Genomic DNA, 55,547 nt, shown 5'->3' with positions numbered 1-55,547 from the left:
AATCAAGGTGCGAATCACCCAACCAACGGCCCACACGGAAATAATCGCGAGGCCAATCTGCGCCCCCTCTGCTGGAGTCAAACTCAGCACAGGGAACACAAATTCATGCTGCACAGTGACCGTGCAGGCTTGAGAACATTGAATGACTTGCTCAGCCATCAGACGGCCCTCTGACCGAGGAACCAGCAAAAAACGATAAACAGCAGTCCGACTGTGGAACGGCTGACAACCATCCCCAAGCCGAACACCAGGAAGAGGAAGTCATAGGAGCTCACGCAGGCTCCTGACCACAGCCACGGCATCTTTGGGCATAGACCTCATCGCCCACTACGACTGCGTCCCAGTCATGCTCAGGAAACATGCCCCGGCAGATCAGCGGACGCTGATCGACCTCAGCAGCTTTTGCAGCCTGACGCGCATCCATACGGTCAGCGACACCCACAAAGCGCTGCCCGAGACGTCTCCAACGCGCCGCACGCTTGCGGGACATGTCGATGCGATGTTTGCGATCAATGAGGTAGATAACCTTGGTACAGAGGCCAATAACCACGCTTTGCAGCACCTGCATGAGCAGAGCACCCAACATGCCCATGACGAGGCAGAGGGCCGTAATCATGCGAATGGCGTGATCAAACTGTTCAGGGGTGAGCGTGACCATGGTCAGGCTTTGGTTTCAGCTTGAGCACGCTCACCCTTGGTAGGGACTCGCGTGAGGGACACAAGACGGGATTCAATCTTTCGGGTTTGATAGTGAGCAGACAGCGAGAACGTAGCAGTGAAAGTGCCAGGAGCCACCACACCGATCAAATCTTTGGGGACATCGAGAACACCCACTTGAGAGACTTGCCCATGCTCATCCAGCAGGATGCATTCAGCCTCTTGCATCTTCCAGGCCTTGCCGGTTTTGCCAACGCCCTCACGGGGATCATTGACCTTGAGAATTTGAACGATGGATGAATGCTGCATACGACACCTTTCGATAACCCCCCCAGTCGGGGCATGAGTACTGGGTACATAGAGCAACAGCGCTCTGAGCTACCCCGCACGCGAGATAGCGCGGAGAGTTGTCAGAAAGGCGGCGAGAGGACTTCTGCGAAACTCACCGTATTAAAGAGAGGGGTGTCGCGATGCTGAGAAGAGTGATGCTGGCTTTGCTTATCTGCGCTGGAGGAGGCGTAGCGGCTCAGAACACCATTTACCGATGTGGAAATGCTTACAGCGACGAACCGTGCAAAGGAGCGGAAACCGTGGACATCCGTCCGACGGAGGGGGCGCACAGCATGAGTGGGCAACGCCGCACGTCCACGGAAGTGACGAATCGCCAGTTGTGGCGAGGTGTAGACAAGGCTTTGCAGCCGCTTACCGGTGTATCCCCGGAGGAGGGGGAAAGAAGGCGCGAAGAGCGGCGCTACAAATCCATACCTAGGGTCAAAGTTGATCCCTAAGCTAGTGGGAGGCGTGGTGCGGCTGATAGACATGCTGACGGCTCCTGTAAACTTTGAGTAACCAAATAGGTATCGGTAAGCAATTTGGTAACTGAATGATAAATCGGAGTTAGCAAAATGGCAACCCTAGAAGAAATAAATGCGTTGATCGACAAAGCCGCAGCGGTGGCCGGCAATCAAGTGCGACTGGCAGAGCTGCTCGGAATGCCGAAAAGCAACATCACACAGATGAAGCAAGGCAAACGCCATGTGAACTGGAGAGTGAGGGGGAAGCTACGCGCTGTGCTGGGCGAAGACCCTGCGCATGCATTCACGAGCGCGATGCTCGAAGACCTCGAAGGCTCAGAGAACGAGGATGAAAAAAAAGCCGCCGAGGGCCTGAAGGCCATGCTGGCAGCTTTTCCTAGTGACTGGCGGAGGCTGTGTCCGTTGAAAAGCAGTCCAGACTAGTTCTATGCAGAGCAAGCCGTTTAATTAAGTTTTTGATTTTTAAAGTAGTTTTCTAAAATGCAGTCCAAATCAGTTTTTTACAAGCTGAAGTGATCAAAAAATCTATGGTAGAAGGGATGGTAGATAGAAGGAGCGATGATGGTAGGCCATGCAAGCCCCCGCATGGACTCATCAATCACATCTGCCATGCCAAAAATTGCCAAAGAACTTTCTGCACTTGAAATCAACAGGCTACGTGAGCCTGGCAACCATGCTGTTGGTGGCGTCACGGGCCTCTACCTGTACGTCACCGAGACAGGTACTCGTTCCTGGGTGCTTCGAGCAGTCATCGCCAACAATAGGCGGCATATGGGTCTGGGCGCTTACCCCACCGTTACTCTTGCCCAGGCAAGAGAAAGTGCCAGAAAGGCCAAAGCGGACATCCTTGCCGGCATCGATCCGATCGCTGAGCGCCAGAAGATCGCAGCCAAGTTCCATGCGGAAAAAGCCAAACAGATAACTTTTGAGCAATCTGCCATCGCTTACATAGATGCGCATGGCAAATCCTGGAAGAATGAAAAGCATCGAGCGCAATGGTCTTCGACGTTGATCACATACGCATTTCCAAAGATCGGAAACCTGCCAGTAAAGGACGTCACGCAAGGCCATGTTCTATCTATCCTTGAGCCTATATGGGCACAGAAAAATGAAACTGCTTCTCGCTTGAGGGGGAGGATTGAAGCAGTCCTGGATTGGGCCACCGTCAAGAAGTACCGGGAAGGTGAAAACCCCGCCTTATGGAAAGGACGTTTGGATAAGCTATTGCCGGCTCCCAACAAGATTCAAAAGAAGAATCATCACAAGGCGTTACCTATCAATGAACTGCCATCTTTCTTTAAGAAATTAAAAGAAAAAGATGGAATCTCTGCTAGAGCTTTGGAGTTCACTATCCTGACAGCTGCCCGCAGTGGCGAAGTGCGTGGTGCAAAGTGGTCTGAGATCGACTTCAAACAATGCATTTGGACCGTTCCCGCTGATCGGATGAAGGCCAGCGCCGAGCATCGCGTACCTTTAAGTGAGCAAGCAACCAAGATTCTAAAAGACATGCCAAGAATAGAGGGGTGTGAATTTATTTTTCCGTCTTCTAAAGAAGGATCTCTTTCTGACATGGCACTTCTTGCAGTCATGAGAAGGATGTCGATTGATGCAGTCCCACATGGCTTTAGATCAACTTTTAGGGATTGGGCCGGAGAATTCACAAATTATCCACGAGAAGTTGCAGAGCAAGCATTGGCTCATACACTTCAAAACAAGGTGGAAGCTGCTTATAGAAGAGGTGATTCTTTGGAGAAGAGAAGAAAGATGATGCAGGATTGGGCTAACTTTTGTTTCACAGAGGCTGCATGAAGAAAGCTAATTATCCAAATTTTTTGAAATTCTTTGATCAAAAAAAATTTAATGTCAAAAACAACTCGTTAATTTCAAAAGCAAGAAAAATAAATGACTCATCAAAGAAAATTTGGGAAAGTTCTCGTTTTATATATTTAGAATCAAATTCGGATGAAACTGAACTGCCTATCGAAAAATTGTTCGATGATTTCGATGCCAGATTGAATGGTGATTTAGTGGCTTTGGCTTACTCTATAAAGTGCCACTGTCATCTAATTTTAAATAAAAAAGAAGCACTTCGAAATAAAGAATTCATAGATGTAGTTGAAACCTACTTTCGACGTGGTTGTGAGATTGTTAATAAAAATAAAGAGATTTTTTTAAATGAGCATACTATCGATGCTTGGCATCCATTTTTGAGGGTTATTTTTTTATTTCAATCACATGAAGTTGTTGATGTATGCCAATCTACTGACATTAGAAGGATGGCTTCCGCCTTCGAGAAGGCATCTTTAGCTTCAAAAAAAACTATAGAAGACAAGGCCCTCTATCTGATTCAAAGAGAGTCAAAACTTTTGACTTTAAGATTTGATGTTGTAGCAGAAAATTTAACTAGATATAACTGTGAAACATCTTTAATGAGGTCTCTAAATGAGATAAATCTTCAAGTGGCAGGAGGCATGCTTATGACCATCTCTGCAATATTTCCGAGAAATTATCTTGATATTAAGTTCTTAAATGGATGCATTGGGCATGTATGCGTCTTTATTTCTTTGAATAAAATTTCTGGAAGGGAAGAAGATATTATTAATGAACTTATGGACGGGTTAAATGATTTGGGCAATAGGAGGTTATCCCTCAAGCTTATCTATAAAGGTGAAATAGATAGCATTAAAAGGTCATTTGTAGGCATTAAAAAATTTAAATCAGATGGATTAAATCGTGAGATAGATGAATTTTGTGAATTTATGACAGTTGAAAGAAGCATCCTAAAGCCTTTATCTGTTGATTTGAGTGATGGAAGTAAAAAAACAATTAATAATTTGAAAATTAAAACGTTTTGAAATTTATTTTTTATTTTTAAAAAATAGTTAAGTAGTTTTTATAAGAAAAGCGACGTGTTTCACACATGGCATGTAGCATGTAGCTCAAATGACACAACCTGCGATTTGCATAAGTTAGAAGGAGCGTGATTCGACAAGGCTGTTAGCAGTGGCTAGCAGCCTTATTATTTTGTTTGTGATTTTTTTACTGCATTCCAGATGCTTTGTATCGAAGAGCAGTTGCTTCGTCGGTACATCCGATTAATAGATGCATCTGGAGATGGACATGTCCGAAAAAAAGAGATACTTGTTGAGTATTAAAAAGCTTTGTTTGAAGCTGGATGTCTCAAAGTCATTTGTCTATAGTAGGCTGAATTCTCATTCAAAGTATTTTGATGCAAAATTTCCAAAGCCAATAAGGTTGAGTGAAAATTCTGTAGCATGGGTTGAAGATCAGATCGATGATTGGATTGAGTCCAAGATGAGTGCTGATCAGTCATCTTGAGGACCTAACTTGCCAGCCGCGTGTTGGCTTTGTTTTTACAAAAAGGTGTCTGAATAGCTTTCGACTCTGAGTGGTTTTTGTGTTTTGAAGTCTGCAGTATTTTGGGAGCCTATGTTATAAACATTAATAACAAAGATAATTTAAAGAATAGCAAGTCAACCAACTGACGACATATACCCAAGCAATCATCCCGTGAAGAGGATTGCTTGTGCCATGAAATAATAAAGAGATCTGATCTCACCATCTTAGCTTGACCTAAGGTGGTCAAGCTTCTGGATGCTGTATGAAGTTTGAAATTGAGAAAAGTCATCTTGAGCTTGCAACTCTGCTTTATGAGTTGCAGCTAGCTTCCTGGATGAAGATGGCTGATGAAGTCGCTAGAGGAATTTATCCTTCATTGAAAGAAGGTTTGAAGTTAAGGCTTAGCAAGAAGCTCAGAGTTCTTCTTCAGGCATTAGATCGTGAGCTTCCTAGTCCTGATGATGATTTCTTTAAAGAGATAGTTTGCAAGGTCTATACATCTTTCTCTGTGTTTCAAGCCCTTATGGATGCAAGGGGTGAGTGCAAGAATGAAGATGATTTTGAAAGGAGGTTTTTTTATAACTTAATGAAGAGGGTTGGATCAAAAAGATTTTGCAATGCCTATCAAGAAGAGGATAAGATCCATAAGCGTAGAACAGACTCTTTGTATAGTTATATTTCAGATTTAAAAATAGCGCATAGCAAGATCATGATCGTAAGACTGGATCTTTACTATCATCAGGAACCAATAGATTCTTTAAAGTCTCAGCAGAGCGTTGTAGCTGACTGGAAACGTCTTCTTGCTTTAGCACGTGAGAGCTATAAGCAGAATTTTCTTGGCTATGCAATGAAGATTGAGTTTGGAGATGATAGAGGGGTGCACATTCACTCTATCTTTGTTTTGAATGGCTCAAATCTTAGACGCGATGTGAACGTAGCAAGGAGTCTTGGTCATCACTGGGTCAAAGACGTTGTCCCTGACATTGGTAGGTACTTCAATTGCAATGAAAAACAGCATCAGAAAAAGTACAAATGGAGGTCAGTTGGTGATTTCTTAAAGATGGATGAAGATTTCCAGAATGGCATAAAGGCCATGTCTGCCTACGTCACTAAGCCTGATCCATTTCCTCGATTAGTGGTTCATGGACTAAAAAGAACATTTAGGAAAGGAGAGATTAATTTCAAAAAGAAAGCACGTGTGATGCGTCGAAAAGAGGTCTTAAAAGCTTCGTCTGATGATGCGGTATCTGTTCCTGTTTAAGCGTGTATGAGTAGTGTTAAGGTCATGGCTCTTGGGAGGGGTCATGGCCTTTAGTGAGTTTGAAGTACGAAAAATCAGCAAAGTTGTTGCAGGTTTTGTCGAAAAGCGTAGACCACCTGAACATGTGCGTGATCAGTTAGATCTGATGTTTTTGATTGAAGAGCAGTCTGTTTTACTGCTGGAGAAAAGAAGGCTCATGGATGGCGAGGTGATTGAGCGTCCATTTGCCAAAGCTAGCTGGGTCAAGACGCAGAAAGTTTGGAAGCTGTACTGGCAGCGTGCAGATCTCAAATGGCACAGCTATGAGCCTGCTGCTGCTGTACCCACCATTGAGGCATTCTGTGATGTGGTGGATAAAGATCTCTACGGATGCTTTTGGGGATAGGCGCATCCATGTGAAGCAGATGTCGCATGACTGTCTGCTTGTGTGCTGCAGCTTGTAATCTTTTGTTGCAGGTATGCTTGGGCTATGGCGATTCCAGACTACCAAACTTGCATGCTTCCGTTCTTGTCGTACTTGGCTGATGGCAGCGAGCATTCGTTGCGAGAAACAGAAGAGGCTCTTGCAGAGCAGTTCGGTCTCACATCGGCTGAGAGGGCAGAGCTACTGCCAAGTGGGCAGCAAGGTGTGTTCAAGAATCGGATTGGATGGGCAAGAACGTATCTCAAGAAGGCTGGGCTGATTGAGGCTCCCAAGCGAGCTGTCTTCAAGATCACGGCTCGTGGTCAGCAGGTCTTGGCCTCCAAGCCAGTGCGTATCGATTCGAAGTATTTGGAGCAGTGGCCAGAATTCATAGAGTTTCGTGACTTCTCCAAGGTGTTGATTTCCACCCAGAAGTGACCCACTAGCCCCCGGTTTTTCCATCTCAATCTGACCCACGCATTAACCCTAGCCTGCTGCTTTCTTGTGCAGCAGGAGACCAGGAGTGATTGACGTGGCCACTTTGAGTGTCATCCGGCGCTGGGCTCTGCGTGAGCACCTGTCCATCCGAGAGATCGCCCGCAGAACTGGGCTTTCTCGCAATACCATCCGCAAGTATTTGCGCTCCGACGTTGTGCAACCTCAACTTGCGCAGCGCACCATCGCCACCAAGCTCGACCCCTTCGCCAGCAAGCTGTCAGGATGGCTGCGTACAGAAGTCAACCGCTCTCGCAAGCAGCGGCGCACGATCAAGCAGATGTTTCTGGACTTGCAGGCGTTGGGCTACACCGGCTCCTACAACCGAGTTGCTGCCTTTGCCAGAGTGTGGAGGGCTCAGTGCCATGCGGCTGAGCAGACATCAGGGCGAGGCGTTTTTGTGCCCCTGGTCTTTGGCGCTGGAGAAGCCTTCCAGTTTGATTGGAGCGAGGATTGGGCTGTCATTGGGGGTGTGCGCACCAAGCTGCAAGTGGCTCACTTCAAGCTCAGTCACAGCCGAGCCTTCTATCTGCGGGCCTATCCCCTGCAAACCCATGAGATGCTGTTCGATGCCCACAACCGTGCCTTTGCGGTGTTTGGAGGCATCCCTAGGCGAGGGATCTACGACAACATGCGCACAGCCGTTGATCGTGTCGGCCGTGGCAAGCTCAGAGAGGTCAACGCCCGCTTCAGTGCGATGGCCAGCCATTTCCTGTTCGAGGCACAGTTTTGCAATCCGGCCTCAGGATGGGAGAAGGGACAGGTCGAGAAGAATGTTCGGGACGCTCGCCATCGTATCTGGCAATCTGTACCAGCGTTTCCGACACTCAGAACCCTCAACGATTGGCTAGAGCAACGGTGTCAGCAGTTATGGCAAGAGATTGCGCATGGCCAATTGCCTGGCTCTGTCGCGGATGTTTGGGTGCAGGAGCGCCCAGCCTTGATGCCCATGCCTCGGCCGTTTGACGGCTTTGTCGAGCATGCCAAACGGGTCTCACCCACCTGCCTGGTTCACTTTGAACGCAATCGCTACAGCGTGCCAGCCTCTTATGCCAACCGGCCTGTGAGCTTGCAGGTTTATGCCGACCGCCTGGTCGTCGTGGCCGAAGGCCAGTTCGTCTGTGAACACCCGCGCATCATTGAGCGCAATCACCAAGGCTCTGGGCGTACGGTCTATGACTGGCGCCATTACTTGGCCGTATTGCAGCGCAAGCCTGGCGCATTGCGCAACGGTGCGCCGTTTGCCGAGTTGCCAGACGCATTCAAACGACTGCAAGCTTTGCTCCTGAAGCAACCTGGCGGCGATCGCGAGATGGTGGAAGTTCTTGCCTTGGTGTTGCAGCACGATGAGCAAGCCGTCCTGGCCGCTGTCGAGTTGGCTCTGGAGGATGGCGCACCCCGCAAGACCCACATCATCAATGTCTTGCACCGCCTGATTGACGGAGCGCCCCAGCCTGAGCCCATCCACTCACCCCAAGCCTTGGCCTTGATCGTTAAACCCCAGGCCAACGTCGTGCGCTATGACCAACTCCGACAGGTGCGCCATGCGTCATGACCCCGCCATCGCTGCGATCATCATCATGCTGCGCCAACTCAAGATGTTTGGCATGGCCCAGGCCGTGACAGAACTTGCCGAGCAAGGCTCTCCTGCCTTTGAAGCGGCACATCCCATACTGTCGCAATTGCTCAAGGCCGAGAGTGCTGAGCGAGAAGTGCGCTCCATTGCCTATCAGCTCAAGGCTGCCAAGTTCCCTGTTTACAGAGATCTGGCAGGCTTTGACTTCGCACACACCGAGGTCAATGAAGCCTTGGTGCGCAGCCTTCATCGCTGTGAATTCATTGAGAAGGCCAACAATGTGGTGCTTGTAGGAGGCCCCGGTACTGGCAAGACGCACATCGCTACGGCACTGGGTATTCAGGCCATCGAGCACCACCGTCAAAGGGTGCGCTTCTTCTCTACGGTGGAATTGGTTAATGCCTTGGAGCAAGAGAAAGTACAAGGCAAAGCCGGACAGATCGCCCACAGGCTGGTGCATACCGATCTGGTGATACTCGATGAGCTGGGCTATCTACCCTTCAGCTCATCTGGTGGTGCGCTACTGTTTCATCTACTCTCGACGCTTTACGAACGCACCAGCGTAGTAATCACCACCAACCTGAGCTTTAGCGAATGGGCCAGCGTGTTTGGTGATGCCAAGATGACCACGGCTCTGCTGGACCGCCTAACCCACCACTGCCATATTCTGGAAACAGGCAACGACAGCTACCGCTTCAAGCACAGCAGTGCAGTCCAACAACCGCCCATGAAGAAGGAGAGAAACAAAACCTAATCCACATCTTGAGCCTTACGGCTCAAGTCAAAGAGTGGGTCAGTTTGAGAAGGAAATGGCGGGTCAGTTTTACGTGGAAATTAACAAAATATCCTTCCGCTGCGCTCTGAGCAAGCGATGGTCACCGAGCCTGCCTACCAGCAGCCGATCAATGCGCTCGATTCCATCGATCATCATTTCCAGATATGTAGGACACATCAAGGAAAGCGCCAATGTTGGAGACAGTGGAAAGTACAGCTGAACCCCGATGGACGCCAAGCCAAGTTTCCCGCTACCTTCCGCATTGAGGTCATTGAACCGGACGACCGGATGATCCCCCATGACAAAAGGTATCTCGTCGGAGGTCTTGATCAAATGCCAGACCTTCTGCAGCAACAGGGGCGACCAGTCCCTTGACGCATTGCTTATCGCTGCCGCGTAGTGGGCCTTTCGCGCGTTCTCTTTGCTGCCGACCAGAGGGTCGGGCTGGAAGAACTCCTCCGGGGCGTCCTCTGCACGAAAAAAAACCTCCATGCGACTAGAAAGATCATCGAAGGTTGCCATCGTCGCCTTGGTGCGCACGAGCTGCACCGCCATGAAGCTGGCGAGAATTGCCTTCTCTTCGTGCCAGGTAGGGGGAAGCGCTTGAGCCGCGATTACCCTCGCAGTGACCTCGGCGGCCTTGGTTTCAAGGCTGCTCAGTGCGGGTTCAAGCGTCATGGGCACTCCCTGAAACTCAAAATCGTAGATCGCCCGCTCAGCGGCGACACCCACCTTCGATTTCTTGGAAGTTGAGAACGCAAAGATTTTGTCTCGGTGCTTATCGAACGCATGTACCAACTCCCGCCTACCGGAGGAGAACCGCCGCAGCATGAACTTGGGCACGTAGTGCTGCAATGGCTCGCTCATCGAACCGCTCCCAGGATCAAGCATGCACCGATCAAGACGTGCTTCAACTGCCTTACCTCGACGACGCCTACATTCGCGCACATGAGCCTGGACTCCTAACGAGGTGCGTTCTTGCGGATCACCAGATCCACCAAAGAAAAGAGCCGGTGAAACAGGTAGTCGACATGATCGGTATCGATAACGGGCGTTTGGCTTCGCTCATGATGGCGTAACAGATAGTTGTTCCCAATCTCTCGCAGCTCCAGGGCCTCCTTCTCAAGAAGCTGCCGAAATGCTGGTTCGGGGCTTGCCCTGTCCAGAACCAACTTCGCTGACTTGGCCTTGTTGTCGTCGGCCAATGTCTTGATGCGCTCCCATGAGTCGAACAACCGCTCCAGCGCCTCGCGCCGAATCAGCGGATCTGGGTCTGTGAATTTCCTGCGTGCCTCTTCCAGCATGACGTCGAGCAGTTGGTCCCCAGTCCGGAAGTAGGCTCTTGCAAGCAAGTTCCCGATGATGGCTGGCAAGATCCGTCGGACCTCGCCGCTTTCGGTGATCTCATAGGCTAACCCGTTACGCGCAAGGATGCGGTTCACGTCGGTCACGAATGCAGAACGCCCCTCCTCGCTGTCGAAAGACAGATGGTGATGCCGGTAGTAATCGTGAACTCGTCCCGGAATCGGCCGCGCAACGCTTCTCCATACGAACTCGATGAAATCGAGCGCAACAAGGGTCGGGGGAGCCCACGGCTTTCGTGTTCGCATGAAACCATCTTCATCGACCTTGTCACGTTGCAGCGGCCATGACAGGCCCTCGATCTCCGCTTCGATTGCGCTTTTCAGCATGTCCGTGTCGTTGCCACAGACCGCATGACCATCAGGACATTCTTGCGGAAACGACGCCCCGAACGCTCCGGAATTCGCCAGAGCCTCAACCAGGACCGCAATGCCGGCCCATGCCACTGGACTCATCGTCTGTTCGGTACGGGCCCTCGGCCCGAGCTCCCGGTCACTGAAATAGTTACTCATGAGGTCTGTCCTTCAATGGAGCTTGAACAGGGGACTGGGGTTGGATGTCGAAACCACCAAGGTGAGCGACTTTTTCGCCCTGCTTAGGGCTACGTACATCTTGGACTTGGCGTACAGAGTCGATGTGAACTGCGCCTTGTCGCAAGCCATCAGCATCGCGTGGTCGCACTCCAGGCCCTTGGCCTTGTGAATGCTGCTGAGCACCTTTTGGGGTAATGAAATATGGGAATAGGAGCGCATGCGCGACACCTCCGCAAATCCTGTGTCCGGATCTGCAAACTGGCCGATGCGCACAGCATCCCGCAGTTCGGACCGGTGATCGACCTTCACGGTGTCAAAGCCCGCGGCGTTGCCCTTCACCAGCACAGTAATTTTTGCGAGCGCTTCCGACACACCCGTATGCGAGGGATTGTTCAGCAGGCATCGTGCGACCGCCTGGATGTTGGCCGGTTTTCCGGTGGTGGGGCGCGCAGCCCCGGTGCGAACTTCCTGCAAAAGTCGGTCACCGTGGCTGGATGGGCTGAATCCCACCGCGACGCTGCCCATGAAGGTGATGACACCCTTCGCCAGCGCTTCCGGATCGCCATGACCGGTGCGCAGTGTCTGCACGAGCGCCCCTAGCGCATCACGTGTATGCCCTTCCCAGATCGGTACTGTCCGAAACCAGAAGGCTCGAAGTGCCGATACCAAGTCGTTCTGCGATGCGAGGACCATCAACTGCGGGCTATTTTTCAGCACCTTGTCGATCGGCGTTCTGTGTTCCTTGGACAGTTGGTAGCCGGTTCGCATCTGAGCCGTGTTGTTTCCCACAAGCACCCTAACTGATGGAGGCAGCGCTCCGGTCAGGTCTATCGGAGTTCCCCGCTCCAAGCTCTCCCGTGCCTCGATTACCCAAGCCCCTAACAGAGGACAACCGGTTTGCCAACGGTGAGGGGTGATCAGTTTCTCGCTTGCTCCCTGCTCCTTCAAAGCGTCCCAGCGGGCACGATCCTCGCGCACGGCTTTGTCGGTCTTGACCCCGTAAATCCGCTGCAGGGGATCTCCAAAGATCCGGACAGTTGCTCCAGCGGACAGTAAGGACATGACAACACTGTGCTGATCGACACTCGAATCCTGATGTTCATCGCACACGATGACTGGGTAGCGTCGGGCCAGTGCACGAGCCACCATTGGCTGATGGCGCAGAAATCCTGCGACCTTGGTCGCCATGATCTCAAAGCCTTGCCCGCCATCCTGCCAAGCCCAGGAGGTCAGATCGCGCGGAAGGTCAAGTGGCTTGTGGTATGCCAGCGCGATCTGCGCAATCAAGGCATCGATGGTTTTGATTTCGACGCGTGACCCGGCCTTCTTCGTACGTTCTGCGAAGACAGAGCAAGCAGCGTGGGTGTGCGTCAGGATGAGCAAGCGGCCATCACCGAGCGCTCCCTCCACCTCCTGCGCGTACGCAGCGCCCTGGTATGTCTTGCCGCAGCCCGCCGCAGCTTCAATGATCACCAGCGGCTCAGATGAGCGGAGAAGCTTGGCGACGGCCTGGTCGCTCATAGATCCAGCTTGTCCAAGGCTTGGCGACCCACGGCCTCCAGTACCGCGTTGATCAACGGAAGCAACTGTGGCTGTATTTCCGCCCAAGCGCCTAGCGCGACCATTTTCTGGGCCAGCTCCTGCCCGCCGACAGTGGACTTGAACCATTGCTGCGAATGCTTCTTCCAAGCCTTGTCTTGACCTGCAGGCGCCCCATTCTTGCTGCCGCTGGCGGCTGCAATGATCAAAGCGCGCCACGTTTTTCCAGAGGCTTTCAGCGCCAAGTCTATCGCCTCGGTGCTCTTGTCCTGAAGTCCAAGGCGTTCCGCCAATGTCCGAAGTCGATAGCCGTCCAGCTCCCCTTCGGCATCCTTCAGTAGTTCGAGAAGATTTGCTTCAGGAACGGCCCCGATCACATGATCTTCTGTGCAGCCCTTCGGCCACTGATGCAGCCGCCCTTTGAGCTTTTCCTTCAGCTTTTTCCAACGCTCCGGAGCTGTGCCCTCGTCGTCCGCCAAGCCGGCAAACAGCAAGCCAGAAGATGCCAGCGTCTCAAGCAGATCCAGGGTCGCACCATTGCCCTGACCATCGCAGACTCGCACCCCATGATCAAGCGGGTCCCCCCCGAAAGCCTTTTCCAGCAGGTACTGCAAGAAGCCGACCTCGGTGGGCCCTTCAGCAATGACGGCCACACGTGCCAGGAACGTTTCAGGATCGCGTTTCTGCTGTGGCCCGACCTTGTCTCGAGGCAGCGCACCGATGGAGCCCAGGCTGTCCAGATACCAAAGGTGAGCGTCCTCGGCACACGAAATGGCGACAGGACTATGCGTCGTGAGGAAAATCTGCCCGTGTTGGCTGGCCAGGATATTGATGAGCTCCCGCAGACGATACGGCTCAAGCCCGCGCTCAATCTCATCGATGAGCGTAACGCTTGCCTCCTTGTCCGTTGACGATGCGATTTCGAGCGCAGCCATTCGTCTAGTGCCAGCACCCCAACTGCTCAGGGGCAACGCCACCCCATTCTTGGTCGCCATCAGCCCAATGAGTGCGCCGATGGACAACCCCTGGCTGGTCGTGAGACCGAGTTTCAAATCGCTGGGAAGCGCAGCACCGGCCATACGCGCATCCAGCAATTCGATCGCCTCCTTAGCCTTGTCGTTGAGCGAATCGTGCAAATTGAGCCCTGCGACCTCCTTGCCGATACGTGCCCGCAATGCGTTATCGGCTAACAACCGATCCAGCGCTGAGCCATAGACAAGGCGCAGATCGCGATCGTTGCGCTCATCAGCGCTCATTCGGACCAAGCCGATACGCCGACGAACGGCTGTCGAAAAATGATCGAGTTCTTCGTTGGGTTGCATGACTTCCCACGCGAGTTCCAATTCCGTAGTGCCCCGTACGCGTACGCGATACACCGGCTCGCCGGGTGCGGGGAGGTCTCCTTCCCCGTCGGCTGACGGAGTTATGGCATCCTGCCCGTTCCATGCCCATGGCCAAGCGAAAGTGTTCTGCGAGCCGATTCCGGTCGTATCGGGTAGGGTCATGACGGCTTCGATGACGAATTCCTGTTCGCTGTCCCGTGCCCAGTAATCAGCCTCAGAGATAACCGCAGTGTTCGATGGCGAAAGCAGCAGAGCAATCGCTTCAAGGATAGTCGTTTTTCCAAGGTCACCCCCACCCAGGATGACGTTCATTCCTTTCGCAGGCAGCCATGTTAGGGAGTGAATGCCTCTGAAGCGTTGAATAGTTATCTTATAAATACGTGCTGTTTGGGCCATGACATTCGCAATTGTGAGGAATAGACGGATAGCCAGAAACCCGCTTTCTCACCTCATGATGGAACGTGAGCTTCGAATACCCTCACAGGTTGGCGATCACGCGCATTCCCTAACTGCAACAAAATGCTAAACGCACGTAGCTTAGCAGCACTCAACTCAATGAGCAGTATTGGGATCAGCAGTCGTTGCGAAAAGAAAAACAGAAGACTGCTTTCAGCCTGAAGCTGTCTGTCAGCCAAGAAAGCGGTTGATGAAACTGATGGGAGCTAGCAGGGGCATCCAGCATGAGGCACTCATTTCTTCCTCTGCGCTGTGGCGACTGCAACTTGCGCAAGTTACGCTTTGTTTGGCGTTGGACTGAAGGCCGTCAGTTTTACTGATAGTGATCATTTGGTTTGAATGATAAAAGTTGTCGGTGTGCGCACTTATCTAGAGTGCCCATCCTGAACGTCTGCACTGACAAGGGCAACACGAATTTCACGAGAGGGGGCTATCTCAGAGGTTTTCGTCAGCACGCAAGCGGTCGTCGAACAGTGCTGCAGCCGCTTCGAGAGCGGCTACTGTTTGCTGCGGAAAAACGTAACCCGGGCCAGCTAGAAAGGCCCGACCATTGGCATCAATATCAACACAGGCTGCAAGGAAGCAAGTACGTTGTCAATGCCGTGAATGCATTTATACCTGCCTCAATCCCGCCGTGTTGATATCGAATGGATAGATACTTCTAATGATTGCCAGTCGGGTCTGTAGCGAACACATCCGCATGAAAATCTTGTGCTAGCAGACCCATACTGGAGGCTGCTGTGCGCACAGATTGAACGAGGGCTGGTGAGCCACAGCAGTGGACAACATGATCGTGTAGGTTGTCAAAGTGCATGCGTAGCGCGTCATCCACCCGACCGGCGTGAGCATCCGCAGGCACGTTGCTTAGGTCAGTGATGGCTGCAATGTAGCGAAACTGCGGCCAAGCTTTGCGCCACTTGTCGATGGCGCTAGGAAGATACAGGCCAGAGGGGTTGCGAGCACCCCAAATCAGCGTGATGTCGCGCTGTACCTTGCGTTTGGCCAGGTCATCCAGAACGGACTTGATGGGTGCAAATCCGGTGCCTCCTGCAACGCAAACTAGGGGTCTGCTGTCGTCAGGCTTCAACGCGATGCTGCCGAATGGCAGTTCGATATCCAATGTGTCACCAGACTTCAACTGCTGAACGATAGTGCTGAAGCGACCACCCGGTACATGCCTGATATGCAATGTGATGCCATCGCTCTCATGGGGTGGGTTGGCCATAGAGTAGCTGCGGCTTTCCCCGCCGTCGAGGTGAATCAGCAGGTATTGGCCGGCTTCAAATTTGGCGCGCTTGCCCACAGGCAGGCGCAGGCGCAGTAGCGAGACATCGGGTGCCGCCAGTGTATTGCTGTACACCTTGGCCGTAAAACGTTTGCGGGCTTCCGGGTCGAGACGGCGAAAGGAGCTCGGCTGGATACGTATATCGCTGGCGGCGGTGCAGCCGCACAGCAATACCTGCTCCGAGGTGCAGAGTTCGCTGCGCACGGCCATGCCATTGAAGGAAGTAATATTTCCGTCGAGCAGCGTACTCGCACAGTTGCCACAGCTACCTTTGCGGCAGGAATAGGGCAGCTCGATGCCGGCCTGCAGGGCTGCATCCAGTACGGATTGCCCAGGCGCGCAGGGGAACGCGATATCAGAGTCGTGGATATGGATCTGGTGGTTCATAGAGAGTCCTCAGACCGGTTGGGCTCCGAGTAGGGCGATTGTGCGTAGGAGGGCCGTGGCGTCAGCCACGCCACGGCCGGCAATGTCCATGGCGCTGCCATGGCCCACGCTGGAAAGCACCACCCTGCCGCCGATGGAGAGCGCACTGGCTCCGTTAGGAGCCAGCAGCTTGATGGGAATGTGCCCTTGGTCATGCAGCATGGCCACATACAAGTCGTGCTTGCGCTGTGCCAGAACCATGTCTGCTCCCATGGGGCCGTCTACCGTCAGGCCGCGCTTGCGCAGTGTCTCGACGGCAGGAACGGTGATCTGCGAGTCCTCCAGGCCGAACAACTGTCCTTCGGATGCATGAGGGTTGATCCCGAATACAGCGACTTGCGGTTTAGGCACCCCGAGTAGGGTGCATGTCTGCACGGCGGCATCCACCGCGTTGATAACCAACTGAGGTGAGAGCCGCTCTAGTGCGCTACGCACGCTCTCATGCAAGGTGACATGCACGATGCGCAGTCCAGCCCCTACCAGCATCAGGAATACCTCGTCTTCGTTCATGCCAAGAACATTGGCGAGCAAAGATGGGTAGCCGCTGAACGCTATGCCTGCACGGTGAATGGCCGTCTCATGGTGGGGGCAGGCAATGACGGCATCGACCTCGCCGCTTTCGCACGCCCGGATGGCTGCTGTTGCGGATTGCACCGTGGATAGGCCTGCCTGCGGGGTGATCTCTCCGCATTGCACTGGTTGTGCAAGCGAGCCGGCTTCCTCATGAATGAGGTCTTGAAGAAGGGACTCCATTTGGCAGATCTGCGCTGCTTGTTCAAGAGCGCTCCACGGTCCATAGACCTTGATCAGGGATCTTTCGGTGGCAGACAACTGCTGAAGAGCTTTCAGTGCGATTTCTGGGCCAATGCCGTGGGGATCGCCGATGGCCAAAGCCAATCTACGGTGCACTATTGTCATAGCGGCAATGCCATCAGCGTGTCCGTCACCGTGCTGTCGCAAACCGCGACGCGCTCTTGCAGACGTAACTTTCCATCGATCGTGGTGAATTTGTCGTGGTACTCACCGCTGGCAAAGACCTCTGTTTCCCCGGTATGCATGATGCGCAGCACCAGGAATGGCGTGGAAGCACTGGCCTGTGTTGCATCGGCTGACTGGATCGAAGGCAGACCCAGGATATGGCGATAGCGGTGGCGCTCGTAGATATTGGCTTCGCGCAGCGCAGAAATTCGGTCGGTGAGCATGTCCTGCGAATCCGCCCAGACAATGCCAGCAGCAAGTCCTTCAGCATGGTTGTCGACATTGGTGACGCGATAATGGCAATCCTTCGTGAAGAAGGTTGGCCATTGCTCCATAACGTCACTGTCTATGGTCTTCGCGTAAGCGGCATTGAAGGCCGCGATTTGAATTTCATGGATCATGCTTGCATCTCCTGTCCCATATGCTTGCGGTAGGCCTTCCAAAAGCCGCGTACCGAGGTTTCTGTGGCGCGGCCCTCGCTAGAGCCTTCGTGGTCTCCGCCCATCTCGATGACCGCATCAAGGTTGGCAGCGCCTGCGATGCCACGCTGCACGAATCCACCGACAGCTCCGTCCTCCATGGAAATAAATCCTGCAGGGCCGATGAGGTTGGCCTGTTTGAGTCTGACCTTGCGCTGCTCTGCACTGTCATCTGCATAGCCAAGATAGGTCCAGTTGAGTTCCGAGCTGGAGATGCTCTTGGGCAACAACTGACGCACGGCGATGCTGTTCTGAATCTGCTGCAGCACAAAGCCAGGGAACACAGAAAGGATCTGCAGGGTCACGCCGTCCTCGAACTCCTCGAAGCCCTCTAGAAGGCTGGGATCTTTGAGCCGGTAACGCTCGTTGTCGGAGCGGATGGCCTGGTCCTTGTACGAGTCGTCTTTGGCGCTACGATCAATCATGGAATAGCTCACATGGTGGCCACCCGACTCGTCGACGATGACTCCGCCTTTTTGTGAGAGGCGATTCAGCTCGAAGGTGGTGAAGAACATATGCAGGAGGCTGGCGTGATAGCTGTCCTTCACGTTCTCGAAGTAGAGCTTCCAGTTGTTAGGCAGCTTTTGCGTGAAGCGACCGATGACTTCTACGGGCTTGTGCAGCACGCGCTCTATGCGCTCGCAAATCTCAGGGCCAAGGTAATCCTCAATGCTGGGTACGTCCTCGGAAAAACTGCCAAAGACCAAACCGCAAAAGACAGCCACGCGGAGCTTGCGCGGGCCATGCTCTTCTTTGCAGAATGAGGCCGGCATGCCACCCTGGCCCTTGACACCTTTCTCGAAGGCAACGCCGGTCAGATCTCCCTGTCGGTTGTAGCTCCAGGCGTGATAGACGCACTGGAAACTATCCGTACGTCCCGATTTCTCCAGAGCGATGAGAGCGCCGCGATGCGCGCAGCGGTTCTCGAAGGCGTAGATTTCCTGGTCGGCATCCCGTACGACAACTATCGGTGTTTCACCGGCAAAGGTAGTACGGAAATCACCAGCCTCGGGGATTTCAGATTCCAGGCACAGGTAGTTCCAGACCTCGCCGCGATAGATGCGCTGCTGTTCTTGATCAGCATTGGCTGTGTCAGTGTAGATACCGAAAGGCACGCGTGTATTAGTGGCCCCATGCCACTGGATGATGGATTCTTGCATGTTGGTTCCTGGGATTAGAGCTTGACGTTGGCGGCCTTCAGCACCTTCTTCCACTTCTCGGTTTCCTGACGGATGAACTGAGCAGTCTTGGTGGGATCCCAGCCGCAGGGCACGGCGCCCTGTTCCTGAAAGTGCTTGCGGATGTCGTTCGATGACAGAGCCAGGGCCATCTGCTTCTGAAGCTTCTGAGCGATTTCTGAGCTCGTGCCTGGGGGCGCGACGACAGAAAAGAACGTCACTGCTTGCATGGCTGGCCATTGCTGCTCCGCGAAGGTGGGGACCTGGGGCAATATTTGAGAGCGCTGCTCGTCGGCAATGGCCAGAATGCGCACCTTGCCGGCTTGGTGGTAAGTTGCCGATGAGCTGATGTTGTCGAAAAACACATCCACATTGCCGCCGATCAGGTCGATCAGTGCCGGGGCTGTCCCCTTGTAGGGAATGACGGTTAACTCAACACCAGTCAGCTGCATGAACATGGCTGCAGTCAGGTGGGATGTAGAGCCGTCGCCTTGCGTCGCCACAGTCACTTTTTTGGGGTTGGCTTTGGCGTATGCAATGAACTCGCCAAGTGACTTAGTCGGTAACTTGGGGTTGATGGCCAAGACGTTGGGCACTGTGGCCAAAATCGTTACTGGCACCCAGCGAGTAGGGTCGAAGCTAAGCTTTTGATAGAGGTTGTGGTTGATGGCGATGGGCCCCGGAGGGGAGGCCAGCACTGTCATTCCGTCCGGTTGTGCCCGGAACACTAGATCGGCACCGATGTTTCCGCCGGCCCCGGGCTTGTTTTCAATGATCACGCCACCTGCGTAGTCCGCGCGGATTTTTTCGGCTACTAGGCGCGGCAGTACATCGGCGGTACCTCCGGCTGAGAAAGGCACGACAATCTTGAGAGGTTGATTTGACTGAGCCAGGCTACCTGTTGCAGCGACCGCAGCGGCAATGCCGATCAATGCTTCGCGTCTGCGAATGGATGCGTTGCGCATCTTGTCTCCTTCTTGTGTGGGGAACTGCAGTATGGGGATGTCGTACTTTGTGTTAAACCTGTTTTTGCGCTATGCGCAAAAATGTTGAAAACACCTTGATTTGATCGCTATGCAGGACAAGAACTTTGTGGAATCGCTGCGCAAGGGATTGGGCGTACTGACTTGCTTTGACCGTCGGCATACCCGGCTCACGCTGTCGGAGGTGGCCAGGCTCACGCAGTCCACGCCAGCATCAGCCAGACGTTCGCTCAGCACACTGGTACAGCTCGGCTATTTAGAGAGTGACGGAAAGCTGTTTTGGATGCAGCCCAAGTCACTGCTGATCGCCTATTCATTTCTGTCATCGCGCCCCATGCCTGCGTTGGCTCAGCCTTTACTGGATGCACTGTCGGAGCGCACCAGAGAATCCGCTTCGCTTGGTACTTTGTTGGAGGACGATGCCATCATCATTGGGCGTTCGACCGCTCGGCGCAGCTTGAGCACGGGTCTAGGAATAGGATCTAGGTTGCCGGTGTACTGCTCTGCGATTGGTCGGACGCTGCTGTCAGGACTGCCTCAACATGAGGCGCGTGCAAGGCTAGAGATGATCGAGCGGGTGGCTCTGACCCCTCAGACGGTGACTGACTTGGAGGAGCTGCTAGGTCTGCTTGAAACTTGCCGGCAATCAGGGTGGTCATGCAGCGACGGAGAGCTGGAGCTGGGGGTGCGCTCTATGGCAGCGCCGGTGCGCGACCCTCAAGGCAACACTATTGCCGCCATGAGCATTGCAGTCAGGGCCGAGAGACTCAGCATGAGCGAGTTCAAAGAGACCTTTTTGATGCCGTTGAAGCGCGCTCGCAATGAATTGGAAAAAAAACTATATCCGTCCTGTTGATTTACATGCAAAGCGGACCCGCTGAGATGAATCATCGACATTACTGAATTCCAGATTCTTGCTGGCAAGGTTTACTTGTCGCCCATCATTGATTGCTTTGATGGGCTGGTGGTGAGCTGGTCGTTGGGGGCTCATCCCAATGCAGACCTCCTCAACACAATGCTGGATGCGGCCATTGATGCTGTTCAAGGCAGCGAGAGCCGCCCTGTGATTCACTCTGATCGTGGAGCTCACTACCGCTGGCTAGGCTGGCTCTCGAGGGTCCATGATGCAAAGTTGGTTCGCTCGATGTCTCGCAAAGGGTGCTCGCCAGACAATGCTGCATCTGAAGGCTTCTTCGAAGGCTGAAAATGGAGCCGTTTTATCCCGGCAATTGGCAATCAACGACGATTGGGAAGTCCATCGAAGCTGTCGATACTTGCATTCGTTGGTACAACGAAAAAACGTATCAAGGTATCTCTGGAACGTTTAAGTCCTGTGGAATATGGAAGAGCTGCGAGCGGTGGCTCAATGCTAGCTTGCAGTTTCTCCATTTGGCCTTCTTGGTTCTATTGCTCAAAAAACTTTGAACAGACTCTCAGTGTTGTGCGCTCTGACCTCAAGGTTTCCTCGAATAGCAGACTTGGCGCCGTTGCTACCCGTCTCTAGGGAGAGGTTTCATAAGTAAGGAAATCGGGCCTCAACCTCTCCACCAAGAACACATGCCAACGTGAATTGCTCGGGCAGATGTGAGGCTTCCAGGAAACGTCGCTCCACTCAGAAATAGTGAATCCACCTGACGAAGTCTCAGAATGAAACAATCCAGATTTAGTGAAGCGCAGATCGCTGGCATCCTCAAAGAAGTCGAATTCAGCGCCAAGGTCGGACGCTTGCGCATGTCGAAGCGTCAAATGCAGTGAGCACGCCTGCCTGCCGGCCGGAAGCAGACCTCGAAGGTATTTCATCAGGCGAATCGTGGCTCTGACACGCAAGCCAAGCTTGATGTAAAGCTCTTGCAGCCAGTACAGGACGTCCTGTGCCTTGACGGCTTCGTTGCGGATTTGAAGCAGCGCAGGTTAGAACAGCTTCGCGGAGCCTCCATTCGGGCATCCTGCAACGTACATGGTCCAGACGCTTTCCGTCACCTGGTTGTAGATGGTGTTCTTGGGATAGTTGCGCTCTTGCTCTTGTCGTGCTTCCTGTTCCATCGCATTGAGCACCTGCATCTTCTGGCGCAGGTTGCTCGGCAACGGATGCTCGTTTTCCCACTGGGCCAGTAATTTTCGATATGCGTGCTCTTCCAGGAAACTCATTCCCGCGGATTGTTGAAGTTGAAGTCCTCTCGGTGGGGCGCGCCGCTGTTGTGTTCCTTGCGTAAAGCCAGGATCTCATTCTTGAGCGTCGCGATTTGCTGCTGATCGGCCTTTCCGGCAACCGCCCCCGTGCTCAAGGCAATTGGCGCACGGTGCGTCTGAAGGAGCGAGCGCATGGGCCCTGGCGCCCGTGTCATGTTTCTAATGCCGATCGCAAGCATCGTGGCTGCGTATCTGTCCGACCGGCAGATTTGCGGTAACGAGATCAGGATGGAGGCTGTCTCTCAAGGGGCGGCTTCGCCAGTTCGCAACTTGTATGAGCTGCCGTCGCGTTGTGCGGTGCCGAGCGGCTTATCGACTGGCCGGATTGAGAGGCGCAGTGAACATCCGGTCAGATTAATGAGCAATGTCCGGTATCGGCAGCAGCTGTCACTGAGATGTCAAAGTTGACCGACCGTAATCAGCCTTAAGTTGACTACCAACCGAGGTTGGCTTAGCCCTCTCATGAAGTGGTCAGCAGTCGCGGGCATGCGCTGTCCATGCATCTGGAGTTTGTATTTTCATCAGTGGGGAATTGGCTCCTATGTAGCAAGGGGACACCTTCTTCGTTCTTTGCCAGTCAGCGATCCTTTAAGCAGCGTGGGCCATGGCTTAAATGAAGTGTGAAATTCCCCACTGTTCTTTTTTTCTTGGGCAATTACCATCCATTTCGAATTTCTCTCATGTTGAGAGCCGGCCTGAAGAACCGATTGGATGGAGGAGCCAACCCATGACTAAAAAACGCCTGAGAGCGCTCGTTGCCCGCACGATCATAACTGCGGCCCTCCTGCCCATCTCAGGACATGCGTTTCAGGTTTTGCCACGCATTAGCGACGTCGATCGCAAGCTCACCAGCCTTGGGAACAATCAAATCCTGGATGGCGTAGGTCAATGGTTCGTCGGCACAGCCATACCTCTCATCAAAAATCCTGTGCACGAGGCCATCACGCTCAATGCTCTGGATTGCCAGGCGCTTGCAGGGTCCGAGCGGACATGCATCACAACAGAGGCAGTGCGTGAACACCAGGTGCTGCTGTATGGCATCCGCTGGCCCGACGACCCACCATTTCCTCTGAACCGATCGTCCCCGCCACGCGTCGCAGGCTGCGATGTGAAGGTGACCTTGCGCTCGACGGCACAACCCAAATGCTGGCAAGGCCTATTCTCCGATGCGGAGAAAACAGCCAAGCAACGCTCGGTGAGCAAGACTGCCGAGCCGGCATTCGGACCGGGAGACTATCTGCTCTACCGTTCGCATTTCGGCGACCTGCAGTTTTTTCACTCCATGGCTACTCACGATGGTGAAGCCGCAGCACAAACGCTGCAGCGCATGAAAATGTGGGCCCAGTTCATGTGGGGAGTGGCGATCAAGGCAGTGCCGACCGATCGGTTCATCCGGACCTTGGATATGCAAGAGCTCGGTGGCTATTTCCCGGGTGACATGACTGCTACCAATTTGCTGGCCACAGGTATTGTCGAGGTCCGTAAAGACTTGGACAAAGTGGCCATCGGGGCGCTTCTTCACATGGTGCAAGACAGCTTCTCGCAGGCCCATGCGGGCCGGCAACAGGAAAGTGGTGCGGCCTGCGAAAACATGCCGCGCTTTACACAGCCTGGGAAAATCAGCCAGTTCTACAGCTATGCGGGACAGGTAGGCAGTCTGCACGACCACGAAGACACCTTCAAGGCATTGGGCCTACAGACGCTGCAGATCAGCCCCAATGTCGTAGATGCCAGCCGTGCGTTCCTGACTCTCTGGAAAGAAGGCGCTCCTTGGTCGGAGGCTGAAAAGTATTTCGACTGTGCATTCGCTCTGGCAGATCCCACCGCTGTGGCTGGCCCGGGACCGTTTACACAACCACCAAGAGCGACGACATCCCTGCCGACGTACACAGACTAGTGCTGTATGGGGCCGATGCCTACGCTCATCTGGCCAAATGTCCATCGAGCGGTCAATGATAGGTTTGCTACTCTAATCAGGATATAACGCTCACTTCTCAACCCATCATTTCCTACTCGGCTATGAATCGCTCTGAACTTGTTGAAATCCTGGCTACGAAAAACAATCTATCCAAGACCGCTGCGAATGCCGTACTGGAAACGCTGATCGAGACCGTCCAGACTGCAGTGAAGAAGGGGGATGTCGTTCAGTTGGTCGGCTTCGGAACCTTCAAACAAGCCAAGCGCGCAGCACGTATAGGCAAGAACCCATCCACGGGCGAATCTCTCAAGATCCCCGCAGCAACCTTGCCCAAATTTGTGCCAGGCGCGAAATTCAAGGCCGTGGTGGATCCCAAGGCTGCCAAGCGCAAAGCGGAAAAGGCCAAGAAGTAAGCCTTTTGCCTCGGCACTTCAGGTGTAGAGATAGCACCGCCTGAATGAGGCGGCTACGCTTCATACCATTCACTAGATGGAGTGAAACGATGACTGCTTTTTCTGATGCATTCCGCACTGAGGTCTTGCGCATGGCGCGCAAGGAAATCAAAGGAGAGCTCGGAGGCCTGCGCAAGACTGTAGCTACCCAGCGCGCTGAAATCGCCTCGCTCAAGAGGAGTTTCAAGGACCTGGTTTCCGAGTTGCGAACCGTGAAGAATGCGCTTCAACCAGGTGGCCGTGACGTCGCCAACCATGGTTCCGATGAGCCATCACCACAGTCACGCCGCTTCCAATTCGACGCACACATGCTGGTGGCCAAGCGTCAGACACTGGGAATTTCCCAGCAAGCCATGGCCACTCTGCTGGAGGCGTCCACACTGTCGGTCAGCCGGTGGGAAAGCGGAAAAGTCGTACCACGCGCCACGCAAATGGAACGTATCCGGTTAGTCCTCAAGATCGGTAAACGCGAAGCACGAGCCAGATTGCAGGGATAAGTCATCGCATGGCCTGCAACTGTGGCACTGATGCCGGCATCCCCTTGCTCTCAGCGCAATAAAAAGCGACCTTTAAGGTCGCTTTTTATTTGACTCCTAGATCGCAAATTGCGAGCGATCTTGGTCTTTGATCCAGCTTGGAGGCTTTCCTCGGCCGGTCCAGGTTTGGCCGGTCGCCGGGTCTCGGTACTTCGGGGCGATTGAGCCCGTCTCACGCTTTTGTTTAGCGGTTGGAAAGATATCCTCTTGCGTGAGACCGAATGCCTCAACCATGCTTCGAATTCTTTGCACCGCGTCAGCGACTTCGGCCTTGCGAGTCGCCGCAATCTGCTGCTCAAGCGCCTCGCGTTGTGCCAGCAATTCCTTGTATGTATGTGTACTCATTTGATGAAGAGGTCCTAGGTAAGTGCTTTGAACCGGCATTGAAAGGATGCACTCATACATGAGATACGCCATCTATCCAGTTGGTTTGCGTTCGATCTGAAGTGACCGCACGCATTCTGTCTTAATTGGATGCGCTTCAAGTGAAAAAATGCAGTGGCACGAAAGAAGACTTACTCAAGAACACAACACCCCGCAGCTCAGGTTTTGCAACATCAACTCGGTCAGCCTGCAATGACCAGTTTTGATGGTAGCCGCCGCTCAGATATCCTGCCACGAGTGTCTCTGATCAGCCTAATGTAGCCATCTGGAAATACCACACTACCGCGATAGCAACTAGACGGCTAAGTCGTTATCGCGACAGTGGTTCATATAGGCTTCGGCAGTGATGTCGCCAAGTTGCTCTTTATTGGGCTCTTGCTTGTGCATCTGCTTCGTTGCTAGCTTATGAAGAAACTTGATCTTGCTCTGCTCATTTTGGGGGGCAACTAGCCACTGGTCGATAGGCTTACCTTGCGAGTAAGCATCCAAGCAGCCTTCTTCTTTTAAAAATTTCGGGGGACCAGCTCTCCAATCCACAATCTTTTCAGGATTTTTGATGCTCTTGATGTAGCCTTTGACTTCACGTTTCTTGCCGCTCATTTTGGGCTGGTCGGCCTTTGCAGCCTTTGACGAAGGGGTGACATCAAAGGCTTTGGCGGCTTTCTGAATTTCGCTGTCGGAATACAGATCAGTAATCGCCGGCACCTTCAAGCCAGCTTTGGTTAGCTCGGCAAACGATATACCTTGCTCTGTGATGTCTTTGATTAGTTGCGCAATGCACTGCTCTCGTTTCGCGCGTGCGGCAATCTTTTTTTGGCGCAACTCCTGGAACTCAGCTTCTTGAACTGCATCAGTCTTACCATCGATGTAGAGCCCTGTTAGCTCTTGATATCGTTGTTCATCAGCTTTGGTGAACAGGGTGCTGGTGGAATGTGATGCTGTCTGTTCCATAGGTGTCTCTCTGAAAGCTCGTGAGCAGGGTGTTAGCCCTTGTGTATCTGTAAGTGTCTTTGATGTTACATGCGCCAGAGTGCCTTAAGCTCAAACATAAGGCTGGTAGCTCTACCCGACGGTAAGAGCTCTTGTAGTTGGTGACAAGGCATTTGGAGACATGGATTATTTAGACGCGGTTGAACGGGTGGAGCGAGAAGCAGGGTTGGTGTTCACTCGCCCAATTGCGCGTTCGTATGGAGGGCTTAGATCTCCCCGGCGTGAAGAGTTGGCCTTGAGGATGGGGTGGTATAGCTCCTACTCTTGGCAAGTTCTGCGCGTGGCAGTGCACACCTATCTGTCGTTGGCGGTCAACGTCCCTGGTCCTCACTTCCGATGGAACGAGTCACGCGAAAGGATGGAACTCAGTGCCCTTGGGGAGCGCTTGCTACTTTGTTTGGACCTCGCAAGGTTTGAGCAGGAGCTGCTTGCTCGTGATGTGAGGGATCCTTTGCGCTCTGCGGCTTTTGTTGAGAGCGCTCACTTTTTTCTGTTTCAGGAATTGCTCGCTCAGGAAGCTGAGGCCATAAAGGGCGCCAACGCAGAACTGTACTTAGAGAATCACCGCTTTACCAGGGCGGATGTCGTTGCACTGCAGCGTCGTCTGGATGAGACCCTTGGCAGGCTTCGCGAACCTCAGGCGCGAAAACGCAATAAAGGCCTCTACGACGAGGCTTACCACACAGATCAATCTATTCAGAGCTATTTGAATGAGCTGAGGGCCGCTTACCCTCAGCTTGAAGCTTTTGCATTTGAAATTTGCCTTGATACTTCTGGAGGCCATGACTTGACCGCGAGTCAGGAAGTAAAGCGCGCTCGGCATCAACTGATGTGCGAATTTCCAGAGAACTTCCAAGAAGCGCTAAAGCAATCTGCCGCATTCGTTGCTTATCTGAAAAAGCAGGGCTCCGCTGAAATCAAAGGCCATCTGATTAAGCTCTCGGCTACAGAGCGGGGAGAGCCTCGTTGTACTTTGATCCTGCTGGGGCCAGAGGTGAAGGAGCTTCTAGCCAGCCGTGCTACTCCGCGCTCTCAGATTTCGTTGCTATGGGCGGATTTCATGTTGGGTCCATGGGGAATGCAGAAGGGAGATTGGAGCAGGTCAATGCAAGCCCCTGGCCTGCGGGTTTTGAAAGGCTGCGAGTGGACACTGCCTGAAAAAAGCTCAAGCGCTTGGAAGGCCTTGCACCAATTTGTGCATAAAGTCTTCGTAAAAGATCTTTATTTCATGCGTTTGCGGCTGCTTCCCAGAAGGAGGTCGTGGTCCAAAGGTGGTGCAAACTGAACGCGATGCATCGTTCCCCCATTCATGGACCACATGGTTCTTCAACTGGCATACTTCCTAGGCCATGGGCACTTTTTTACCCATGTCCTCTATTGAATTGACCATGTCTTCACTGCGCACCATAGACTTTTCCGCGGTTGTCCTTGCGCTGACGGAAGCCGTCCCAGGCTTGTCCGCTGTCTACGCATTCGGAAGCCAGGTCAGTGGTGAGGCTGGGCCTGAAAGTGATCTGGATGTTGCTTTGACGTCTGATGAGTCACTGGGGGCAGAGGCCCTTTGGGATCTCAGCAGTCGTTTGGCTGGCATTGTGGGCTGTCATGTTGACTTGCTGGATCTGCGCTCTGCCTCGACGGTCATGCAGTACCGAATCGTGACAACAGGCAAGCGACTGTGGGCCAGAGATGAACAGGCAGCTCTCTACGAATCCTTTATCCTGAGCCAGAAGACCGCCTTAGATGAAGCGCGAGCAGGCTTGCTAGATGACATTCAGAAGACGGGGACCGTGTATGGTCGATGATGTATTGATTAACAAGGCGGCGACCATAGAGCGCTGCGTCATGCGGGCGCGGGAAGAGTACGACAAGTCGCCTGCGACATTTGCATCTGATCACACCCGTCAAGACGCAGCCATCTTGAATGTGCAACGAGCTTGCGAAGCTGCGTTGGACATGGGGCAGCACTTGATTCGACGAGAGCGTTTGGGCATTCCTCAAAGCTCGCGTGACGTGTTCTCCTTGCTAGCCCAAGCAGGTTGGATTGAAGCGACGCTCGCAGAGCGTTTGCAGAAGATGGTCGGCTTCAGAAATATTGCCGTTCACGACTACCAGGCGCTGCAGCTGCCAATTGTGGAAGCCGTTATCACCAAGCATCTGGGAGACTTCACGGCCTATAGCAAAGCGCTTTTGCTGAAAGATGCAAACTGAAGTGAAGTGCGTTGAAATTTATCGCTAAGAATGGGCTGCAAAGCTTTTTTTTCAGGGGCCTTTGATGCCGCAGCGAACGATGTTCCCCGGTCTTCTGGACTTCTCGGCTCCCTGCTTATGTGGACTTTCACGCTGTGTCTTGTACCTGCGTTACTCGTGCCCATGTGCCGGATGTACCCGCCTGGAACTGGGTCCTTCATTGCCTCTCTTGTATCTGTGGCCTAAGCATTTTTTCTAGCCCCGATCAAACAACACCAGCTTTTAGAATGGCCGAACTGCCAAAGCCTAAGACTGTAGGTTGGGCGGATGCGGGATCATGTGGTCGAAAGCATGTCAAGGCTGCGTCGTCTGAAAATGCTTTAGTGCCCAGAGTCTGAGTGTACTGATGTGAGCCCATTAGACCCCGCTCAGCACCGATCAATCACTAAAAATTACACAACGTGAACAAGCAACAACTCGCAGCCAAGATCTGGCAATCCGCCAACCAGATGCGCTCCAAGATCGAGGCCAACGAATACAAAGACTATATCCTCGGCTTCATATTCTACAAATACCTCTCTGACAAGCTGGTGCGCTTCATGAAGGACGAGGGGGCCAGCTCAGAAGACATCCAGGCCCTCTCGGAAGAAGACGAGGAGACGACGGAATACGTCCAAGAAAGCATTGGCTACTTCATCGCCTACCAGCATCTGTTCTCGACCTGGATTGATGCCCAGGGTGATTTCGACGTTTCGAATGTGCGTGATGCCCTGTCGGCATTCAGTCGCTTGATCCACCCGAATCACAAGCGTCTGTTTGACGGCATCTTCAAGACCCTGGAAACCGGACTGAGCAAATTGGGCGACACGGCGGGCAAGCAGACTAAGGCGATCAGCGATCTTCTCCAGCTCATCAAAGACATCCCCATGGATGGCAAGCAGGGCTATGACGTGCTCGGCTTCATCTACGAGTACCTCATCAGCATGTTTGCGGCTAATGCAGGTAAAAAGGCCGGTGAGTTCTACACGCCGCACGAAGTGTCGGTTCTCATGTCTGAAGTTATTGCACACCATCTGAAGGACCGTGAGACCATCCAGATCTACGACCCCACCAGTGGGTCTGGTTCACTGCTGCTCAACATTGGTGAGTCGATTGCCAAGCAGATGGGCGACAAGGGCAATATCAAGTACTACGCCCAGGAGCTCAAAGAGAATACCTACAACCTCACGCGCATGAACCTCATCATGCGCGGCATTTTGCCCAGCAACATTGTTACCCGCAATGCCGACACTCTGGAAGATGACTGGCCTTACTTTGATGAACAAGACCCCATCAACAGCTACAACCCGTTGTACCTGGATGCGGTGGTCTCAAACCCCCCATATTCGCAAAAATGGGACCCACAGCATAAGGAAAGCGATCCCCGCTATGCCCGTTTTGGCTTGGCACCTAAGTGTCAGGTCCCGGATGATTGCGCACGTTCTTGACGAATAAATCAGGCACTTTCATCTTCCAGTTTTTGAGCGCTTGCACTGGGGCTTCATGCCCCAATGCCTTTTGTGGCAAGTGGTGGTTGTATAGCCAGACAAACCTGTGCAGCGTCTTGTCCAAGTCCTCGGCGCTGTTGAAGTGATGTGAGCGCAGCACCTGGCTGAGCCGACCGTTGAAGCGCTCGACCATTCCATTGGTTTGTGGCGTCTTGGGCTTGGTCAAGCGGTGTTCTATGCCAAGTGCTTGGCACAGCTGATCGAACTCGTGCTCGCCTGTGGCTTGTCGGCTACGACTTCCAAACAGCCTGTCCGTGAACTCTTTTCCATTGTCTGTGAGGATGGTGCGGATCTTGAACGCAGCTGCCTTGCGTACTGCGTCCAGGAAGGATTTGGCTGACGCTGCTGTTTTGTGCTGTTTGATGGCAATAAACACCCAGCGCGTGGCTCTGTCGATGGCCACGAACACATAGCGGCGCTTGTCCTCATCCTGCATCTGGGGCAGGTACTTCACATCCACATGGACGTAGCCCGGCTCATAGGCTTTGAAGGGTTTGCTCTCGCTGTCTGGCTTGGGTGGTGCAGGTAATCTGGAATGACCTCGCCTGCGAAGCAATCGGTCCAGTGCAGAACGGCTCATCGCAGGCTCAATGAACTCCCGCACTACCGCCAGCAAGTCATCGAGCGGCAGCAGCAGTTGGTTGCGCAGATAGACCACCAATTCTTCCTGTGCCGCATTGAGCGTGGTCTGCAATCGGTGCGGCGTATGACTGGCATCCTGCACCGTAGTGCGATGACGCCACTTGCGCACTGTGTCCAAGCCAATGCCGTATTGCTGGGCCAACTCCCGATCAGTACCACTGGCTTGCTGCAATGCCAAGCGGGTGGCGGGCGTAGTAGTGGCGTTCTTGTGCAGAGCAATCAACATAGCAGCTCCTTGGCAGAGGATTGCCATGTTGCCAGAACCGCTTGGAGTACCTCTCGACCATGGAGCAAAGGGCGCTTGTTTTTAAGCAGCCAATCATCCGGGACCTGACACCTAAGTCCAAGGCCGATTACGCTTTTTTGCTCCACGACCTATATCACTTGAAGCCAGGCGGCATCATGGCCATTGTCTTGCCTCATGGCGTGCTGTTCCGTGGCGGTGAAGAAGGCGCTATTCGCAAAGCCCTGATTGAAAACGACCATATCGAAACCATCATCGGCCTGCCATCCAACATCTTCTTTGGCACAGGTATCCCCACGGTGATTCTGGTGCTGCGGCAAAAGCGCGAAAGCAGCGATGTGCTGTTTATCGATGCCTCCAAGGGCTTTGCCAAAGAGGGAAAAAACAACAGGCTGCGCGCTTGTGACATCAAGAAGATCTCCGATGTGGTGGTCGCTCGCGCCAGCGTGCCGGGCTTTAGCCGCCTTGTGCCCAAGACCGAACTGCAAAGCGAGGCCAACGAGTACAACCTCAATATCCCGCGCTATGTGGACTCCTCGGAACCCGCTGAAAGCTGGGACTTGTATGCCTCCATGTTTGGCGGTATTCCGCTGAGCGAGCTGGATGCGCTGGTTCATGTGTGGCAAGCCTTTCCCAACTTGCGTGCGGCCTTGTTCACACTGGATGGCACGCCTTACGCGCAGCCCAAGGTGGCTGATTTGGCCCATAGCACGCGCCAGCACACCGAGGTGAGACAGTTCAATCAGGCCTTTGCTAGTGCCTTTGATGGCTTCAGCTCCTGGCTGCAAGAAGCGCTTGTCGGCAATATGCTCACTCTGCAGGTGCCCAGGCAAGAGGCGCTGATCTGTGAGGAGTTGTTCAGCCGCTTGACCAAAGTCGGCACGGTGCCACTGATCGACAAGTACCAGGCCTACCAAGTACTCGATGACCACTGGCAGCCCATCGCCGTTGATCTGGAAATTTTCCAGACTGAAGGTATGGATGCCGCTCGCACCGTAGACCCCCACTACATCACCAAGAAAAAAGACGGCAAAGACGTTGAGGTGCAAGACGGCTACAAAGGCCGCGTACTGCCCTTTGAGCTGGTACAGCAGACGCACCACAAGAGCGAGCTGGACGCCCTGTGCGCAAAGGAATCTAGCTTGGTCGACGTGAGTGCGAAGCTGGATGAGCTGCTGGAAAGCTTTAGCGAAGAAGACAAAGCCAAGGACACCTTCAATGATGCTGGCGATAAATTCGCTGCTGTACCTGCTGCCAAAGAGGCTAAGCAATTGCTGGCTGAGGCCAAAACAGCAGGTGCTTTTGATCCCGAATCTTACGAAGCCAAAATCATTCAGGCGGCTGAGCTGTTAGCCAAAGAGAAGACATTGAAAGCCGCCATTAAAAAAGATGCGGCAGCTTTGCACCTCAAGACCAAAGCCACGATTGAAGGGCTGAGCGACGAGCAGGTGAATGTGCTGTTGGAGCTAAAGTGGATTGCGCCGTTGGTGGATGAGTTGCACCGCCTGCCTGGTTTGGTGGTGGATAGCCTGATCAGCAAGCTCGAAGCGCTGGTGGACAAATACCGCATCACTTGCGCAGACAACGCCCGAAACATTCGGCAGGCCGAGAGCGCTTTGGCGGGCATGCTCGATGAGTTGGGCGGCAACGAGTTCGACCTCAAGGGTCTTGCAGAGCTAAAAACTCTGCTAGTGGGGGAGTGAGATGACGGGGCAGACTGGGCGTAAAGCGCCACTAATTCGCTTCAAAGAATTCGAAGCTGAGTGGGCGGACGAGAAGATCGGTGATGTCGTCGCTGAGAAGCGACGTCCCATCGTTCTTGAGGACCAGCAGCGGTATGAACTCATCACCGTCAAACGACGCAATGAGGGCATCGTCTCACGCGGTCATTTGTTGGGGCGCGAGATTTTGGTGAAGAATTACGCGCAACTTCATGCGGGTGATTTCGTTATTTCTAAGCGACAGGTGGTACATGGCGCAACCGGCATCACCCCTCCATCACTGGATGGCGCCATCGTTTCGAATGAATATTTGACAGCTGTTGACAGCGACAAGCTCTTGACAGAATTCTTTACCATCCTCGCCGGCCTTCCAGCCATGCGTCAGAAATTTTTTCTGAGCTCCTATGGTGTGGACATTGAAAAGCTGTTCTTTGATGTAGAAGACTGGAAGAAGAGAGCGGTCAAGATTCCTGGCGTCGCTGAACAGGCGCGTATCGCTGCCTTATTGCGGGAGTTGGATCAGCTCATCTCGCTGCACCAGCGCAAGCATAACCAGCTAGCGGTGCTGAAAAAGACGATGCTTCAAAAGATGTTTCCGCAACCAGGGGCCACCACTCCGGAAATTCGGTTCAATGGTTTTTCAGATGAGTGGGAAGAGAAAAGTTTGGGCGGTACTGGAATCTTCAATCCCAAAGAGGCTCTTCCTGATGTCTTCGAATATGTCGATCTCGAATCAGTCGTTGGTACGGAAATAGTTGGGCATAGAACTGAAAGACGGGAAACCGCTCCCTCTCGTGCCCAACGCCTAGCTCACCAAGGTGACTTGTTCTTTCAAACGGTAAGACCTTATCAAAAAAACAATCATCTTTTCACTCTTGCTGCCAAGAACTACGTATTTTCATCAGGTTATGCGCAGATTCGCCCATACAACGACGGTAGCTTCCTTTTGGGCTTGATGCAGCGCGATCAGTTTGTGAAAGTGGTGTTGGACCATTGCACTGGAACAAGTTATCCCGCCATAAATGCCAATGTTCTATCCGAAATATCCGTAATGGTTCCTTCTCCTGAAGAACAGAGAAAAATCGGCACTTATTTCCGCACCCAGGATGAGCTGATCGCCAAACACGCCACCCAGATCAAAAAGCTCCAGCAAATCAAATCCGCTTGCCTGGAAAAAATGTTTGTCTGATCGTTAGCTCATCACAATGACAATATTTGCTAAAGAATCTGAGTTTGAAGCGGCCGTCATTCACGAGTTGCGTCTGCGGGGCTGGGGGGAGCAGGAGGTCATCCAATGCCCGAGCGAGGCAGACCTGCTGGACAACTGGAAGCAAATTCTCTTTGAGAACAACCGCAGCAAGGACCGGCTCAACGAGGTGCCACTGACCGATACCGAGATGCAGCAGGTGATGGAGCAGATCAAAGCACTACGCACGCCGCTCAAGCTCAATGGCTTCATCAATGGCAAGACAGTGTCTATCACCCGCGATAACCCTGAAGACACATTGCACCTTGGCAAAGAGGTCAGTCTGAAGATCTACGACCGGCAGGAGATTGCCGCCGGGCAAAGCCGCTACCAGATTGCACAGCAGCCGCGCTATGCCCGTGGCTCAGAGCTGCTCAATGACCGGCGCGGCGACCTGCTCCTGCTGATCAATGGCATGCCGCTCATCCACATCGAGTTGAAAAAGAGTGGTGTGCCTGTCATCCAGGCCTATAACCAGATTAAGAAGTACGCGAGCGAAGGCATTTTTAGCGGCTTGTTCTCGCTGGTACAAATCCACGTAGCGATGGAGCCCGAAGAAGCGCTGTACTTTGCCAGGCCAGAATCCGCAGACGCTTTCAATAAGGACTATGCCTTTCACTGGGCCGACTTTAACAACGAGCCGATCAACGATTGGAAGGCTTTCACCTCCAGCCTGCTTTCCATCCCCATGGCGCACCAGCTGATTGGTTTTTATACCGTGGCCGATGAGGCGGACGGTGTGCTGAAGGTGATGCGCAGCTATCAGTATTTCGCCGCGCGGGCTATCTCAGACAAGGTGGCCAAGACTGACTGGAAGAACCCGAATCGGTTAGGTGGCTACATCTGGCATACAACGGGCTCGGGCAAGACGATGACGAGCTTCAAGTCGGCGCAGCTTATTGCTAACTCCAAGGATGCCGATAAGGTTGTGTTCTTGCTGGACCGCATTGAACTGGGTACACAGACCTTGAAGGCCTACAGGGACTTCGCCGGTGACGGCACCCAGGTACAGGCCACCGAGCACTCGGGCGTGTTGGTAAAAAAGCTCAAGAGCACAGACCCAGCCGATACCTTGATCGTCTCGTCTATTCAGAAGATGAGCCTGATCACAGATGATGCAGAGGGGCTCAAAGGTCACGACTTGGACGCCATGCGTGCCAAGCGCATTGTCTTTATTGTTGACGAGTGCCACCGCTCCACCTTTGGCGACATGCTCATCGACATCAAGGCGAGTTTTCAGGGGGCAGTCTTCTTCGGTTTCAGTGGCACTCCCATCCACAAAGAAAACATTCGCAAGGACAACACCACCACCGATGTGTTTGGTGATGAGTTGCACCGCTACAGCATTGCCGACGGTATCCGCGACAAGAATGTGCTTGGCTTTGACCCCTATCAGGTGCTGACTTACCGCGACCGTGACCTGCGCCAAGCTGTTGCACTGGAAAAATCCAAGGCAGCGACGGTGACTGAGGCGATGGCGAGTGCTGCGAAGAAAAAAGTCTTCAACCGCTACATGAACGATATGCCCATGGCCGGGCAGTGGGACTCTGCTGGTGTGTATCAAAAAGGTATTGAGGACTACCTGCCTAATACCCAGTATGACCTCGATGTACACCGTAACGCCGTGGTGCAGGACATCGCTGATAGCTGGGAGGTGCTGAGCCAGGGTGGAAAGTTTCACGCGATTTTTGCCACCAGTAGCATCCCAGAGGCCATTGCCTACTATCGCCTGATGAAGGTGAAATGCCCAGACTTAAAGATCACAGCGTTGTTTGACCCGCACATCAATGATGATGACGGTGGATGCGATCCTGTCCTTAAAACACAAGGCCTGGTTGAGATCATCGAAGACTACAACGCAGCCTACGGTCAAAAGTTCGACCTGGGAACGCACGCAGCCTTCAAAAAGGATCTGGCCGCTCGTCTTGCCCACAAGGCCCCTTACATTCGGATTGAGGCTGGGCAGGGTAAGCGACTAGATCTGCTGATCGTGGTGAACCAGATGTTGACTGGCTTTGACTCGAAATGGGTGAATACTCTATATGTCGATAAGTTGCTGGAATACGAGAACATCATTCAGGCTTTTTCGCGCACCAACCGCTTGTTTGGGCCAGACAAGCCATTTGGCACTATTCGCTACTACCGCAAGCCACACACTATGAAACGGAATGTGGAGGCTGCGGTGAAGCTCTATTCCGGTGACAAACCGATTGGCCTCTTTGCAGACCAGTTGCCACGGAACTTGGAGCGGATGAACTCCAGCTTTGCCGAGATCAGCGCTATCTTCAGTGCGGCAGGCGTCACGGATTTTGGGAAGCTACCAGATGACTTGGCTGCGCGTGCGGCCTTCGCCAAGGAGTTCAACCAGTTCAGTGCTGTTTTGGAAGCCGCACGGATTCAGGGGTTCACTTGGGATCAAACGGTTTATGAGTTTGACGGTGAGCTCAAACTGGCCATTCAGCTTGCCATCAGCCATCAGCAATACTTGGCACTATTGCAGCGCTACAAGGAACTGAGCGCTGGGAGCGGCGGCGGCGGAGGTGATAGCCTCCCGTTTGAGATCGATACTCATATTACAGAGATTGATACAGGAAAGATCGATGCCGACTACATGAACTCGCGCTTTGCGAAGTACCTGAAGGTCTTACAGAGTGACGATGGACCTGCGAAGGAGGCCACCTTGGCGGAGTTGCACCGCTCTTTCACATCGCTATCGCAGGAAGACCAAAAGTTTGCAGAGATTTTTCTGCATGACATGCAACGCGGCGATGTGCAGATCGACCCGGCGAGAACCTTTCGTGACTACCTCGTTGACTACAAGGCGCGGGCTAAGAATAGAGAGTTTGAAGCTGTTGTTTCGGCATTGGGGGTTGACCCCGCCAAGCTCGCAGCACTGATGGACGCGCATGTCACTGATGCAACCCTGAATGAGTACGGCCGGTTTGACGATTTGCGCAAAACTGTCGATGCACCAAAGGCGAAGGCATACTTTGAGCGTATTGAGGGCAAGCCCCTTCCCATGCTAAAGATCAATATGAAAGTGTCAAAGCTGCTGAGCGATTTTGTGATTCGAGGTGTTCTGTCTTTGACCGATGATGGAGTCGACGCACTATGCCTGGAAGGTACGGATCAAGCCTGAACCTCTACACTGTCTGGTTTGTTCGAGTAAAAAGCAATCAAGCTGTTTGCAGAGAAAAAAACAAAGCCATGAGATAGGTTGCCCAGCGCACAAGGCGCCAGGCTGGGTGGGTCATTGCTGACGGAAAATCATCCTGCGCTCAGTGCTCGCCAGCCGTTTTCAGTCTTGCGCATGGTGATCTTGCCCTTCATTTGAAGCTGCTGCTCTTGTAGCCAGTACAGTACATCCTGTGCCTTGGCAGCTTCGTTGCGGATCTGAAGCAGCGCAGGATAGAACAGCTTCGCTGAGCCTCCATTCGGGCATCCTGCAACGTACATGGACCAGACGCTTTCCGTCACCTGGTTGTAGATGGTGTTCTTGGGCTGGCTGTGCTCTTGCCTTTGCCGGCTTTCCTGCCCCATCGCATCGAGCGCCTGCATCTTCTGACGTAGGGTGTCCGGCAGCGGATGCTCGTTTTCCCACTGGACCAGTGTTTTCCGATAAGCGTCCTCTTCCAGGAAGCCCATTCCCGGCGGATTGTTGAAGTTGAAGTCCTCTCGGCGGGGTGCGCTGCTGTTGTGTTCCTTGCGTAACGCCAGGATCTCATCCTTGAGCGTTGCAATTTGCTGTTGATCGGCCTTTCCGGCATCCTCCCAGGCTTTCACCCGGTCATGCTCCTCCTGGTAGGTCTGGCGCATGCGCTTCAAGGTATCGGGGTCCTTGAGCTCGATGTCGTAGGTGAACTCGACACGGTAGTGGCCATCTTCTTTATAGCCGTTGGTCTTCTTGACATGCGTCACCTTGACGTTTTCGCAGGCGGCGAACTGGGGCTCCAGGAATTTTTCGACATCACTGTCACTGGGGGCAGAGCTGCAGCCAGCCAGGGCCAGGACGGTGCAAAGAAGGAGTTGCTTTTTCATCGAGAGAGGTCTCCGGTCAATGTGAAGTGGGGCAGGGCTAGGCAGGGCAGTACCAAGCCTGCTGGGCTCTGTGAGCTGTGAGCCAGGATGGTTGGGCAGCGGGGCCAATGGCTGCGCCCATGGGATTCGGATCTACAAAGCAAGAAGCGATGCGCTCCAATGGAACGCATCGCTTGATGAGGCCGCTGGGCGGCAGAGGCAGGTTGATTGGGCAACGTTTATTGCGAAATGCCCATGGTCACGTAGTTGGCCTTGCCGTCGATGGCCGGTGTGGTCAGTCCCTTCTGGGTTGAGACACCGACATAGGCATAGGTCGTCTTGCCGTTCAAGGTGATCTTGTAGACCTTGGCATGCGTGATGGAGTTTTCTGCAACGTCCTCCATACCCTCGCCGGACAAGGCCTTGGAGAAGCCGAAGTTGGGGGCGTCGGGAACGCCACCGTTTTCGGTGAACACCACGGAGTCGTCGGCCCGGAATTCCAGCGTGCCGGTGGAGTTGCAGTCTTCGTATTCATTGAACACCTTGCCGTGCAGCTCGGTGGTATTGGTGACGGGCACCCAGTCCTCGGACAGATAGGCGTACTGGCTGTGCTGGCTGGAGCTAAAGGCGCCAGCGCCTGGCGTGCAGTACTGCGCGATGCGATTTCCCAGCAGACTGGTCACTGCCACAAAGGGCAGACCCACCTGGGTCACATTGCCGTCCATGTCCAAGGAGGCCTTCGATGTCAGCAGGCCGCGCTGGGGATCAGGCATCGACAGAACGAAATCGCCGGCCTTGGTCTTGGCGGCACCCGCACGGAACATGGTCATGTTGGGCGTCGTGAAAGCCGTACCGGCAAAGGCTGCTTGGGTCAGAGCCTCGCCTGCCGACACGCTGCCAGCCGCTTCCGACTGCGTCAGACCTGCAGACGTCAGGGCCGCGCCATAGCTCTCCAGCAAATCATCGCCCGCATCACCCTTTTGCGCTTGGAATTGGCTGGTCAGCGGATCAAAGCCAGCCGGCAAGGACGGCTTGCCCGGCAGGCTGGACAGAACCGCCTTGAGCTTGTCCTGGGCGGTTGCCAGGGCGTTGGCATGGATCGCACCGCTCAAACTCCCATTGGTGGCCGAGTCGAACCAGGCATCGGGCTTTTGGCCGCTCACGATGCCGACCATCAAATCGGTCAGCGGCGTGATATTGGCCATGCCGGATGCAGCCACCATGGAATGCAAAGGCGTGGTCAGGACTTGGCCGTTGGCCTGGCCGCCGGCAACACGGATCACGCAAGGAAAGTCACCGCCCTTGAGCGAGGCCGACCAGGAGCCATCCGTGCCAGTCGTGGCGGAGGCAGATGCACCGGAAGCGCACTTCAGCGTCACGGCACCGCCCGTAATGGGCGAGCCCACGGCCGCCACGCCGCTGGCCGAGGCCGAGTTGGATGCTGGCGCTTCGCTGCTGCCTCCACCGCCGCCGCAGGCGGTCAGCACTGCGGCCGTGACAACGCTCAGGGCCAACTGAGCCATACCTTGGTTCGAAATCTTCTTCATGGTTTCCCTCTTCTTTATGGATGTGTCTTGAATGTGAAAGCCCGCTGGAGGCGGGCCATGGGGCGGAGTAAGGACGGATAGACGGGTTGGGTGGATCTCCATTCAAAAACGGCGTGGGCACCAGGCTTCGTAACCCGTCGCTCGCTTTGGCCGAGGGCGCAGAGACTGGTGAATGGGAAAGTAAGGAGAGAGGGATGGATGCCAACCCTTCCTTGTTGAAGTTGAAGCTTTGATGGGCTTCTTATTTTTGTTCTGATGATTATATTCATCAAAATTTGACGTTTATATAGCGTCGTTAATTGGTCTGCAAATGGGCATCCTGCCCGCCAATGACCACCAAGCGCTCCGCCACTTCTTCGGCTTCCTCGGCTGCGCCTATTTCCATTGCTTTGGGACGGCGAGTGAAGCAATGTCGGCATGCAGCCGACAAGTCCCAGGAAACCTTGGCCTTTGAGGCGCAGGTTGACAGGACATACATCTCCGCGATTGAGCGGGGTGTTGCCAATCCGTCTATCGAAACCTTGGCCAGCATCTGTCATGTGCTGGGTGTGACGTTGGCTGAGCTGTTTGAGCCGCTGAGTGATGTCTCGCTGGCTCCGACCGGCGATCGTCGGGCCAATGCGGCACAGCCACCAGAGATCAAGCGCAGCCGCCTACGCTAATGGTGCTTGCGAGTTGGCCGGCTTGGAAGTGACAGCAAACTAGCTGGTGATAGAGGCAGAGGGTGCTTCAGGGAAGAATTCCTCGGTAATGACCTCCGCTTCCTCGGGCGAATCCTCAAAGCTGCCGTTCGCATAGCCCTGTCTTGCAGCCTCATCCAAAGCCTGCTGATCAAACCCCGCCGCCTGGCGTTGTGCCGATACCTCCTTGGCCTGCACAATGGCCTCGTTCAGCGTCAATCCACTGCGCACCACCAGATCCGCGTAGTAGATCGCCGAGCGATGTGACTGCGTCGTGGACTTGCCCCGCAGCTTGAGCTCCAGCGGCATACCGGCCAGATTCCCGCCTGACACGGCAGCGAAGTACTGCAATCGAGCCGTAAGTGTGCGGATGCTGTTGAAGCCCGTGGTCCGGAACACAAAGCTGCCCAGCTCGTCACTGTCGCCAATGACCAGATTCAGCCGCCCATAGGGCTTGCAGCCATCCTGACCGAAGGCGCAGGCATCGGGCCCGGGGCAGGGAAGGGAGGCCAGCCCCTGGCTGGTGACCCGCTTGCAGCTCTCGCCATCGCCGACGCACACAGGCCGGGCCGTGCTGCGGTCGAACAGGGTGTAGTGGGCGCGCAGATTCAGATCGGGATCATTGAACAGCACCCGCACCGGGATGCTGCGCAGCTTTCGCCGGGTGGGAGTGGTTGCCGTGGCATTGCTCGTAGTCGCTGCAGGCTGAGTCTGGGGATCGGTTGCCTGCTGAGCATCGGCGGCCACGCCCATTTTTTCCTTGAGCGAACGCTTGCCGGAGCGTTGCGAGGGCTGGGTCGGGATGACGGGCTGCAGGCAGCTGTCACTTTCTTCACTATCCTCAGACAAGGGAGGCTTCGTGCCTTCCTTTATGCCGCCGTGCGTTTTGTCGGCTGTCAGGCGCAGTGTTTCATCGAGCGGATGCAAGATCCACTGTCCACGAGACTGCACCTGGGTGGTGATGGTGAATTCGTCATCCTTCTCGGGCAGCCGCTTGCCATTACGCTCCACTACCTTGCCGATGGCGATGCGGCCGATCACCGGGGGCGTGATCATCAAACCTTTGATCAAGGAATGCTCCAATAAAAAGTCCTCCAGGGCTGGGCCCGGGAGGACGGGGAAGGGATAGGTAAAAGGAAGTGGTAAAGAAAGGAGAGGAGGGAGATCCCTGGGCGGACCGCGATGTCACAAACCGCCCGTTTTTTGCTGCTAGATTGGGTGCGTTGGAAACTCATCAAATCGAGATGCAGCCCAGGATCAACTTCATTGAGAGGGGGCGCCTGTTCAGGCGCGAGCTCAAGCGACGCCGAGTCCGGTTCTTGCCGATGCAGGTCTGGCGCCGGATCTTTGAAGAGGCCGGCGTTTAACCTCCACCCAGGGAGTGAGAACCTTTCCCAGAGGCTCAAGCCTCGGCTTCCGGCTCATAGACACAAAACCGCCGTGACCCGGCCCGTGGACTCAGATAGCGCTGGGCCAGCGTGGGGTGCTCCTGCACGAACTGGCTGCTGTTGAAGGCCTGCCCGTCCTTGCTGCGCTTCCAGGTGACGGAGCCGCCGCAGGCGAACAAGGCCTTGCTGGCTTCGCCCATGTGCATCTGAATGCGCTGGCGCAAACGGGCCTCCCGCTTTTGCGCAGTGTCCAGATCGCAGCGAGCCTGCAGCAACTCTTCAAAGGTAGTGTTGAGCTCCTCGTCCTCGCTCAGATCCACCTGCTCGCCGCTGTCACCGGGATACAGGCAGCGCAAGGCCTGCTCGGCACTGTCCGAGCCGTCGCCGGCCGGTGCTGTACCGCTTTGGACCAGATCCCAGAATTCCTTCTCCAGCACAATCAGTTGTGCAATTAGCGCTTCATCCCGCTCGATGCGGAAGATGCGCAATTCCTGCCCGCCCACCAGCACCACCACATCGGCCGCACGCTGGCCCGTTACGGCCAGCTGGTGCATCACCTGGAGCTGCACATACTCGGGCACGCCATCGCGCCACAGGCGAGCCCCATGGATGCCGGCGGTCTTGCATTCCAGCAACTGCACATCGGGAGCTCCGATCACTTCTCGGTCCACATTGGCCAGCATCCAAGGGTAGTCGGGATGCTGCAGCACCGCATTCACGCGCCGGACCTTGCGGCCCGTGCGCTTGGTGTAGTGGGCCGCCACGATGGGCTCCAGCAAAGTCCCCCAGAACATGGGGCTGGTGTCGTCCGTGGGATCGACAGCGGGCAAGAGATCGCCCTTGCCGGTCTTTTGCATCCACAGCTCCAGCTGCGACTGATAAGGGTTGAGGCCGATGGCCGCTGCCGCATCCGAGCTGCCGATGCCGGTGCGGCGCACCTCCAGCCAGTCCTCGCGCTCCAAGTCCTTGGTGGACACCAGGCGCAGGGCGGCACCCTTGCGGGGAGTGCGGGATGGAGCAGAGGTAGAGCGAACTGCAGGAGCAGCAGGCCCCGAAGGGCTCATCAAATGCAAAGACATACAGAACTCCTTGGCCCGCAAAAATTGCGGGCATAAAAAAGCCGCCTCAAAAGGCGGCTTGTGGTGGTGAGAAGAGAGGTGGAAAAAGGGATGGAAAGAAAAAAGGGGTGCCGTCCAAGGACGGACAAGAAAGCCAGCGATCAAGCACGATCAGGCCACCAGTTGCAGCGCATGGTCCAAAGCCCGCTGCTTGATCACGGCGCCCTGGCCGAACCAGGCACTGTCCAGGCGGTTGTCCTGGCTACGAGCTTGCTTCTCATGGTCCACAAACTCCGTGACAGCGCACAGCAGGCCCCAGGCCGTATCCTTGGCCGCCTGCATCTCAGCCCCCCGGCCGTGGCCCTCATAGAGCATCTGCACCTTCTTGAGGGCCCGTTCATTGGTCAGGCCTACCGTGGGATCGGAATGCTGGTCCGTGTTGCAGATCACCTTGAGGAAATAATTCATCGCCTCATGGGTCTTGATCTTGCGCTCGGCCAGGGTCTTCATGCGGTACATGAAGCTGTCCCACTGGCCCACGGCCACGCCCAGCTGGCGTTTGACCGCCTGGGCATCGAAAGCCGTGCTGTGCGGCACCTTGACCGCTCCGACGCCATCGCGCAGCGCAATGGTCAGCGTGTTATTGCACACCACCCGCACCGTCGTCGGCATCGCCACCGTGGCCAGCGTCCCATCGCAGGAGGTGGCCAGTAGCAAATAGCCGTTGACCACATCCTTGCCCTTGAGGGCTGCCGACTTGCCCGTACGGGCCAGAGCCCAGAACTTGCGTCCGGCCTTGAGCACGCCGGCGGTTTCCAGTTCGTATCCGGCGACTTCGGTTAGATCCCGGTAGAACTCCAGCACCTCACGGGGCTGCACTACCTGGTAGCGGCTGCCCACCACCGACAGCGGTGCTTGCGTATCGCTGCGGTACAGCACCTTCTGCTCGGGAAACTCCTTGGGCTCGGCATACAGGCCCGACAGCCCAGAATGCCCCGAATTGCCATCGGTTGCGAGATAGCGCACAGGCGTCTCCTGGATACGCCAATCCATGCCGGCCGCTTGCGCCCAGACATCGATGCCTTGCTTAGCGGGCAGGGCATGGCCCAGTTCATGCCAAGGGGTCTGGCCGGCATAGGCCATGGTTTCTATGAGATGTGCCATGAGAAAACTCCTTCAGTAAGAGAAGCGAAAAGCCAAAAGGGGAGATGAGGGATAAAAGGGAAAATGGACTGAGCCGGGTGAATCGCTCAATCGGAATCGGCATAGCCGGAGGTCGATTCCTGGCGGGCAAATACATGCCTGCATTCCAGGCACTTGAAGTTGTCCAGCATGCGGGCATCAATCGTTTTGCCCACCGACGTGCCCACTTCGCAGCCAATGGCTGTGCCAGCCAGGCCGCCTAAAACCGCACCCGCAATTCCACCGAGGGTCGAACCCGCAGGGCCGGTCATCAGGCCCGAGGCAATCCCAATCTGCGCACCGCGCAGCGCGCCGACAAAGCCGCCTGTGGCACCGGCGGCGCAGCCGATGGCGCCTGCGGTCTTGCGTGCCCAGTTGCGGGAGACGACCCGTGGGCTATGGCACAGGGGGCAGGTGGGAGGGATAGAGGAAAAAGGCATCAAAGCTCCTTGGAAGAAAGACAAGAAGCCAGGTGCTGGAGCGCCTGTCGTGAGGGAGGCAGGCGCATCACCATGACCTGGTCGGCAGAACGGCGTCTGCTCAGGTCGGTGATATGTGGTTGAAAAAAAGTTGATTGAAAGAATCAGCTTTTTGGGAGAGCTCGAAGAGGCGTTTGTCTCGATATCACGCAGCTTGTGATGTGTCACAAGCCTGGCATCACATGCGGCTTCGCATGCCAAAAAGCGAAGCTTTCGCATGCGCCCGAAACACTCGATTTCTCCAATGTGGGGGAACTAAATGTTGGCGACCTTTCGCAGGTTCGCATGACGAGGTTGCAAGTGGGCGCGATGGTTGATTTTTATCGATATCGCGAATTAATTGAAAAGTCAAGATGGATGCTTGAGTCTGTTCTCGTAGCCAAGCAACCGGCTCGAAAGAAATTGGTCGTTCCGCTGCAATCCGGTTCTCTTCAACACGAACTGATTGCCATGAACCACACTCCTTACGCACCTCAATCCAAGAGCCTGATGGAGCGCAGCTTCCACCCTATACAAGCATCTCAGGCGAGCATGTCCTTGCTCGCTTACTCCCAAGCCTCCCGGACTGCAGAAGTCTCTCGTACGCCTTTCTGCGATGAGGAAGCGGTCCAGACCGTTGCGACAGTAGGCAGCGATGCCATGCGTTTGAACACTATCCTCCGCCTGCGTCAACTTCTGAAGGCGCTAGGGATTTCTCGCTCCACGGTGTATCTGCGCATCAATCCCAAATCCAAGTACTACGACCCCATGTTTCCGAAGCCCATTCGCCTTGGCGCAAAGGCGGTGGGATGGGTGCTGTCGGATGTGTATGACTACATCGAGCACTTGAAGAAGAAGCAACAAGCTTGCTGATTTAGGGGTACTAAATACCTGGAACCACTCACGTGTGAATTTACCCCTCCATGAAGGTTAATCCTTCGTGGAGTACGGAATATTTAACGCTGATGGATAAACGAAATTCAATCAATAAACTCGGTTTCTTAGTAACCAAGATATATAAGAGAAATATATCAAAGAGAAAGAGAAAATCCATTAAGTAGATTATTACCTATGAAGTCACACTACGTCATGCATAACTCCGTTGTGCATAAGAACATTCTGCTGGAATACGCGAAAGATGATGATGAAAATCATCTTCCTGGCTTTGAAGGTCCCGGAATGAGGCGTGCCCTTGATGAGTTGATTCAGCATCTCATCAAGCACAACTACAAGGACCCTTTTGGGAGTAATGATCACAAGCTGAAAAAATCAAAATATATACCGAAGTTTGCTGGTGCACTTATCACCTTGGTGGATGAGGTTGGCACACAGCTTCTGCAAGAAAAGGATGTAGGAGTTTGGAGCTGCCTTGATATTAATCCGATGGTTGCAGGAATCATCGAGACTACGTGCGCCTTTCTTTTGAATAAAGGCTCTCAGGATGGAGGTACTGAGAACTGTGTCTTGCTAGGAATGGGAATGCAGGAGTTTCTGACATTGAACGATTGCGAGTTGCAGTTGGCTCAATCTGCATTCAATGAGTTGGCACTTGCATTGCGCAAAATGCTTTTGAACAAAGGGATGCGTGATGCTGTAAAAAACTATCGCACAAACGCTACAAAGCGCTACGGCCAGGTGATGAAGGTCACCCGTAAAGCGTGGAAGAAATTTTCAAAGATCCTACTGATTCGTCTGGATTGGGGGCTACTCCATTCAATCCCTGACTTACGCGCAAGATTTAAAGATCAAGAAGATTTCGAGAATAAATTAATGGATGTGATCGAGCATCGCGATGCCATGCTTAAACTTCTCAAGAAACGCTATGGATCGGATCTGGCTTTTTACTTTTGGAAGATCGAGTTTGGTGCCCAACGTGGCCTGCATCTGCACTGGATGATTGGCTTGAATGGTTCCAAGCATCAGTATCGCATCAGGGCAGCTCGTGCCATAGCGGAGATGTGGAAAACTGTAATTGATAACGAGAAATCCTACATCTGGAACGTCAACGCCATCCAGTCTAAAGGTGAGCCCATATTGCGCGTGATTGATTATCACGATCCGCAGCTGTGGGAAATCGTAGGTGTCTATGCCGACTATCTGACCAAGGTGGATTACTTCCTCAAGTTGCGTATGCCGGGAAATATGCACAGCTTCGGAGGCAATCAGCTTCGCAATGAATCGTGCAAGAAACGTGGCCCCCAGAGAAGCAAAACGATGACAGAGGCAGATATCAAGCAGGTGCGCGGCCCTCAAGGTGGTCGCAAGGTGAAGGGAGAGAAGAAATGAGTGTTTTGAAAGAAGGTCAGCTGCTTTATCCGACGGAATCCTTGCCGCCGATGATGCGCGATTTCGTCTACTGCGTGATGCATGCGACCCAGGCCAACGATGCCTTGGTCGGCCCTGTGGCCGTGAGTGTGGCCTCGGCGGCAGTGCAAGGCGTGGCAGATGTCCTGACCCCGTTCGGCACTGACATGCCCACCAGTCTGTTCACCGGCGTCGTCGCTTTGTCTGGTGATCGCAAGTCCACGGTGCTGAAACTGGCCTGTCGTGGCATGGAGGAGTTCGAGCGGGGCATGGAGGGCTATCCTGATCCGGAGATGAGCTTTCGTGACTGGGGCGCGCACCCCTTTTTGCTGGAGGAGGCAACGGAAAAAGGCGTGGTCGATGTTTACGCCAAGGGGGCCAAGTCCTTGTTCTATGCCTTGGATGAAGGGAGCATATTGACCCGCAACCTGGTCGTGCCTTCACTGTGCAAACGTTACGATGGTGCAGACATTCGCGATCTCAACCGTACCCGTGGATTCACCTATGTGGCTGATACACGTGGTGCGCTTTGCATGCTGGTCCAGGACTTGACCTTCAGTCGCATGATGAAAGGTGACAAAGGCGCTTATTTGATCGAGTCGGGGCTTTTGCCGCGCATGCTTATGTCGTTTGCTTCAATGCCTTTGTCGGTTCCTCCACCGCCGTGCAGCATGAATCTCCATAGCCACGAATTTCATGAGCGCACCAAAGCGCTGATGCAGGACTACAAGGTGATCTTCATGCATGGCAAGCCCCGCAGCAAGATGCGGCTTGTCGCTGATGCTGAACAATTGTGGAAACAGGCTCTTGAGGAATGGGAAATGCTGCTGCAGGATGGGGTATGGAACAGCATTCGTCCGTTTGTACGCAGAGCCGGGGAGCAGGCACTGCGTTTGGCTGGTGTGTTGCAGTGGTTTACAGCCCCGCAGGAGATGATCGAACGTACGTCGATGGAGGCTGCGATTGACATCGTCCAATGGCATCTGGTGCAAGCCCGGGCGGGCTTCGGAAAGCTTCCTCAGGAGGCGTTGCAGCAAGAATTGGCACGGACGCTCTATGACTATCTGATGCGCCGTGCAGTCAAGTACAACGCCACTGCGACGCCTCGCAACACGTTAATCCGTAGTGCACCGCTGAGTCTGCGTAAAGCCGATCAACTTGACATGGCGCTTGACCAACTGGAGCTTGAAGGCAAGGTTGGTTTTTATCCGATGAACACGCGCAAGAATGTAGTTTTGACGGCCGCATCAATCGCAGCTATGAATCCAAAAAACACAACAATTGCCAATAATTTATCGGGTAAATTTTAATATTTGATATGTTTATAGCGCCCTACCACGGGGCGCTATTTTTTTTTGTTTGGCATATCAGAGTTGTATATTTTATCAATTAATACTCTGAAATCTTCATCCCTTTTTGACCAATCTTTAAATTTAGTATCGAGATTATCTGCTTGAAGTGTTAATCCATAGTTTTTATTATTTTGCTTAGCAGATTTTTGATATTCTCTTATTATCTGAATAAATTCTAGGTAGAAGCAATCATAGAGATTTTTAAAATTTTTGATTTTTCCATTTTTTAGGTTGCTTTTGTTGGTGTCTTTAAGTGGTGTATTTAAATTCAATTCAATTTGAGTAAATAACTTTTTGAATTCATTGATCAACTCTTGCCTTCCATTATTTCTTGCAGCGCCCGCTTTGGATGATCTTTGCCTTCTTATGTGCTCATCTATTGGGATGCCTTTTTTCTGAGCTGATAATTCGAGTAATTTTTTGGAAGTGATTAGGAGTCTTCTAAAAAGATATCCTGTAGAGTTTTTTAAGTCCTCAGAAATATTTTTATCATGAGGAATTTCGTTTTTTATAAATTTTGTGAAATATTCATCGCTGATTGTGATATTCATAGTCCATAAGCGCTCTATTTTTACGCATAAAAACAATAAGCTGAAGTAGGTTGATTTGAGTGATAAATGATGCTTGGTGGTAAGCAGATTTTTTTCATATGCAAAATTTGCTTTGTTTAATATGCATTTTGTCTTAAAAGGATTGGTATTTTCATTTGTTGTGCCCCACCATTTTTTGACCGTTGACTCCCGGGTTTCTTCCATATGGAGAAGAATTTCTGTGGATAATTTCCAAATAAAATAGTAATAAATAAATTTCTTAAAAACTGCTTCTTGATCCGAGATGGAATGTATTTCAATATATTTCTTTGCGAGGGATTTAAATGATATCGGTTTTTTGATATCGAAAACCGAAACGAAATTTGATGGCTCGTAGTTAGATTTACTGGAGTCAAAGTCATTAATAACTTCTATTGATCGATGTCTTATAGTTGCCAATTAATTAACCTAATTTTATTTAAATTTCTGAAATAGGTGTTTTTCATCCATCCAGTAATTGAGAGGAAATCGTCAGATGTTATATTTGCGATTTATGCTGATCCTGATTAGCTAGCTCAAGGTGGGGATGTGACCTAAAAATTGGACGGGTTATACAGCGATCTCGAGGATATGCTGGACTAGACGGGGCTCCTTGCTTCCTTCGAGATTTTGATCCGTCGCTCATTGTATCGACGGATGTATGCAGAGGTTCCCTAATAGATTCAACCGATCTGTCGCTTCGGAGAGCCTGGGTTCTATTCAGAGCGGCTAACACCACCGATCCATGAAGCGAGCACAGTTGATCGTAGCGGCCAGTTTCAGCAACGCTTCGTGGATATCCAGCCGCCTTTCAAAGCGGATGTGTAGCTTGCCAAAACCTGCAAACCAGCCATGTGTGCGCTCTACAACCCAGCGATGCTTGCCTAGCTTTTCGCTGCTCTCGACACCTCGCCTGGCAATCCGGCTGGCAATGCCTCGTCGTCTGAGATAGGCACGGCAGCGCTTGTAGTCGTAGCCTTTGTCCGCATGCAGCTTCTCCGGCCGCTTGCGTGCCCGCCCCGGCAAGCCCGTAATGGCAGGAATCGCATCCATCCACTTCTCGAACATCATGGAGTCATGCCTGTTGGCACCACTGACGAGGATCAACAGTGGGATGCCTCTAGCATCTACGACGAGGTGGCGCTTGGTGCCAAGCTTGCCTCTGTCCGTGGGGTTGGGGCCCGTTTCCTGGCCCCCCGGGGGCTTGGCACCGTGGAGCCAGCTATGCTTGCTCGGTTCCAATCAATCTGGTCATGCTCGCGCAGACGCACCAGCAAGGCTTGGTGCAAACGCTGCCAGACGCCATTGGTATTCCAGTCACGCAAGCACCGCCAGCAGGTCATACCACTGCCGTAACCCAAGGACTGAGGCAAGTCTTCCCATGGGATGCCGGTTTGCAGCACGAACAGAATGCCACTGAGCGCTGCTTCATCACTCACGGTGAAGCTTACGTGCGCCACCTTTGACGGAAGGCGTGAAGGCTGGGATCAGGGGCTACAACTGTCGCCACAGTTCTTTGCTAACGGGTTGTCTTGCCTGAGGGCCAGAAGCATAAATGCTTCTGGCTGATCTCAAAGGGAAGTGAGATTAGCGGCTCTCAGTCACAGTCTTCACCGGCTCGGATCACTCGGCTCTTGCGCCGGTATCCTTGATGACCTTGGACCAGCGTGCCGTGTCTTCCTGCATCAAGGCCTTGAGGGCCGTCGGGGTCGAGGGGGCTGGTTCTAGCCCTTGGGCTTCCAGCGTCGCCTTGACGGAAGGATCGCGCAGAGCCCGGCCCGCCGCTTCCTCGATCTTGGCCACTACGTCGGCGGGCGTGCCCGCCGGTGCGACCAGAGCTATCCAGACCTCGCTTCGAAAGCCCTTGAAGCCGGCGCTGGCGACAGTCGGGACGTTCGGAAGATAGAACAGGGGCTGCTCGCCCGTCACCGCGAGCGGCCGCAAGGCACCGGTCTTGATGTGGGGCAGCACCGAATTCGCGACGCCGAAGAGGACCTGGATCTGACCCCCGATGAGGTCGGTGACCACGGGCTGGGCGCCGCGGTACGGCACGTGCACCATGTCGATGCCGGCCAGGCTCTTGAAGAGCTCGCCCGTCAGATGGTGCGGGGTGCCGATGCCGGCGGAGCCATAGGACAGCTTGCCGGGCTGGGCCTTGGCCAGGGCGATCAGTTCCTGGGTGGATTTGGCGGCAACGCCTGGATTGACGACCAGTACGAACGGTACACGGCCCAGCTGGGTGACGGGGACGAATTCCTTGACCGGGTCGTAGCCTGCGCGCCCGTCTGGATAGAGGAACGGGTTGGTGACAAAATTGTTGGCGACGACAAGCAGGGTGTAGCCGTCGGGTACGGCCTTCGCCACGTGCTTGGTGCCTATGTTGCCGCCAGCACCGGGCCGGTTGTCCACGAGAACGGGCTGCTTCCAGTACTCGCTGAGCTTCTGGCCTACCGTGCGTGCCAGGGCGTCGTTGCTTCCCCCGGGGGGGAAGGGGACGACAAGCGTGATGGGTTTGCTCGGATAGCCGTTGGCGTGCGCGCCTAGTGCGATGCATGAGCCCAGGAGGGCAGTTGCCACCGCCTTGAACGCGCTGCTAGGCAGTTTAGTCTTCATCGGTTTGTCTCTTTTGGGTTTGTGAGGTGGGGGCTGCTCTATGCGGCGCCTCGGACCGTGTCTACCACCTGGCCCGGGAGTTCCACGCGGGTGCCACGCCATGCGACATGCCCGTCGGGCCGAACCAGGACCAGGGGGCGCTCGTATGCCGCCGCCACGTCGGCCTGAGCGATGAACTCGATCCGGAAGGGAACTCTCTTGGCGGCGAAGGCATTGGCAAGCGCGTGCGCATCCGCATCCAGCTTGCGGTCGAGGCACATGAGCACGAACCCATCGCCGAACAGGTCGAGCGTCGATCGGCCATCGCTTAGCCAGACATGCGGTGCGCGAGACCCGGGGCGTGTCGTCGGGATATACGTCGAGTATTCGTCCGGGGGCGGTGGTGTGCCATCAGGAACGCAGATCGGCGAGCCCTCGTAGCGATGGCCAATCTGCAGGCCTAGCGACTCCCATTCCACGCGTGTCGATTCGCGCAGGCGCTTGCCGAGGTCCTTGCGAACCTTCTCGCCCTCGGGGGTCGCGTCGCAGACGGCCGCCGGGCTGGGCGTGTCCCGCCATGCCCTGAAGTTCTGCGTGGAGAAGTCGATGTTGCGCTTCGCGATCGGCCGGCGTTCCAACTCGTAGCTGCGCAGCAGGGCAGGGCCGCCCCAGCCGTTGATGAGGCCCTCGAGCTTCCAGCCGATGTCCATCACCTCCTGCGCTCCGGTGTTCATGCCCATGCCACCGGTCGGCGACATGGTGTGGGCGGAGTCTCCCACGAGCACGACACGGCCCTGATAGTAGCGATCTGCGAGCATTTCGCTGCGCCGCCACGGGATGGCGGAGTCCACCTCGAACTCCACGTCGTCGCGGCCGATCGCGCGCCGAACCCAGGCTGCGGGATCGAAGTTCTTCAGATCCATCTTCTCTTCCGAGCCCAGCACCGTCAGGCGCCAGATCTCGTTCCCGTCGACGACGGTCAGATTGCCCCAGGTTCCCTCCGGGCCCACAAAGAGGTAGCGCTCGGCTGGGCCCAGCTTGTGCTTGTCGACCAGGCCCGGCGCGCGGATCAGGACGTTCACGGAGTAGCTGAGCAGTCTGCCTTCCATCTTAATGCCTACCTGTTCACGCACCTGGCTGGTGGCGCCATCACAGCCGAGTAGATACTGCGCGCGGATGGTGAAGGGCTCGCCTGTGTTCAGGTTGGTGACGACCGCCGTGACGCCTTGGTCGTCCTGCAGCAGCGAAACGAAGCGGTGCTTGAAGAGCAATTGGGTCTTTGGCTCGGAGCGTGCCGCGTCGGTGAGGATGGGCTGCAGCCACAACTGTGGGCAGCGCTGCTTCTTCTCGGGTGTCTCGGGCGGCGTTGGTGCGTCGCGCATGCTCGGATACTTTTCCTGGTCGAGCAGCAGGCCATTGAGCGACGTGCAAAAGAACATCGAGAGGTCATAGTCCTCCGGGAAGCCGCATTCGCGCACGCGCTGCGACAGCCCCCAGCGCCGGAACAACTCCATCGTGCGCACCGCGATGAGGCCGGTGCGCGGGTGTTCGATTGTCCCGTCGCCTTCGTCCACAAGGATCGACTCGATCCCCCGCCACCCCAGTTCGATTGCCGCCGACAGGCCCACCGGGCCTCCACCCACAATCAGCACGGGTGTCTTGATCTCTGTCCCCATCGGTTCTCTTCCTTTCTTGCTTCGGTGGGGAAATGATCACTGCCTACACCAACCATGTCTAATCGATATTAGAGAGAAATAAAATTCAGGATATGAATATCAAAACCTTCGATCTGAACCTGCTGAGGGTCTTCGCCGCCATCTATGCGGAACGCAATGTGTCGCGGGCGGCGATCACTGCGGGCCTGTCGCAGCCGGCCATGAGCAATGCGCTGCTGCGCCTGCGTAAGGCCTGCTCCGATACGCTGTTCGTGCGGACGACGGGGGGGATGGAGCCGACGGCACTAGCCGAAGAACTCATCGGTCCGGTTCGCCGGGCGCTGGCGATCCTTCAGCAGACGCTGGAGAGACCGCACGGATTCGACCCGCGGGAGTCGGAACGGACGTTCAAAATCCTCATGTCCGACGCGGGGGAGGCCATTGTTCTGCCACGGCTGATATCGGAGGTGCTGCGAGAAGCGCCCCATGTGCGCATCGAGTCGCTGCGACGACCCAATGAAGAGTATTTGCAGCTGCTGCAGAGCGGCGAGGCGGACCTCGCGATCGGCAATCTTGCCTTTCTGAAGTCGGGCTTCTACCAGCAGCGCCTGTTTGGTGATCCCTATTGCTGCCTCGTGCGCAAGCGGCATCCGTCGATCCGTAGCGACTTCACGCTGCAACAGTTTCTGCAGGCCCAGCACGTGGCCGTGGCGACGGGCCATGCGGATGACTTGGTGGAGCGTGCCCTGTCAAAGATGCGTGCCAAGCGCAAGGTCATCCTGCGCGTGACCCACTACCATGTCGCGGCGGACGTCGTCGAGCGGTCCAACCTAGTGGTCACCGTGCCGCGCAACGCGGCGCGTAACGTCAGGGGTGTACAGATCCTTCCGGTTCCACTGAAGATTCCTGCAGCTGATGTGCGGCAGTTCTGGCATCGGCGCGCACACAGGGACCCGGCGAACCAATGGCTGCGTGGAGTGGTTGCGAAGCTCGTGTTCGACTAGGATTTGTTGAGATTTGATCCTTTATCTCCGCGGCTACGTGACAATCATCGCGGTGATGCGATATGTTTTGAGAGATGGACAATGGACTCGTATGAGTCCATTGTGTTTGGGGAAGGTTGGAGACCGAGGACGCAGTGGCTCCAACAATCGACTCTTCTTGGAAGCAGTGCTTTGGATTACACGAACAGGTAGCCCTTGGCGAGATTTGCCACCCGAGTTTGGTAAGTGGAGCACCGTCTTGAAGCGGTTTCGCGACTGGGTCAAAGCTGATGTTTTTCAAAAGCTGTTTGATGCAGTCAGCGATCAACCGCACATGGAATACGTGATGTTGGATGCAACGATGGTGCGAGTGCACCGGCATGGTAATGGTGCAAAAGAGGGTCTGCGGGCTAGGCCATAGGTCGCAGTCGAGGTGGTTTGACCACCAAGATCTTGGCGCTGACAGATACCCTTGGGAACTTGATCCGATTTGTTTTGCGGCCAGGCCAACGACATGATCTTCAAGGTGTAGAGCAACTGCTTGAAGGCATAGATCTGCTGGCATTGCTGGCCGATAAAGCATTTGACGCAGACTGGCTGGAGCAACGCTTGCTGGCACAGGGCTTCCAAGTGGTGATTGCACATAAGTCCAATCGGCGAGCGCCCTTGCAGATTGATATAGAGGTCTACAAGTGGCGGCACCTGATCGAGAACTTCTTTTGCAAGCTCAAGGAGTTCAAACGTATTGCAATGCGCTGCGACAAGACAGACAGCAGCTTCGCTGCTGTCATCACGTTGGTATCGGCTGTGATCAATTCACGTTAAATCTCAACACGCCCTAGGTGTTCAGTGCCGGCATTGGATGGATCGGATCAATCCTGAGCCGCTCACACTGTCTGCAGATGAATTCGCAGAGTGCCAAGCCCTGCAGAGTCCTGAGCCTGCGCGCGAAGTTGTAGACGCTGATGAAGTCGTCGAGGTGCTCGCGATGTAACGGCCGGAAATCATATGACGTAGAGCTTATATGACGGATAATTTTAGTTTGCTATCTAACAATAATTTAACATTGCGACGCAGAGTTGCTAACCAAACGAAGGAGAGCCCATGTCGACGAAGGAAGAGCCTGATCTGGCGCATCAACTGCGGAGCAACACCTATCGCTCCTTCTTCCGGGACTGCCCAGCCGTTCAGGAAGGCGATTTCGGGAGGAGCGCTCCCAGCCTGATTGACGTCACGTGGATGACAAGGAATACCCTGGCAAAAAGCGATGGGTGCTTGTCCGGCGTGCGCGCTGTGATTTCGGTGGAGACCCTTCGACAGAAGGGCAATGCGGCGAAGAGGCCGGAGGTAGGCTCCTCTGTCGTTTGCGCCCGCCACTGGCGGGTCCTGCACGGCACCAGACTCCATCGACAACTGGTATCCGAGGGCATGGGCCGGCGTGCCGTTAATCCTGGTGGGCGCGCTCGCTTCCATGGCCGCCTGGACGGCATCCTCGGCAGCCCCGACCGCGGGGCTCAACACACATTTTGGATCTACCCATGAAGAACGAAACTCCTTCTCCAACATGCCAATCCCGCACGGTCTTTGGCTTCGCCAAACTCCCCGCCACTTACGCGGCCTTGGTGATGCCGCTGCTGCTGTCGGTCTTGATGACGTTTATCGTGTCGGCCGTCACGACGCTGCGCAGCATCGGCCTGACTCCTGGCTTTTTCTACATCTGGCTGAGCGCATGGGCGCTGTCGTGGATGATTGCCTTTCCGACCCTGCTCTTTGCATTGCCCCTGGTCCGCAGGGCCACGGC

General features: G+C 54.2%; 54 protein-coding genes and 4 pseudogenes (2 of these 58 running past the window's edge). 30 read left to right on the top strand and 28 right to left on the bottom strand.

The features are described 5' to 3' along the window. From EAO39_RS18745 to EAO39_RS18735, 3 genes are all read right to left on the bottom strand, one after another. Window positions 1–159, bottom strand: the 5' portion of a protein-coding gene (locus EAO39_RS18745) for a hypothetical protein (protein WP_120970482.1). The gene continues 42 nt to the left of window position 1, outside the view; 159 of the gene's 201 nt are visible here — the first part of the coding sequence; the start codon lies at window positions 157–159; its stop codon lies off the left edge, out of view. A 112-nt stretch (window positions 160–271) separates the two neighbouring features. Continuing rightward, complete coding sequence (locus EAO39_RS18740; RefSeq protein WP_120970480.1) at window positions 272–658, bottom strand: hypothetical protein; 387 nt, start codon at window positions 656–658, stop codon at window positions 272–274. Window positions 659–660: 2 nt separating this feature from the next. After that, entirely contained in the window at window positions 661–966 is a 306-nt protein-coding gene (locus tag EAO39_RS18735) for a hypothetical protein (RefSeq protein ID WP_120970478.1), read from the bottom strand. A gap of 596 nt (window positions 967–1,562) precedes the next feature. Here EAO39_RS18735 and EAO39_RS18730 point away from each other — a divergent pair. From EAO39_RS18730 to istB, 9 genes are all read left to right on the top strand, one after another. Further along, window positions 1,563–1,895: a hypothetical protein gene (locus EAO39_RS18730; protein ID WP_120970476.1), complete on the top strand. Its 333-nt coding sequence runs from the start codon at window positions 1,563–1,565 to the stop codon at window positions 1,893–1,895. 162 nt (window positions 1,896–2,057) lie between these two features. Beyond that, window positions 2,058–3,281 carry a site-specific integrase gene (locus EAO39_RS18725; RefSeq protein WP_240467060.1) on the top strand — a complete coding sequence of 408 codons (1,224 nt, stop codon included), beginning with the start codon at window positions 2,058–2,060 and terminating at the stop codon, window positions 3,279–3,281. Further along, window positions 3,278–4,327, top strand: a complete 1,050-nt coding sequence (locus tag EAO39_RS22745; RefSeq protein WP_162989621.1) for a hypothetical protein — start codon at window positions 3,278–3,280, stop codon at window positions 4,325–4,327. Before EAO39_RS18725 ends, EAO39_RS22745 begins: the two co-directional genes overlap by 4 nt. A gap of 265 nt (window positions 4,328–4,592) precedes the next feature. Beyond that, the gene (locus EAO39_RS18720) at window positions 4,593–4,811 is read left to right on the top strand and encodes an AlpA family phage regulatory protein (protein ID WP_162989620.1); all 219 of its coding nucleotides are present in this window, start codon (window positions 4,593–4,595) and stop codon (window positions 4,809–4,811) included. 283 nt (window positions 4,812–5,094) lie between these two features. Continuing rightward, a complete protein-coding gene (locus EAO39_RS18715; protein WP_120970470.1) occupies window positions 5,095–6,093 on the top strand; it encodes an inovirus-type Gp2 protein in 999 nt (332 codons plus the stop codon). A 43-nt stretch (window positions 6,094–6,136) separates the two neighbouring features. Then, window positions 6,137–6,478, top strand: a complete 342-nt coding sequence (locus EAO39_RS18710; protein ID WP_120970468.1) for a DUF3024 domain-containing protein — start codon at window positions 6,137–6,139, stop codon at window positions 6,476–6,478. A gap of 84 nt (window positions 6,479–6,562) precedes the next feature. Continuing rightward, window positions 6,563–6,934, top strand: a complete 372-nt coding sequence (locus EAO39_RS18705; RefSeq protein WP_120970466.1) for a winged helix-turn-helix domain-containing protein — start codon at window positions 6,563–6,565, stop codon at window positions 6,932–6,934. An 85-nt stretch (window positions 6,935–7,019) separates the two neighbouring features. Further along, window positions 7,020–8,546, top strand: a complete 1,527-nt coding sequence (gene istA, locus EAO39_RS18700; protein WP_120970464.1) for an IS21 family transposase — start codon at window positions 7,020–7,022, stop codon at window positions 8,544–8,546. Beyond that, entirely contained in the window at window positions 8,536–9,321 is a 786-nt protein-coding gene (gene istB / locus EAO39_RS18695) for an IS21-like element helper ATPase IstB (RefSeq protein ID WP_120971252.1), read from the top strand. Before istA ends, istB begins: the two co-directional genes overlap by 11 nt. Before the next feature lie 69 nt (window positions 9,322–9,390). Here istB and EAO39_RS18690 read toward each other — a convergent pair whose 3' ends face one another. From EAO39_RS18690 to EAO39_RS18650, 9 genes are all read right to left on the bottom strand, one after another. Beyond that, complete coding sequence (locus EAO39_RS18690; RefSeq protein ID WP_162989619.1) at window positions 9,391–10,209, bottom strand: DUF4238 domain-containing protein; 819 nt, start codon at window positions 10,207–10,209, stop codon at window positions 9,391–9,393. A 95-nt stretch (window positions 10,210–10,304) separates the two neighbouring features. Beyond that, window positions 10,305–11,216 carry a hypothetical protein gene (locus EAO39_RS18685; protein ID WP_120970460.1) on the bottom strand — a complete coding sequence of 304 codons (912 nt, stop codon included), beginning with the start codon at window positions 11,214–11,216 and terminating at the stop codon, window positions 10,305–10,307. Window positions 11,217–11,228: 12 nt separating this feature from the next. Continuing rightward, window positions 11,229–12,758 carry a UvrD-helicase domain-containing protein gene (locus tag EAO39_RS18680; protein WP_120970458.1) on the bottom strand — a complete coding sequence of 510 codons (1,530 nt, stop codon included), beginning with the start codon at window positions 12,756–12,758 and terminating at the stop codon, window positions 11,229–11,231. Next, window positions 12,755–14,515 (bottom strand): ATP-binding protein, encoded by a 1,761-nt coding sequence (locus EAO39_RS18675; RefSeq protein WP_240467059.1) that lies wholly within the window; start codon window positions 14,513–14,515, stop codon window positions 12,755–12,757. Before EAO39_RS18675 ends, EAO39_RS18680 begins: the two co-directional genes overlap by 4 nt. A gap of 721 nt (window positions 14,516–15,236) precedes the next feature. Then, window positions 15,237–16,247 carry an FAD-binding oxidoreductase gene (locus tag EAO39_RS18670; protein ID WP_120970454.1) on the bottom strand — a complete coding sequence of 337 codons (1,011 nt, stop codon included), beginning with the start codon at window positions 16,245–16,247 and terminating at the stop codon, window positions 15,237–15,239. Between the two features lie 9 nt (window positions 16,248–16,256). Then, window positions 16,257–17,204: a 4-hydroxythreonine-4-phosphate dehydrogenase PdxA gene (locus EAO39_RS18665; RefSeq protein ID WP_003054601.1), complete on the bottom strand. Its 948-nt coding sequence runs from the start codon at window positions 17,202–17,204 to the stop codon at window positions 16,257–16,259. Further along, entirely contained in the window at window positions 17,201–17,665 is a 465-nt protein-coding gene (locus EAO39_RS18660) for a nuclear transport factor 2 family protein (RefSeq protein WP_120970452.1), read from the bottom strand. Before EAO39_RS18660 ends, EAO39_RS18665 begins: the two co-directional genes overlap by 4 nt. Next, window positions 17,662–18,903, bottom strand: coding sequence for an aromatic ring-hydroxylating dioxygenase subunit alpha (locus tag EAO39_RS18655; protein WP_003054606.1), 1,242 nt, complete (start codon window positions 18,901–18,903; stop codon window positions 17,662–17,664). Before EAO39_RS18655 ends, EAO39_RS18660 begins: the two co-directional genes overlap by 4 nt. A 14-nt stretch (window positions 18,904–18,917) precedes the next feature. Beyond that, window positions 18,918–19,886: a tripartite tricarboxylate transporter substrate binding protein gene (locus tag EAO39_RS18650; protein ID WP_003054610.1), complete on the bottom strand. Its 969-nt coding sequence runs from the start codon at window positions 19,884–19,886 to the stop codon at window positions 18,918–18,920. A gap of 109 nt (window positions 19,887–19,995) precedes the next feature. Here EAO39_RS18650 and EAO39_RS18645 point away from each other — a divergent pair, with 109 nt between their 5' ends. The 3 genes and pseudogenes from EAO39_RS18645 to EAO39_RS18635 all read left to right on the top strand — a co-directional run. Further along, on the top strand, window positions 19,996–20,760 hold the full coding sequence (locus tag EAO39_RS18645) for an IclR family transcriptional regulator C-terminal domain-containing protein (protein ID WP_050874090.1): 765 nt from the start codon (window positions 19,996–19,998) through the stop codon (window positions 20,758–20,760). A 36-nt stretch (window positions 20,761–20,796) separates the two neighbouring features. Continuing rightward, a pseudogene (locus EAO39_RS18640) lies at window positions 20,797–21,246 on the top strand (IS3 family transposase); the annotation flags it as partial. Further along, window positions 21,231–21,329: pseudogene (locus tag EAO39_RS18635) on the top strand (IS5/IS1182 family transposase); the annotation flags it as partial. The pseudogenes EAO39_RS18640 and EAO39_RS18635, both read left to right, overlap by 16 nt. A 486-nt stretch (window positions 21,330–21,815) precedes the next feature. Here the strand turns inward: EAO39_RS18635 and EAO39_RS23040 are convergent. Continuing rightward, the gene (locus tag EAO39_RS23040; RefSeq protein WP_240467058.1) at window positions 21,816–22,052 is read right to left on the bottom strand and encodes a hypothetical protein; all 237 of its coding nucleotides are present in this window, start codon (window positions 22,050–22,052) and stop codon (window positions 21,816–21,818) included. Next, window positions 22,049–22,228, bottom strand: coding sequence for a hypothetical protein (locus EAO39_RS23035; protein ID WP_240467057.1), 180 nt, complete (start codon window positions 22,226–22,228; stop codon window positions 22,049–22,051). The genes EAO39_RS23040 and EAO39_RS23035 overlap by 4 nt, the downstream gene beginning before the upstream one ends. A gap of 593 nt (window positions 22,229–22,821) precedes the next feature. On the opposite strand from EAO39_RS23035, the gene EAO39_RS18625 reads away from it, so the two are divergent. The 3 genes from EAO39_RS18625 (at window position 22,822) to EAO39_RS18615 (ending at window position 24,961) form a co-directional block, all read left to right on the top strand. Further along, window positions 22,822–23,991 carry a hypothetical protein gene (locus tag EAO39_RS18625; RefSeq protein WP_120970450.1) on the top strand — a complete coding sequence of 390 codons (1,170 nt, stop codon included), beginning with the start codon at window positions 22,822–22,824 and terminating at the stop codon, window positions 23,989–23,991. Window positions 23,992–24,098: 107 nt separating this feature from the next. Further along, the gene (locus EAO39_RS18620) at window positions 24,099–24,425 is read left to right on the top strand and encodes an HU family DNA-binding protein (RefSeq protein WP_276209323.1); all 327 of its coding nucleotides are present in this window, start codon (window positions 24,099–24,101) and stop codon (window positions 24,423–24,425) included. A gap of 89 nt (window positions 24,426–24,514) precedes the next feature. Continuing rightward, window positions 24,515–24,961: a helix-turn-helix transcriptional regulator gene (locus tag EAO39_RS18615; protein ID WP_120970446.1), complete on the top strand. Its 447-nt coding sequence runs from the start codon at window positions 24,515–24,517 to the stop codon at window positions 24,959–24,961. A gap of 96 nt (window positions 24,962–25,057) precedes the next feature. Here EAO39_RS18615 and EAO39_RS18610 read toward each other — a convergent pair whose 3' ends face one another. Then, the gene (locus EAO39_RS18610; RefSeq protein WP_120971251.1) at window positions 25,058–25,345 is read right to left on the bottom strand and encodes an H-NS histone family protein; all 288 of its coding nucleotides are present in this window, start codon (window positions 25,343–25,345) and stop codon (window positions 25,058–25,060) included. Window positions 25,346–25,678: 333 nt separating this feature from the next. Further along, window positions 25,679–26,335: a hypothetical protein gene (locus EAO39_RS18605; protein ID WP_120970444.1), complete on the bottom strand. Its 657-nt coding sequence runs from the start codon at window positions 26,333–26,335 to the stop codon at window positions 25,679–25,681. A gap of 160 nt (window positions 26,336–26,495) precedes the next feature. On the opposite strand from EAO39_RS18605, the gene EAO39_RS18600 reads away from it, so the two are divergent. The 4 genes from EAO39_RS18600 (at window position 26,496) to EAO39_RS18585 (ending at window position 30,048) form a co-directional block, all read left to right on the top strand. Further along, the gene (locus EAO39_RS18600) at window positions 26,496–27,659 is read left to right on the top strand and encodes a hypothetical protein (protein ID WP_162989618.1); all 1,164 of its coding nucleotides are present in this window, start codon (window positions 26,496–26,498) and stop codon (window positions 27,657–27,659) included. Window positions 27,660–27,741: 82 nt separating this feature from the next. Further along, the gene (locus EAO39_RS18595) at window positions 27,742–28,176 is read left to right on the top strand and encodes a nucleotidyltransferase domain-containing protein (RefSeq protein ID WP_240467056.1); all 435 of its coding nucleotides are present in this window, start codon (window positions 27,742–27,744) and stop codon (window positions 28,174–28,176) included. Beyond that, window positions 28,166–28,582, top strand: coding sequence for a DUF86 domain-containing protein (locus EAO39_RS18590; protein WP_120970438.1), 417 nt, complete (start codon window positions 28,166–28,168; stop codon window positions 28,580–28,582). Before EAO39_RS18595 ends, EAO39_RS18590 begins: the two co-directional genes overlap by 11 nt. Window positions 28,583–29,022: 440 nt before the next feature. Then, the gene (locus EAO39_RS18585; RefSeq protein WP_240467055.1) at window positions 29,023–30,048 is read left to right on the top strand and encodes a class I SAM-dependent DNA methyltransferase; all 1,026 of its coding nucleotides are present in this window, start codon (window positions 29,023–29,025) and stop codon (window positions 30,046–30,048) included. Here the strand turns inward: EAO39_RS18585 and EAO39_RS18580 are convergent. Beyond that, window positions 30,011–30,976: an IS481 family transposase gene (locus EAO39_RS18580; protein ID WP_120970436.1), complete on the bottom strand. Its 966-nt coding sequence runs from the start codon at window positions 30,974–30,976 to the stop codon at window positions 30,011–30,013. The genes EAO39_RS18585 and EAO39_RS18580 overlap by 38 nt on opposite strands. Before the next feature lie 59 nt (window positions 30,977–31,035). On the opposite strand from EAO39_RS18580, the gene EAO39_RS18575 reads away from it, so the two are divergent. Genes EAO39_RS18575 through EAO39_RS18565 form a run of 3 tightly spaced genes read left to right on the top strand, consistent with a single transcriptional unit; the run spans window position 31,036 to window position 37,100 of the window. Continuing rightward, window positions 31,036–32,697: an N-6 DNA methylase gene (locus tag EAO39_RS18575; protein WP_120970434.1), complete on the top strand. Its 1,662-nt coding sequence runs from the start codon at window positions 31,036–31,038 to the stop codon at window positions 32,695–32,697. 1 nt (window position 32,698) lies between these two features. Beyond that, window positions 32,699–33,904, top strand: a complete 1,206-nt coding sequence (locus EAO39_RS18570; protein WP_120970432.1) for a restriction endonuclease subunit S — start codon at window positions 32,699–32,701, stop codon at window positions 33,902–33,904. 16 nt (window positions 33,905–33,920) lie between these two features. After that, window positions 33,921–37,100 (top strand): HsdR family type I site-specific deoxyribonuclease, encoded by a 3,180-nt coding sequence (locus EAO39_RS18565; RefSeq protein WP_120970430.1) that lies wholly within the window; start codon window positions 33,921–33,923, stop codon window positions 37,098–37,100. Between the two features lie 128 nt (window positions 37,101–37,228). Here the strand turns inward: EAO39_RS18565 and EAO39_RS18560 are convergent, their stop codons facing one another. Continuing rightward, window positions 37,229–37,999, bottom strand: a complete 771-nt coding sequence (locus EAO39_RS18560; protein WP_240467054.1) for an oxidoreductase — start codon at window positions 37,997–37,999, stop codon at window positions 37,229–37,231. A 218-nt stretch (window positions 38,000–38,217) separates the two neighbouring features. After that, window positions 38,218–39,525 (bottom strand): hypothetical protein, encoded by a 1,308-nt coding sequence (locus EAO39_RS18555; protein ID WP_240467053.1) that lies wholly within the window; start codon window positions 39,523–39,525, stop codon window positions 38,218–38,220. Between the two features lie 329 nt (window positions 39,526–39,854). On the opposite strand from EAO39_RS18555, the gene EAO39_RS18550 reads away from it, so the two are divergent. Continuing rightward, the gene (locus tag EAO39_RS18550) at window positions 39,855–40,187 is read left to right on the top strand and encodes a helix-turn-helix transcriptional regulator (RefSeq protein WP_120970428.1); all 333 of its coding nucleotides are present in this window, start codon (window positions 39,855–39,857) and stop codon (window positions 40,185–40,187) included. 39 nt (window positions 40,188–40,226) lie between these two features. On the opposite strand, the gene EAO39_RS18545 is transcribed toward EAO39_RS18550, so the two are convergent. The 4 genes from EAO39_RS18545 to EAO39_RS18530 form a co-directional block, all read right to left on the bottom strand. After that, a complete protein-coding gene (locus EAO39_RS18545) occupies window positions 40,227–41,276 on the bottom strand; it encodes a phage capsid protein (protein WP_120970426.1) in 1,050 nt (349 codons plus the stop codon). Between the two features lie 331 nt (window positions 41,277–41,607). Next, entirely contained in the window at window positions 41,608–42,672 is a 1,065-nt protein-coding gene (locus EAO39_RS18540; RefSeq protein ID WP_120970424.1) for a lambda-exonuclease family protein, read from the bottom strand. Between the two features lie 150 nt (window positions 42,673–42,822). Next, entirely contained in the window at window positions 42,823–43,815 is a 993-nt protein-coding gene (locus tag EAO39_RS18535; protein WP_120970422.1) for a DUF932 domain-containing protein, read from the bottom strand. Window positions 43,816–43,901: 86 nt separating this feature from the next. Continuing rightward, a complete protein-coding gene (locus EAO39_RS18530; protein WP_120970414.1) occupies window positions 43,902–44,273 on the bottom strand; it encodes a hypothetical protein in 372 nt (123 codons plus the stop codon). A gap of 198 nt (window positions 44,274–44,471) precedes the next feature. On the opposite strand from EAO39_RS18530, the gene EAO39_RS23030 reads away from it, so the two are divergent. The 3 genes from EAO39_RS23030 (at window position 44,472) to EAO39_RS18515 (ending at window position 47,905) form a co-directional block, all read left to right on the top strand. Further along, window positions 44,472–45,164: an AlpA family phage regulatory protein gene (locus tag EAO39_RS23030; RefSeq protein ID WP_240467052.1), complete on the top strand. Its 693-nt coding sequence runs from the start codon at window positions 44,472–44,474 to the stop codon at window positions 45,162–45,164. A 216-nt stretch (window positions 45,165–45,380) separates the two neighbouring features. After that, entirely contained in the window at window positions 45,381–46,577 is a 1,197-nt protein-coding gene (locus tag EAO39_RS18520) for an inovirus-type Gp2 protein (protein ID WP_162989617.1), read from the top strand. After that, a complete protein-coding gene (locus EAO39_RS18515) occupies window positions 46,574–47,905 on the top strand; it encodes a DUF3987 domain-containing protein (protein WP_120970410.1) in 1,332 nt (443 codons plus the stop codon). The genes EAO39_RS18520 and EAO39_RS18515 overlap by 4 nt, the downstream gene beginning before the upstream one ends. Window positions 47,906–47,940: 35 nt before the next feature. On the opposite strand, the gene EAO39_RS22740 is transcribed toward EAO39_RS18515, so the two are convergent. From EAO39_RS22740 to EAO39_RS18500, 4 genes and pseudogenes are all read right to left on the bottom strand, one after another. Next, window positions 47,941–48,702: a hypothetical protein gene (locus EAO39_RS22740; RefSeq protein WP_162989616.1), complete on the bottom strand. Its 762-nt coding sequence runs from the start codon at window positions 48,700–48,702 to the stop codon at window positions 47,941–47,943. Window positions 48,703–49,245: 543 nt separating this feature from the next. Next, window positions 49,246–50,007, bottom strand: a pseudogene (locus EAO39_RS18510) (IS5 family transposase). 132 nt (window positions 50,008–50,139) lie between these two features. Continuing rightward, window positions 50,140–51,129 (bottom strand): tripartite tricarboxylate transporter substrate binding protein, encoded by a 990-nt coding sequence (locus EAO39_RS18505; RefSeq protein ID WP_120970408.1) that lies wholly within the window; start codon window positions 51,127–51,129, stop codon window positions 50,140–50,142. Window positions 51,130–51,167: 38 nt separating this feature from the next. Next, a complete protein-coding gene (locus EAO39_RS18500) occupies window positions 51,168–52,784 on the bottom strand; it encodes an FAD-dependent oxidoreductase (protein ID WP_120970406.1) in 1,617 nt (538 codons plus the stop codon). A 92-nt stretch (window positions 52,785–52,876) separates the two neighbouring features. Here EAO39_RS18500 and EAO39_RS18495 point away from each other — a divergent pair, with 92 nt between their 5' ends. Continuing rightward, window positions 52,877–53,767: a LysR family transcriptional regulator gene (locus EAO39_RS18495; protein WP_043374606.1), complete on the top strand. Its 891-nt coding sequence runs from the start codon at window positions 52,877–52,879 to the stop codon at window positions 53,765–53,767. Between the two features lie 46 nt (window positions 53,768–53,813). Continuing rightward, a protein-coding gene (locus EAO39_RS18490) for an IS5 family transposase (protein ID WP_120971248.1) occupies window positions 53,814–54,571 on the top strand; the annotation gives its coding sequence in 2 pieces (ribosomal slippage) (window positions 53,814–54,159 and window positions 54,159–54,571; 759 coding nt in all). Window positions 54,572–54,584: 13 nt separating this feature from the next. Here the strand turns inward: EAO39_RS18490 and EAO39_RS23025 are convergent. After that, a pseudogene (locus tag EAO39_RS23025) lies at window positions 54,585–54,734 on the bottom strand (IS481 family transposase); the annotation flags it as partial. A 116-nt stretch (window positions 54,735–54,850) separates the two neighbouring features. Here EAO39_RS23025 and EAO39_RS18485 point away from each other — a divergent pair. Continuing rightward, the gene (locus EAO39_RS18485) at window positions 54,851–55,288 is read left to right on the top strand and encodes a hypothetical protein (protein WP_120970404.1); all 438 of its coding nucleotides are present in this window, start codon (window positions 54,851–54,853) and stop codon (window positions 55,286–55,288) included. Then, window positions 55,285–55,547: the 5' portion of a DUF2798 domain-containing protein gene (locus EAO39_RS18480; RefSeq protein ID WP_043374600.1), read on the top strand. The gene runs 22 nt beyond the window's last position; 263 of the gene's 285 nt are visible here — the first part of the coding sequence; it begins with the start codon at window positions 55,285–55,287; its stop codon lies off the right edge, out of view. Before EAO39_RS18485 ends, EAO39_RS18480 begins: the two co-directional genes overlap by 4 nt.

Source organism: Comamonas sp. lk, assembly GCF_900564145.1.
GTDB lineage: Bacteria > Pseudomonadota > Gammaproteobacteria > Burkholderiales > Burkholderiaceae_C > Comamonas.
Note: the sequence above shows the minus strand (reverse complement) of the source record. Positions and strands in the feature narration are given on the sequence as shown.

Bases quoted from the DNA above. Each gene is read 5' to 3' on its own strand.
- EAO39_RS18625 (WP_120970450.1), top strand. From the start codon at position 22,822: ATGACTAAAAAACGCCTGAGAGCGCTCGTTGCCCGCACGATCATAACT.
- EAO39_RS18670 (WP_120970454.1), bottom strand. From the start codon at position 16,247: ATGAACCACCAGATCCATATCCACGACTCTGATATCGCGTTCCCCTGC.
- EAO39_RS18730 (WP_120970476.1), top strand. From the start codon at position 1,563: ATGGCAACCCTAGAAGAAATAAATGCGTTGATCGACAAAGCCGCAGCG.
- EAO39_RS18710 (WP_120970468.1), top strand. From the start codon at position 6,137: ATGGCCTTTAGTGAGTTTGAAGTACGAAAAATCAGCAAAGTTGTTGCA.
- EAO39_RS18575 (WP_120970434.1), top strand. From the start codon at position 31,036: ATGGAGCAAAGGGCGCTTGTTTTTAAGCAGCCAATCATCCGGGACCTG.
- EAO39_RS18735 (WP_120970478.1), bottom strand. From the start codon at position 966: ATGCAGCATTCATCCATCGTTCAAATTCTCAAGGTCAATGATCCCCGT.
- EAO39_RS18500 (WP_120970406.1), bottom strand. From the start codon at position 52,784: ATGGGGACAGAGATCAAGACACCCGTGCTGATTGTGGGTGGAGGCCCG.
- EAO39_RS18650 (WP_003054610.1), bottom strand. From the start codon at position 19,886: ATGCGCAACGCATCCATTCGCAGACGCGAAGCATTGATCGGCATTGCC.
- EAO39_RS22745 (WP_162989621.1), top strand. From the start codon at position 3,278: ATGAAGAAAGCTAATTATCCAAATTTTTTGAAATTCTTTGATCAAAAA.
- EAO39_RS18485 (WP_120970404.1), top strand. From the start codon at position 54,851: ATGTCGACGAAGGAAGAGCCTGATCTGGCGCATCAACTGCGGAGCAAC.
- EAO39_RS18600 (WP_162989618.1), top strand. From the start codon at position 26,496: ATGGATTATTTAGACGCGGTTGAACGGGTGGAGCGAGAAGCAGGGTTG.
- EAO39_RS23035 (WP_240467057.1), bottom strand. From the start codon at position 22,228: ATGCGCTCGCTCCTTCAGACGCACCGTGCGCCAATTGCCTTGAGCACG.
- EAO39_RS18595 (WP_240467056.1), top strand. From the start codon at position 27,742: ATGTCCTCTATTGAATTGACCATGTCTTCACTGCGCACCATAGACTTT.
- EAO39_RS18560 (WP_240467054.1), bottom strand. From the start codon at position 37,999: ATGAAAAAGCAACTCCTTCTTTGCACCGTCCTGGCCCTGGCTGGCTGC.
- EAO39_RS18495 (WP_043374606.1), top strand. From the start codon at position 52,877: ATGAATATCAAAACCTTCGATCTGAACCTGCTGAGGGTCTTCGCCGCC.
- EAO39_RS23030 (WP_240467052.1), top strand. From the start codon at position 44,472: ATGTGTCACAAGCCTGGCATCACATGCGGCTTCGCATGCCAAAAAGCG.
- EAO39_RS18550 (WP_120970428.1), top strand. From the start codon at position 39,855: ATGACCACCAAGCGCTCCGCCACTTCTTCGGCTTCCTCGGCTGCGCCT.
- EAO39_RS18660 (WP_120970452.1), bottom strand. From the start codon at position 17,665: ATGATCCATGAAATTCAAATCGCGGCCTTCAATGCCGCTTACGCGAAG.
- EAO39_RS18655 (WP_003054606.1), bottom strand. From the start codon at position 18,903: ATGCAAGAATCCATCATCCAGTGGCATGGGGCCACTAATACACGCGTG.
- EAO39_RS18685 (WP_120970460.1), bottom strand. From the start codon at position 11,216: ATGAGTAACTATTTCAGTGACCGGGAGCTCGGGCCGAGGGCCCGTACC.
- EAO39_RS18530 (WP_120970414.1), bottom strand. From the start codon at position 44,273: ATGCCTTTTTCCTCTATCCCTCCCACCTGCCCCCTGTGCCATAGCCCA.
- EAO39_RS18675 (WP_240467059.1), bottom strand. From the start codon at position 14,515: ATGGCCCAAACAGCACGTATTTATAAGATAACTATTCAACGCTTCAGA.
- EAO39_RS18535 (WP_120970422.1), bottom strand. From the start codon at position 43,815: ATGGCACATCTCATAGAAACCATGGCCTATGCCGGCCAGACCCCTTGG.
- EAO39_RS18505 (WP_120970408.1), bottom strand. From the start codon at position 51,129: ATGAAGACTAAACTGCCTAGCAGCGCGTTCAAGGCGGTGGCAACTGCC.
- EAO39_RS18540 (WP_120970424.1), bottom strand. From the start codon at position 42,672: ATGTCTTTGCATTTGATGAGCCCTTCGGGGCCTGCTGCTCCTGCAGTT.
- EAO39_RS18610 (WP_120971251.1), bottom strand. From the start codon at position 25,345: ATGAGTACACATACATACAAGGAATTGCTGGCACAACGCGAGGCGCTT.
- EAO39_RS18555 (WP_240467053.1), bottom strand. From the start codon at position 39,525: ATGAAGAAGATTTCGAACCAAGGTATGGCTCAGTTGGCCCTGAGCGTT.
- EAO39_RS22740 (WP_162989616.1), bottom strand. From the start codon at position 48,702: ATGGAAGAAACCCGGGAGTCAACGGTCAAAAAATGGTGGGGCACAACA.
- EAO39_RS18725 (WP_240467060.1), top strand. From the start codon at position 2,058: ATGGACTCATCAATCACATCTGCCATGCCAAAAATTGCCAAAGAACTT.
- EAO39_RS18520 (WP_162989617.1), top strand. From the start codon at position 45,381: ATGCATAACTCCGTTGTGCATAAGAACATTCTGCTGGAATACGCGAAA.
- EAO39_RS18570 (WP_120970432.1), top strand. From the start codon at position 32,699: ATGACGGGGCAGACTGGGCGTAAAGCGCCACTAATTCGCTTCAAAGAA.
- EAO39_RS18580 (WP_120970436.1), bottom strand. From the start codon at position 30,976: ATGTTGATTGCTCTGCACAAGAACGCCACTACTACGCCCGCCACCCGC.
- EAO39_RS18680 (WP_120970458.1), bottom strand. From the start codon at position 12,758: ATGAGCGACCAGGCCGTCGCCAAGCTTCTCCGCTCATCTGAGCCGCTG.
- EAO39_RS18740 (WP_120970480.1), bottom strand. From the start codon at position 658: ATGGTCACGCTCACCCCTGAACAGTTTGATCACGCCATTCGCATGATT.
- EAO39_RS18565 (WP_120970430.1), top strand. From the start codon at position 33,921: ATGACAATATTTGCTAAAGAATCTGAGTTTGAAGCGGCCGTCATTCAC.
- istB (WP_120971252.1), top strand. From the start codon at position 8,536: ATGCGTCATGACCCCGCCATCGCTGCGATCATCATCATGCTGCGCCAA.
- EAO39_RS18715 (WP_120970470.1), top strand. From the start codon at position 5,095: ATGAAGTTTGAAATTGAGAAAAGTCATCTTGAGCTTGCAACTCTGCTT.
- EAO39_RS18665 (WP_003054601.1), bottom strand. From the start codon at position 17,204: ATGACAATAGTGCACCGTAGATTGGCTTTGGCCATCGGCGATCCCCAC.
- EAO39_RS18705 (WP_120970466.1), top strand. From the start codon at position 6,563: ATGGCGATTCCAGACTACCAAACTTGCATGCTTCCGTTCTTGTCGTAC.
- EAO39_RS18720 (WP_162989620.1), top strand. From the start codon at position 4,593: ATGTCCGAAAAAAAGAGATACTTGTTGAGTATTAAAAAGCTTTGTTTG.
- EAO39_RS18605 (WP_120970444.1), bottom strand. From the start codon at position 26,335: ATGGAACAGACAGCATCACATTCCACCAGCACCCTGTTCACCAAAGCT.
- EAO39_RS18590 (WP_120970438.1), top strand. From the start codon at position 28,166: ATGGTCGATGATGTATTGATTAACAAGGCGGCGACCATAGAGCGCTGC.
- EAO39_RS18515 (WP_120970410.1), top strand. From the start codon at position 46,574: ATGAGTGTTTTGAAAGAAGGTCAGCTGCTTTATCCGACGGAATCCTTG.
- EAO39_RS18645 (WP_050874090.1), top strand. From the start codon at position 19,996: ATGCAGGACAAGAACTTTGTGGAATCGCTGCGCAAGGGATTGGGCGTA.
- EAO39_RS23040 (WP_240467058.1), bottom strand. From the start codon at position 22,052: ATGAGTTTCCTGGAAGAGCACGCATATCGAAAATTACTGGCCCAGTGG.
- EAO39_RS18615 (WP_120970446.1), top strand. From the start codon at position 24,515: ATGACTGCTTTTTCTGATGCATTCCGCACTGAGGTCTTGCGCATGGCG.
- EAO39_RS18690 (WP_162989619.1), bottom strand. From the start codon at position 10,209: ATGAGCGAGCCATTGCAGCACTACGTGCCCAAGTTCATGCTGCGGCGG.